At 68.4% G+C, this 55,094-nt stretch carries 56 protein-coding genes, 1 tRNA gene and 1 pseudogene (1 of these 58 running past the window's edge); 28 read left to right on the top strand and 30 right to left on the bottom strand.

What is annotated here, in order from left to right; all coding sequences use genetic code 11:
* Positions 1–491: FecR domain-containing protein (locus KQ303_RS00890; RefSeq protein ID WP_259728781.1), on the bottom strand; the 491-nt coding region annotated here is incomplete at its 3' end.
* A 70-nt stretch (positions 492–561) separates the two neighbouring features.
* On the bottom strand, positions 562–720 hold the full coding sequence (locus KQ303_RS00895) for a hypothetical protein (protein ID WP_259728782.1): 159 nt from the start codon (positions 718–720) through the stop codon (positions 562–564).
* Positions 721–896: 176 nt separating this feature from the next.
* Here KQ303_RS00895 and KQ303_RS00900 point away from each other — a divergent pair.
* Positions 897–1,177 (top strand): annotated as a pseudogene (locus KQ303_RS00900) (2Fe-2S iron-sulfur cluster-binding protein).
* A gap of 870 nt (positions 1,178–2,047) precedes the next feature.
* Here the strand turns inward: KQ303_RS00900 and KQ303_RS00905 are convergent.
* The 11 genes from KQ303_RS00905 to sppA all read right to left on the bottom strand — a co-directional run bounded on the left by KQ303_RS00905 (position 2,048) and on the right by sppA (position 9,899).
* Complete coding sequence (locus KQ303_RS00905; RefSeq protein ID WP_259728783.1) at positions 2,048–3,043, bottom strand: 2-hydroxyacid dehydrogenase; 996 nt, start codon at positions 3,041–3,043, stop codon at positions 2,048–2,050.
* A gap of 275 nt (positions 3,044–3,318) precedes the next feature.
* Positions 3,319–3,477 (bottom strand): hypothetical protein, encoded by a 159-nt coding sequence (locus KQ303_RS00910; RefSeq protein WP_198948196.1) that lies wholly within the window; start codon positions 3,475–3,477, stop codon positions 3,319–3,321.
* 90 nt (positions 3,478–3,567) lie between these two features.
* The gene (locus KQ303_RS00915) at positions 3,568–5,070 is read right to left on the bottom strand and encodes an AAA family ATPase (RefSeq protein ID WP_259728784.1); all 1,503 of its coding nucleotides are present in this window, start codon (positions 5,068–5,070) and stop codon (positions 3,568–3,570) included.
* Between the two features lie 59 nt (positions 5,071–5,129).
* Positions 5,130–5,675: a DUF177 domain-containing protein gene (locus KQ303_RS00920; RefSeq protein ID WP_259728785.1), complete on the bottom strand. Its 546-nt coding sequence runs from the start codon at positions 5,673–5,675 to the stop codon at positions 5,130–5,132.
* Positions 5,672–6,811 carry a membrane protein insertase YidC gene (gene yidC / locus KQ303_RS00925; protein ID WP_259728786.1) on the bottom strand — a complete coding sequence of 380 codons (1,140 nt, stop codon included), beginning with the start codon at positions 6,809–6,811 and terminating at the stop codon, positions 5,672–5,674. Before yidC ends, KQ303_RS00920 begins: the two co-directional genes overlap by 4 nt.
* A gap of 90 nt (positions 6,812–6,901) precedes the next feature.
* Positions 6,902–7,354, bottom strand: a complete 453-nt coding sequence (locus tag KQ303_RS00930; protein ID WP_094510327.1) for a PH domain-containing protein — start codon at positions 7,352–7,354, stop codon at positions 6,902–6,904.
* Positions 7,351–7,737, bottom strand: a complete 387-nt coding sequence (rnpA, locus tag KQ303_RS00935; RefSeq protein WP_259728787.1) for a ribonuclease P protein component — start codon at positions 7,735–7,737, stop codon at positions 7,351–7,353. The genes KQ303_RS00930 and rnpA overlap by 4 nt, the downstream gene beginning before the upstream one ends.
* 37 nt (positions 7,738–7,774) lie before the next feature.
* Positions 7,775–7,912, bottom strand: coding sequence for a 50S ribosomal protein L34 (gene rpmH, locus KQ303_RS00940; RefSeq protein WP_006170261.1), 138 nt, complete (start codon positions 7,910–7,912; stop codon positions 7,775–7,777).
* Between the two features lie 68 nt (positions 7,913–7,980).
* Positions 7,981–8,619, bottom strand: a complete 639-nt coding sequence (locus tag KQ303_RS00945) for a DUF2808 domain-containing protein (protein WP_311134093.1) — start codon at positions 8,617–8,619, stop codon at positions 7,981–7,983.
* Positions 8,620–8,709: 90 nt separating this feature from the next.
* Positions 8,710–9,090 carry a chorismate mutase gene (gene aroH, locus KQ303_RS00950; RefSeq protein ID WP_259728788.1) on the bottom strand — a complete coding sequence of 127 codons (381 nt, stop codon included), beginning with the start codon at positions 9,088–9,090 and terminating at the stop codon, positions 8,710–8,712.
* Positions 9,087–9,899, bottom strand: coding sequence for a signal peptide peptidase SppA (sppA, locus tag KQ303_RS00955; RefSeq protein WP_094510323.1), 813 nt, complete (start codon positions 9,897–9,899; stop codon positions 9,087–9,089). Before sppA ends, aroH begins: the two co-directional genes overlap by 4 nt.
* Positions 9,900–9,952: 53 nt before the next feature.
* Here sppA and KQ303_RS00960 point away from each other — a divergent pair, with 53 nt between their 5' ends.
* The 3 genes from KQ303_RS00960 to KQ303_RS00970 are packed head-to-tail and all read left to right on the top strand — an operon-like array spanning position 9,953 to position 13,957.
* Positions 9,953–10,915 (top strand): DMT family transporter, encoded by a 963-nt coding sequence (locus KQ303_RS00960; RefSeq protein WP_259728789.1) that lies wholly within the window; start codon positions 9,953–9,955, stop codon positions 10,913–10,915.
* A complete protein-coding gene (locus tag KQ303_RS00965) occupies positions 10,912–12,063 on the top strand; it encodes a glycosyltransferase (protein WP_259728790.1) in 1,152 nt (383 codons plus the stop codon). The genes KQ303_RS00960 and KQ303_RS00965 overlap by 4 nt, the downstream gene beginning before the upstream one ends.
* Positions 12,064–12,088: 25 nt before the next feature.
* Positions 12,089–13,957 (top strand): ArnT family glycosyltransferase, encoded by a 1,869-nt coding sequence (locus KQ303_RS00970; protein ID WP_399232604.1) that lies wholly within the window; start codon positions 12,089–12,091, stop codon positions 13,955–13,957.
* Here KQ303_RS00970 and KQ303_RS00975 read toward each other — a convergent pair.
* Positions 13,951–14,475, bottom strand: a complete 525-nt coding sequence (locus KQ303_RS00975) for a DUF721 domain-containing protein (RefSeq protein WP_259728791.1) — start codon at positions 14,473–14,475, stop codon at positions 13,951–13,953. The genes KQ303_RS00970 and KQ303_RS00975 overlap by 7 nt on opposite strands.
* An 81-nt stretch (positions 14,476–14,556) precedes the next feature.
* Between KQ303_RS00975 and KQ303_RS00980 the strand changes: the two genes are divergently transcribed.
* The 5 genes from KQ303_RS00980 to KQ303_RS01000 all read left to right on the top strand — a co-directional run bounded on the left by KQ303_RS00980 (position 14,557) and on the right by KQ303_RS01000 (position 18,932).
* Positions 14,557–15,330: a PspA/IM30 family protein gene (locus KQ303_RS00980; protein ID WP_094510320.1), complete on the top strand. Its 774-nt coding sequence runs from the start codon at positions 14,557–14,559 to the stop codon at positions 15,328–15,330.
* A gap of 76 nt (positions 15,331–15,406) precedes the next feature.
* Entirely contained in the window at positions 15,407–15,727 is a 321-nt protein-coding gene (gene trxA, locus KQ303_RS00985) for a thioredoxin (protein ID WP_255099767.1), read from the top strand.
* The gene (locus KQ303_RS00990) at positions 15,714–16,928 is read left to right on the top strand and encodes an aminotransferase class I/II-fold pyridoxal phosphate-dependent enzyme (protein ID WP_259728792.1); all 1,215 of its coding nucleotides are present in this window, start codon (positions 15,714–15,716) and stop codon (positions 16,926–16,928) included. The genes trxA and KQ303_RS00990 overlap by 14 nt, the downstream gene beginning before the upstream one ends.
* A 28-nt stretch (positions 16,929–16,956) precedes the next feature.
* Positions 16,957–17,736 (top strand): biotin--[acetyl-CoA-carboxylase] ligase, encoded by a 780-nt coding sequence (locus KQ303_RS00995; RefSeq protein WP_259728793.1) that lies wholly within the window; start codon positions 16,957–16,959, stop codon positions 17,734–17,736.
* Positions 17,737–17,786: 50 nt separating this feature from the next.
* Entirely contained in the window at positions 17,787–18,932 is a 1,146-nt protein-coding gene (locus tag KQ303_RS01000) for a M23 family metallopeptidase (RefSeq protein WP_259728794.1), read from the top strand.
* Here KQ303_RS01000 and KQ303_RS01005 read toward each other — a convergent pair.
* Positions 18,929–19,651: an ABC transporter ATP-binding protein gene (locus KQ303_RS01005; protein WP_259728795.1), complete on the bottom strand. Its 723-nt coding sequence runs from the start codon at positions 19,649–19,651 to the stop codon at positions 18,929–18,931. The two genes, KQ303_RS01000 and KQ303_RS01005, sit on opposite strands and share 4 nt — an antisense overlap.
* Complete coding sequence (locus KQ303_RS01010; RefSeq protein WP_399221197.1) at positions 19,648–21,402, bottom strand: NAD(P)H-quinone oxidoreductase subunit N; 1,755 nt, start codon at positions 21,400–21,402, stop codon at positions 19,648–19,650. Before KQ303_RS01010 ends, KQ303_RS01005 begins: the two co-directional genes overlap by 4 nt.
* A 9-nt stretch (positions 21,403–21,411) precedes the next feature.
* Here KQ303_RS01010 and topA point away from each other — a divergent pair, with 9 nt between their 5' ends.
* From topA to KQ303_RS01035, 5 genes are all read left to right on the top strand, one after another.
* Positions 21,412–24,219: a type I DNA topoisomerase gene (topA, locus tag KQ303_RS01015; protein WP_259728796.1), complete on the top strand. Its 2,808-nt coding sequence runs from the start codon at positions 21,412–21,414 to the stop codon at positions 24,217–24,219.
* Complete coding sequence (locus tag KQ303_RS01020) at positions 24,219–24,839, top strand: hypothetical protein (protein ID WP_259728797.1); 621 nt, start codon at positions 24,219–24,221, stop codon at positions 24,837–24,839. Before topA ends, KQ303_RS01020 begins: the two co-directional genes overlap by 1 nt.
* 9 nt (positions 24,840–24,848) lie before the next feature.
* Positions 24,849–25,502: a DUF2232 domain-containing protein gene (locus KQ303_RS01025; protein WP_255099777.1), complete on the top strand. Its 654-nt coding sequence runs from the start codon at positions 24,849–24,851 to the stop codon at positions 25,500–25,502.
* Positions 25,503–25,621: 119 nt separating this feature from the next.
* A complete protein-coding gene (gene cobT, locus KQ303_RS01030; RefSeq protein WP_259728798.1) occupies positions 25,622–26,767 on the top strand; it encodes a nicotinate mononucleotide-dependent phosphoribosyltransferase CobT in 1,146 nt (381 codons plus the stop codon).
* A gap of 9 nt (positions 26,768–26,776) precedes the next feature.
* Complete coding sequence (locus KQ303_RS01035; protein WP_259728799.1) at positions 26,777–27,880, top strand: hypothetical protein; 1,104 nt, start codon at positions 26,777–26,779, stop codon at positions 27,878–27,880.
* A gap of 25 nt (positions 27,881–27,905) precedes the next feature.
* Here the strand turns inward: KQ303_RS01035 and KQ303_RS01040 are convergent, their stop codons facing one another.
* Together KQ303_RS01040 and KQ303_RS01045 are read right to left on the bottom strand one after the other, a co-directional pair.
* On the bottom strand, positions 27,906–28,967 hold the full coding sequence (locus KQ303_RS01040) for an aldo/keto reductase (protein ID WP_259728800.1): 1,062 nt from the start codon (positions 28,965–28,967) through the stop codon (positions 27,906–27,908).
* 58 nt (positions 28,968–29,025) lie between these two features.
* Positions 29,026–29,643 (bottom strand): bifunctional nuclease family protein, encoded by a 618-nt coding sequence (locus KQ303_RS01045; protein WP_259728914.1) that lies wholly within the window; start codon positions 29,641–29,643, stop codon positions 29,026–29,028.
* 54 nt (positions 29,644–29,697) lie between these two features.
* Between KQ303_RS01045 and KQ303_RS01050 the strand changes: the two genes are divergently transcribed.
* Both KQ303_RS01050 and KQ303_RS01055 read left to right on the top strand, forming a co-directional pair.
* Positions 29,698–30,366, top strand: a complete 669-nt coding sequence (locus KQ303_RS01050; RefSeq protein ID WP_259728801.1) for a riboflavin synthase — start codon at positions 29,698–29,700, stop codon at positions 30,364–30,366.
* 118 nt (positions 30,367–30,484) lie between these two features.
* The gene (locus tag KQ303_RS01055) at positions 30,485–31,165 is read left to right on the top strand and encodes an HdeD family acid-resistance protein (protein ID WP_399232536.1); all 681 of its coding nucleotides are present in this window, start codon (positions 30,485–30,487) and stop codon (positions 31,163–31,165) included.
* Positions 31,166–31,235: 70 nt separating this feature from the next.
* On the opposite strand, the gene KQ303_RS01060 is transcribed toward KQ303_RS01055, so the two are convergent.
* The 4 genes from KQ303_RS01060 to KQ303_RS01075 form a co-directional block, all read right to left on the bottom strand.
* Positions 31,236–31,595, bottom strand: coding sequence for an AbrB family transcriptional regulator (locus KQ303_RS01060; RefSeq protein ID WP_259728802.1), 360 nt, complete (start codon positions 31,593–31,595; stop codon positions 31,236–31,238).
* Positions 31,596–31,704: 109 nt separating this feature from the next.
* The gene (locus tag KQ303_RS01065) at positions 31,705–32,319 is read right to left on the bottom strand and encodes a cytochrome c oxidase subunit 3 (RefSeq protein ID WP_399220083.1); all 615 of its coding nucleotides are present in this window, start codon (positions 32,317–32,319) and stop codon (positions 31,705–31,707) included.
* 203 nt (positions 32,320–32,522) lie between these two features.
* On the bottom strand, positions 32,523–34,193 hold the full coding sequence (gene ctaD, locus KQ303_RS01070; protein ID WP_094510305.1) for a cytochrome c oxidase subunit I: 1,671 nt from the start codon (positions 34,191–34,193) through the stop codon (positions 32,523–32,525).
* 133 nt (positions 34,194–34,326) lie between these two features.
* Positions 34,327–35,244 carry a cytochrome c oxidase subunit II gene (locus tag KQ303_RS01075; RefSeq protein ID WP_259728803.1) on the bottom strand — a complete coding sequence of 306 codons (918 nt, stop codon included), beginning with the start codon at positions 35,242–35,244 and terminating at the stop codon, positions 34,327–34,329.
* Between the two features lie 174 nt (positions 35,245–35,418).
* On the opposite strand from KQ303_RS01075, the gene KQ303_RS01080 reads away from it, so the two are divergent.
* The 6 genes from KQ303_RS01080 (at position 35,419) to KQ303_RS01105 (ending at position 42,256) form a co-directional block, all read left to right on the top strand.
* On the top strand, positions 35,419–36,378 hold the full coding sequence (locus KQ303_RS01080; protein WP_259728804.1) for a heme A synthase: 960 nt from the start codon (positions 35,419–35,421) through the stop codon (positions 36,376–36,378).
* Complete coding sequence (locus KQ303_RS01085; protein WP_259728805.1) at positions 36,371–37,459, top strand: heme o synthase; 1,089 nt, start codon at positions 36,371–36,373, stop codon at positions 37,457–37,459. Before KQ303_RS01080 ends, KQ303_RS01085 begins: the two co-directional genes overlap by 8 nt.
* A 75-nt stretch (positions 37,460–37,534) precedes the next feature.
* A complete protein-coding gene (locus tag KQ303_RS01090) occupies positions 37,535–38,554 on the top strand; it encodes an ABC transporter ATP-binding protein (protein ID WP_255099786.1) in 1,020 nt (339 codons plus the stop codon).
* Positions 38,555–38,594: 40 nt separating this feature from the next.
* Positions 38,595–39,467: an ABC transporter permease gene (locus KQ303_RS01095; RefSeq protein WP_259728806.1), complete on the top strand. Its 873-nt coding sequence runs from the start codon at positions 38,595–38,597 to the stop codon at positions 39,465–39,467.
* 8 nt (positions 39,468–39,475) lie between these two features.
* On the top strand, positions 39,476–41,449 hold the full coding sequence (locus KQ303_RS01100; protein WP_259728807.1) for a hypothetical protein: 1,974 nt from the start codon (positions 39,476–39,478) through the stop codon (positions 41,447–41,449).
* Between the two features lie 57 nt (positions 41,450–41,506).
* The gene (locus tag KQ303_RS01105) at positions 41,507–42,256 is read left to right on the top strand and encodes an N-acetylmannosamine-6-phosphate 2-epimerase (RefSeq protein ID WP_259728808.1); all 750 of its coding nucleotides are present in this window, start codon (positions 41,507–41,509) and stop codon (positions 42,254–42,256) included.
* 37 nt (positions 42,257–42,293) lie between these two features.
* Here KQ303_RS01105 and groL read toward each other — a convergent pair whose 3' ends face one another.
* Positions 42,294–43,958: a chaperonin GroEL gene (gene groL / locus KQ303_RS01110; protein WP_259728809.1), complete on the bottom strand. Its 1,665-nt coding sequence runs from the start codon at positions 43,956–43,958 to the stop codon at positions 42,294–42,296.
* 159 nt (positions 43,959–44,117) lie between these two features.
* On the opposite strand from groL, the gene KQ303_RS01115 reads away from it, so the two are divergent.
* On the top strand, positions 44,118–44,357 hold the full coding sequence (locus KQ303_RS01115) for a hypothetical protein (protein ID WP_144036866.1): 240 nt from the start codon (positions 44,118–44,120) through the stop codon (positions 44,355–44,357).
* Positions 44,358–44,372: 15 nt separating this feature from the next.
* Here the strand turns inward: KQ303_RS01115 and fabG are convergent, their stop codons facing one another.
* From fabG to KQ303_RS01130, 3 genes are read right to left on the bottom strand one after another with little or no spacing between them, the layout of a single operon-like run.
* The gene (gene fabG / locus KQ303_RS01120) at positions 44,373–45,131 is read right to left on the bottom strand and encodes a 3-oxoacyl-[acyl-carrier-protein] reductase (protein WP_259728810.1); all 759 of its coding nucleotides are present in this window, start codon (positions 45,129–45,131) and stop codon (positions 44,373–44,375) included.
* A 47-nt stretch (positions 45,132–45,178) separates the two neighbouring features.
* Complete coding sequence (locus KQ303_RS01125; RefSeq protein ID WP_259728811.1) at positions 45,179–46,306, bottom strand: TrkA family potassium uptake protein; 1,128 nt, start codon at positions 46,304–46,306, stop codon at positions 45,179–45,181.
* Positions 46,307–46,345: 39 nt separating this feature from the next.
* The gene (locus KQ303_RS01130; RefSeq protein WP_259728812.1) at positions 46,346–47,227 is read right to left on the bottom strand and encodes a glycosyltransferase family 9 protein; all 882 of its coding nucleotides are present in this window, start codon (positions 47,225–47,227) and stop codon (positions 46,346–46,348) included.
* A gap of 76 nt (positions 47,228–47,303) precedes the next feature.
* Here KQ303_RS01130 and ispD point away from each other — a divergent pair, with 76 nt between their 5' ends.
* The gene (gene ispD, locus KQ303_RS01135) at positions 47,304–47,990 is read left to right on the top strand and encodes a 2-C-methyl-D-erythritol 4-phosphate cytidylyltransferase (protein ID WP_259728813.1); all 687 of its coding nucleotides are present in this window, start codon (positions 47,304–47,306) and stop codon (positions 47,988–47,990) included.
* Here ispD and KQ303_RS01140 read toward each other — a convergent pair.
* Positions 47,974–48,933 carry an LD-carboxypeptidase gene (locus tag KQ303_RS01140; RefSeq protein WP_259728814.1) on the bottom strand — a complete coding sequence of 320 codons (960 nt, stop codon included), beginning with the start codon at positions 48,931–48,933 and terminating at the stop codon, positions 47,974–47,976. The two genes, ispD and KQ303_RS01140, sit on opposite strands and share 17 nt — an antisense overlap.
* Positions 48,930–49,811 (bottom strand): 4-hydroxybenzoate polyprenyltransferase, encoded by an 882-nt coding sequence (locus KQ303_RS01145; protein ID WP_259728815.1) that lies wholly within the window; start codon positions 49,809–49,811, stop codon positions 48,930–48,932. Before KQ303_RS01145 ends, KQ303_RS01140 begins: the two co-directional genes overlap by 4 nt.
* A 75-nt stretch (positions 49,812–49,886) precedes the next feature.
* Here KQ303_RS01145 and KQ303_RS01150 point away from each other — a divergent pair, with 75 nt between their 5' ends.
* Both KQ303_RS01150 and KQ303_RS01155 read left to right on the top strand, forming a co-directional pair.
* Positions 49,887–51,587: a Ppx/GppA phosphatase family protein gene (locus tag KQ303_RS01150; protein ID WP_259728816.1), complete on the top strand. Its 1,701-nt coding sequence runs from the start codon at positions 49,887–49,889 to the stop codon at positions 51,585–51,587.
* 84 nt (positions 51,588–51,671) lie between these two features.
* Positions 51,672–52,178 carry a tellurite resistance TerB family protein gene (locus tag KQ303_RS01155; protein ID WP_311134094.1) on the top strand — a complete coding sequence of 169 codons (507 nt, stop codon included), beginning with the start codon at positions 51,672–51,674 and terminating at the stop codon, positions 52,176–52,178.
* A gap of 74 nt (positions 52,179–52,252) precedes the next feature.
* Here KQ303_RS01155 and KQ303_RS01160 read toward each other — a convergent pair.
* Positions 52,253–52,324 (bottom strand) — tRNA-Val (locus tag KQ303_RS01160).
* 59 nt (positions 52,325–52,383) lie between these two features.
* Between KQ303_RS01160 and KQ303_RS01165 the strand changes: the two genes are divergently transcribed.
* Together KQ303_RS01165 and KQ303_RS01170 are read left to right on the top strand one after the other, a co-directional pair.
* Positions 52,384–53,271: an EamA family transporter gene (locus KQ303_RS01165; protein ID WP_259728817.1), complete on the top strand. Its 888-nt coding sequence runs from the start codon at positions 52,384–52,386 to the stop codon at positions 53,269–53,271.
* 79 nt (positions 53,272–53,350) lie between these two features.
* Positions 53,351–54,847 (top strand): FAD-dependent oxidoreductase, encoded by a 1,497-nt coding sequence (locus KQ303_RS01170; protein ID WP_259728818.1) that lies wholly within the window; start codon positions 53,351–53,353, stop codon positions 54,845–54,847.
* Here KQ303_RS01170 and cobM read toward each other — a convergent pair.
* A protein-coding gene (gene cobM, locus KQ303_RS01175) for a precorrin-4 C(11)-methyltransferase (protein ID WP_259728819.1) crosses the window boundary here: on the bottom strand, positions 54,790–55,094 show its 3' portion. The gene runs 568 nt beyond the window's last position; only the last 305 of its 873 coding nucleotides appear in the window; its start codon lies off the right edge, out of view; its stop codon occupies positions 54,790–54,792. The genes KQ303_RS01170 and cobM overlap by 58 nt on opposite strands.

Consider the following 55,094-nt stretch of genomic DNA (forward strand, 5'->3'; position numbering starts at 1 on the left):
GCCTCCACCACGGTGGAGGCGGCGCCGGTGGGCTGCCCATTACGGCTGGGGGTCACCTCCACTGAACCCTCCAGCACCGAGAGCTCGGCCTCGCCACTTTCAGAAACGTCAATCACGTAATTGGTGCCACGCACGCTCATGCGTGACGACTTGATGCAGCCGTTCTGCTTACCGGACACCAGGATCTGCCCCTTGCCGAGCAGGAAGCAGTCGGCGCCAAGCTTGAGCTGGGAGAAACGGTTGAGGCGACCCGCCGCACCACTCTCGAAGGCCAGCTGACCGCGGCTGTTGCCCGTGCTCACCCGCTGGGGGGCATTTGCCTTATCCTTCACCCGCGCCGGTTTGCTGTCGATGTAGAGCTCCTTGCCATCGAGGATTTCCTGCACGGTGGCCGAAACGGCGGCCCGGGCGCCGGGGCAGGCGACACCGGCAAGGCACGCCGCCAAGGCCAGAGCGCTCAGGCGTCCCAGACGCAGAGGGAACAGCACCATCTGGGGCAAGCGCCGCGAGGGTCAGCTATTCTGCCCCCGGTTTTGGAGAAGCCACGTCGATTGGCACTCCTCAGTCTTCAGCCAGGAGCGCCAGCAGGGTATGCACCTCCAAAGGCATGGGCCAGCCCTTCACCCCATGGGGACCCTGGGGCACCACCTGCAGCCGACGCCGGTAACAGTCGGCGTCGGGCAGAGATGGAGGACTGGCGGCCGGTTCGCGGGAGGTCATGGGTATGGTCTGGGTCTCTCCAGGTCCATCAGCCTGAGGCTGCGATAGCAACGGACGGCAGGCATGCACGGGTTGCCAACGACGCTGAGCCGACTGGTCGCCGTACTGGAATCCCTGTCATCTTCGTCCTGGTCCGTTTACAGGATTAGAACGAGATCAGCCCCGATCGCCCCGCCATGGCTTCGTACACGATCACGCTCGAAGACGGCCGCAGCTTCCCCTGTGGCGATGATCAGTAAATCCTTGACTCCGCCGACGAGAAGGGGGTCGATCTGCCCTGTTTCTGCCACGCCGGCGCCTGCAGCGCCTGTGCCGGCAAGGTGCTGGCCAGCAGCGTAAATCAGGCGGATCAGAGCTTCCTCGATGACGATCAGATCAATAGGGCTACGCGCTGCTATCAGTGAGCTATCCCCTCAGTGATTGCACGATCCGCGCCTCAGGGCAGGCGGATCTTTAGGGCTTCGGCTCATCCACGCACTCGGTTGTGTCGCGGTCTCTATCAGTTATGCAGTTCTGCACTCGCACTTGGCCGGTGATGGGGTTGGTGGAGGTGCATTTCATCCTCATAAATCCCTGCCCAAAAATTGTTGGCACGACCTCCCCTGGTGGGACGTTGTCTGCGTCTATCCACAAGCAAACCACGGGACCACCACCCAGGTTGAAGTGAGTGGTACGCCCATCAGTGTTGACGCTAAAGGTATTGGCCCGCAGTGGCGTGACAGCGCTGGTAAACAACACAACCGCCGCCAGGGCCAGACGGGCGCGCCACGGATGGGGTTTAGGTCTGTTCAAGGCGGCGGCCGGCATCCTGGGCGGACCGATTCTGGCCGAAGCGAGTCCCCAGTATTGATTTAACTGAAACCATACCAAGGAAGGGCCAGGAAAAGGCCGGGGAAGTCACCTCCGCCGGCAAGGCCAGCTGCAGGCACTGGCGCATCACCGCCTCCAGCTCAGGGTGGAGGGTGGGTTCGACCGCGGCCAAGCAATCGATGACCGGGGCGGAGCGGATGCGGCCAAGCGTGGGCACCAACGCCACGGCACGAATGACAAAGCCACCTGATCGAAGCTCTCAGGGGCCACCAATCGCCAATGGGTTCCGTTGGACGGCCTTGAAGAGTCAGACCAGCAGCGAAGCCCAACCTCGTAGCCTAAGAATGTGGCCCAAGGCGTGGCCCAAGCCCCCTCGAAACCCAGTCAAATCGCTGTCAGAGACAGGCTTCCAAAATACGGCTTGCCTAGTTGAAGTAGCTCTTGTTCGCCAGCGCCGGCATGAGCTGCCGCAGCTGGGCAGGGGTGTGTGGATCCATGGGGGAGAACGATGCCGTCGTCAGGTGAGCACGGAACCCTTCAGGAAGGGGTGCGCCGCCGCCAGTGCCCGCAGGTTGGCACCGGTCACGCGGGCGATATCACCGAGCGCCTCATGGGTGAGGAAGGCCTGGTGGGCGGTGATCAGCACGTTGGGGAAAGTGAGCAGCCTGGCGAGCAGATCGTCCTGAAGCACATGGCTGGAGAGATCCTCGAAGAACACCCCCTCCTCTTCCTCATAGACATCGAGTGCCACGCCACCGAGCCGGCCCGACTTGAGTGCCTCGATCAGCGCGGAGGTGTCAATCAGGCCGCCACGGCTGACATTGACGAGAATCACGCCCGGCTTCATGCGCTCAATGGTTTCGCGCCGAATGATGTGATGGGTTTCCGGCGTGAGCGGAACGTGCAGGGAGATCACATCACTCATCGAGGCCAATGTGATCGGGTCGAGATAGGTGATGCCCTCCCGCGCCGCCCAGGCGGGGTCGGGATAGGGGTCGTAGGCCACCACCACCATGCCGAAGCCGTGAAGAATGCGTGCCACGATCTTGCCGATCTTGCCCGTACCCACGATTCCCACCGTCTTGCGATGCAGATCGCTCCCCACCAGTCCCTGCAGCGAGAAATTCATCTCCCGCACCCGGTTATAAGCCCGGTGCACCTTGCGGTTCAGGCTCAGTAGCAACGCCACAGCATGTTCAGCCACCGCATAGGGGGAATAGGCCGGAACATGGGTCACCGTGAGCCCCAGTTCCCTGGCTGAATCCAGATCGATGTTGTTGAAGCCGGTGCAACGCAGGGCCACCAGCGTGATGCCCCTGGCCACCAGCTGCTGGATACAGGCCCGGTCGACCACATCGTTGACGAAGACACAGACAGCCTGCGCCCCTTCAGCGGCGGCGGCAGTATCCGCGGTGAGGCGAAAGGCAAGAAAGCGAAGCTGCACATCCGCCCCGGTGGCTGCCGGAAGATGGAGCCTGTCGTAGGGCTTCGCATCAAAGACCGCCACGATCAACGCCGTGGCGGCAGGGTCCAGGGGGTCGTCAGAAGACAGCGCCTGTGTGGCTGCAGGCTCAGAGTGAATAGCCGAAGACCCGGCGGGTGCGGCCGAGGACTCGGGGTGAGTGACCGAGGGCTCAGCGTGAGAGACCGAAGGCTGAACGTGGCGGGCCGTGGCCTCAACGTTCAGCGAAGGCTTCGAAGCATCCATGACCAAACGAACCGCACTGGATGGATCATCCAGGCGACCCTAACCAGCCACAACGACCGTCAACCCTGGCCTGTGTGGGTTCAGAGAACCTGGCCCACCATCACAGCGGCGAGAGCGGAAAACAGGGTGATGCCGAGGGCGGTGAGGGGATTCTGACCCTGGGCCACGGCGAAGGTGGTCACCACACCGGCACCAAGACAAGCCACGGCGATCTGGGTAGCAACGGCGGGACGATCCACGGTGTTCTGTACAACTGCACGGCACCGTAGGGATGGAGATTGCGGAGACTTCGCCATTCCCTTGGTTTCGTTACCCGGCGTCGGGGTTCGTTACTCGGCGTCTGTTTTCGTTACGCCGCGCAATCTGGAGGCCGGGCGGGCTCGACCACTCTCGGCCCAGTGTTTGAGCGCCTCCAGCTGTTCACGCGCCGTGCGCGACAGCGGCACCAGATCACTGGCAGCGGCGATCAGATCGGGTTCGCCGAACTCCCGGTGGTCACCGAAGGCCAGGTGCATGGCCTCCACCACCACCTGCTCCAGTTCCGCGCCGGAGAAGCCAGCGGTGCGATCCACCAGCACATCCAGGGGGATGCGGTGGTCGGGGCGCCGCCGGCGCAGCTGCAGATCGAGAATCGCCAACCGCTCGGCCGCATCAGGCAGATCAAGCAGGAAGATCTCGTCGAAGCGCCCTTTGCGCATCAGCTCGGGGGGCAGGCTGTCCACCCCGTTGGCCGTGGCCACCACGAACACGGCGGAGGTTTTCTCCGCCATCCAGGTGAGCAGGCTGGCCAGCACCCGCTGGCTGGTGCCGCCGTCGCTGCGGCTGTCGCCACCGAAGCCCTTGTCGATCTCGTCGATCCAGAGCACGCAGGGGGCCATGGCCTCGGCGCGGCGGATCATGTCGCGGGTTCGGGCCTCGCTGGCCCCCACCAGGCCAGCGAACAGGCGTCCCACATCCAGGCGCAGCAGCGGCATCGCCCAGCTGTGGGCGATCGCCTTGGCGGTGAGCGATTTGCCCGTTCCCTGTGGACCGACCAGCAGCACGCCGCGGGGCAGCGGCAGGCCGTAGCGCTCGGCCTCGTCGCTGAAGGCCAGCTTGCGCTGCTTCAACCAATGCTTGAGGGCATCGAGGCCGCCGATGTCGGAGGGGGTGGCTTCAGTGGGGCAATACTCCAGCAACTCGCTACGGGCGATCGCCTGCCGCTTCTCCTCCAGCACTTCGTTGAGATCGGCCTCACCGAGCTGCCCCCGGCGGGCCAGGGCCCGGGCGGCCACCTGACGGATGCGTTGCTCGGTGAGGCCGCTGCAGCAGTGGGCCAGTTGCTCCAGCAGGGCAGGCTCCGGCGGCCGGCCGCTGGCCTGACCGATGTTGGTGAGCAGCTGGCTGATCTCGCTGGGACTGGGAAGGGGCAGCTCGAGCACGGTGATGCACTCCTCCAGTTCGCGCGGCACCTGCCAGTCGGGGGCCGTGATCACCAGGGTGCGGGGCTGGCGGCGCAGGCTGGTAGCCAGATTACGCAGGCGGCGCGAGATGCCCGGGTCCTCGCAGTAGCGGTTGAAATCCAGCAGCAGCAGGATCGCTGGTTGATCCGGAGGCAGGGATTCGATGCTGTCGAGCGCCGCCATCGGGTTGCGGGCTGCCTCCCCCCGCCGGTTAGGCAGGCCCTCCAGCCCCTGCACGAAATCCCAGCGCAGCAGCAGCCGCTGGCCCAGTCGCTCGGCCGCGGTGGTGAGCAGCGCCTGGATGCGCTCCTCTTCAGGGCTGCGGATCCAGAGGATCGGCGTGCGCGAACGGATCAGCAGATCCAGCTGGTCGATCCAGGGAGCCGTCATCGGCCGGCTTCAGGGGCGCTGAACGGGAAGGGAGCGGCGACGTGGGGCATGGGAGCGGATCAGCGGAGCTCACGCAACCGCGCCCAGCGCGGGTCGATCGCAGCACCATCCTGGGAAGCGGGATCTGGGCTCGGGGCCGCGTCGTGGGTGCCCCAGCTGGCAGGCCCGGGGCAGTCGGGGCCGCAATGGTTGCGCAGGGGCCATTGCAGGCTGAGCTGCTCGAACAGCCAATGGGCGGGATCGAAACTGCCCTGGGGATCGAGGCGCTCGCAGGGGCCATCGAGAGGGTCGTCATCTGGCTCGCTCGGTTCAGCCTCGCCGATCCAGAGCGGTTCACGCTCCTTGAAGGCGATCGGCTGGTTGTAGTGGCGCAGGCAGCGGTCGCAGCAGAGGGTGATGATCGTGTGGGCCGCACCGCTCACCTCCAGCACGCTGCCGCCATGCAGGGCAGTGATCGTGCCCCGCACCGGCGTGAGGGTGGTGAGGGCCGGCAGATGCTGGTCGACCTCCCAGTGACACCCCAGGGGCATCAGCCGCAGCTGCTGCAGGGGGATCGGCTGCAGCGGCACCGCCTGCGGAGGGTGGGAGGGGCAGCGCTGCGTCACTTCTTGCTCTTGGGCTCAAACGGCAGCCGGTCGAGGGAGGCGGCGCCGCTGGAGGCCACCGACACGGTCTGCTGAGCAAGCTGCTGATCAAGAATCTCCTGGAGGTTGTCCGGAAGGGCTTCGCGGGTGAGCAGGAAGGTCTGCAGGCCCTGGAAGATGTTCGCCACCACCATGTAAAGCAGGACCCCGGCGGGCAACGGGAAGAACAGGAACATGCCGGTGATCATCACGGGCGTGATCTTGTTGGCGGTGGACTGCTGCGGGTTCGGCGGCATGCCCATGCCCGAAAGGATCTGGGAGACGAACAGGCTGGCGCCGAAAGCTCCCACCAGGATGGCGATGTCCCAGTTGATCGCCCCATCGGTGTAGAAGCCCACCTGACCGAGCGCCTTGATGAACAGGAAGCCGCTGCGGGCTGCCAGGCCGGGCACCTTGGCCTCCACCGTGGCGTCACCGGTGCCGATGGCCGTGATCTTGCCGTCGTCGCTGACCGCCACCACGCCATCGCCTTTGGTGACCAACCAGGTGGGAAGGAAGGCCGAACCGTTCTCCACATCGGCGAGGACGGAGGTGAACGGCTTGCCGTCACGGGTGTGCAGCTCGATCTGGGCCGTGTCGCCGACGCCGAGCTTGGTGCCTTGCTCAAGGCTGGCTACCACCGGCACGTGGCTGGTTTCGGTGATGAAGATCGAATGACTGGCGCTGTTGAAGGGCTTCGCTTCCACCGCAGCGATCTGGTCGGCGGGGAGCACCTTGAGGTTCAGGGTGTAGGGCACATCGGCGAAGGGGGACCCCCGCAGGGTGGCGAACAGGGCAAACAGGATCGGCATCTGAACCACCAGCGGCAGGCAGCCAGCCAGCGGGCTGCCGAACTCCTTCATCAACTTGCCCAGCTCTTCCTGCTGCTTCTGGGGGTTGCTGGCGTAGCGCGATTTGATCTCCGCCTGACGCTTCTGCATCACCGGCTGGGCGATGCGCATGCGGCGGGCACTGCGGATGGAGCCGGCGCTCAGCGGGAAGAGCGCCAGCCGGATCACCACGGTGAGCGCGATGATGGCCAGCCCGTAGCTCGGCACCAATCCGTAGAAGAAATCGAGGATGGGGAGCAGCAGGTTGTCGGAGATGTAGCCGATCACAGCGGGGTGGGGACGGGGGGAAGGATCTGATCGGCCCAGTGTGCCCGACCAATGGGGCGGAGCGAGCGCACCGGGAGGGAGTGGGGGGCGTCAGGCCGTGGCCAGCTGGGCATCGCCGAATCCCTTCGTTCCTGCCGCGGCGCTGGTCTTGGCTGCCATGCGCTCAAGGATGTAGGCCTCTGTTTCGCGGAAGCGGGGCACGGAGCGCATTTCAAGCTTGGCGCCATCGTTGAGCACCAGCACCATGTCGCCCCAGGCGCCGAAGCCGCGGGGCACCGAGCGCAGCTCGCGGATCTGGCTGTACACCACCTGGCTGCGGTCGCGGCCCAGCCAGCCACCGCTCACGGAGATGCGCCGGCTGGTGATGCGGAAGCGCAGCCACAGCGCACGCACGATGGCCCCCACGGCGAAGGGGATGCCGATCAAGGTGAGACCGAGCAGGAGGTTGAAGATCAGGTCGCCCTTGGCCGGACCACCCTCATAAAAGACGGGTTCGGGAATGGTGGGGATCACGGGGAGACCATCGGCCGGGGTACCGCTCATGGGCTCAGACCTGCCTTGCGAAACAGCTCCGCACATTCTCCCAGCAAGGCCTCGGGGTCCGCGTCCGCGCTGCCCGGCTTGAGGCTGAGCAGCAGCCAGAGGGCACGGCCGGAGGGCTGGGGGCCGGCACAGCGCTGGTGGAGCCAGGTGTGAAGCTGGCGCCGCAGCTGATTGCGCCGCACCGCCAGCTTGCTGACCTTGCTGCTCACCACCACGGCACAACGCCAGCGGCTGGGCGGGTGTGGGCCACCGGTGCGCAGGAGGGCGGGGTCCGCCTCAGTGACGCGCAACACCAGGAGCGATCCATGCACCCTGCGGCCGTTGCGGTAGAGGCGGTCGAAGGCCCGGCGGCTCCGCAGCCTCAGCGCGGCGGGCAAGGCCATGGAGAAGGGCCTGAACGGCCTGGCAAAGGGAATCGGATCAGACGGCCAGGCGGGCACGGCCGCGGCGGCGGCGGGTGCGGATCACGCGGCGGCCGGTGTGGGAGCGCATGCGCACCCGGAATCCGGAGACGCGCTTGCGTTTGCGGCTGGTTCCTTCGAGGGTGCGCTTCGTCATGGTGCCGCTCTGGGTCTTGCTTGTGGTCGATTGGCCAACTTATCAGGCAGGTGCCCGTGGGCCCGGGCTCAGTTGTTGGTGGGGTCGATCTGGATCAGCCAGCTGCCCAGGTAGCCGGCAAATGGCACATCCCCTGGCGCCTGTGCCAGGGCGTTGAACTGATACATGCCCGTGTTGAAGGGATTGAACAGGTTCATGTACACCCCGATGGTGATGTCGTCGGGGATGGGGCGGTCAGGGAAGATCTCGATCGCCTTGCCATTGGCGTTCACCTCGATGGTGGCGGGGATCTGCTCCTTGCAGCGGGTGCGCGACATCACACCGCCTTCATGCATCACGCAGAGCTTGAGGTCCTTGGGATTGATCTGGGTGTCGAAGGTGGCAGGCACGGCCACGGTGAGCTTGAGAATGGCCGTGTTGCGGTCTTTGGGCCTCAGGATCAGGTAATACTCCGAGCGCTTCAGCCGTGCCGTCTCGGTCATGAAGAAGTAGAGCTTGCGGTAATCCCGGTTGTTGTCCCAGCGGAATTCCAGCAGGCCCGGCGTGCCCTGGGAGCGGGCTGCGGGCACATCGCCGATGGTGGCCGCCAGGGCCGTGCCGGCCAGGGCTAGAGCCAGCGCAGCGCCGGCCCGGGAGAATCGCCGCCGCAACGGGCTCACCGGACGCGCCGGACGGGAGCGGAGCGGGCCGAGCAACGGAAGGGTCATTGGGACGGGGGTGGGGGCCGAAAGGCTGTGGGTGCATTCTCCCTCCCCTGTTCCGGCGGTTCAGCCCAGGCGGGTGCAGCGGCAGAGCTGTCAGTTATGACCGGATCTGTCCGGACGCAACCGGGCTGCCTCGCGCAGGTACGGATGGGCCGGAGGGCGGGAGTCCTCCATCCAGGCGTGGGCCAGCAGCCGGATGCAGCGAGGAAGGTCGCCGGTCACCGCCATCTGCTGGCAGTCCAGCAAAGCCACCGCGTCCCAGCCGGGATAGCGGCGGGCGATCGCCGCAGGGAAGCAGGCGTTCAGGTCGGGGGTGACCGAGAAGGTGACCGAGAGCACCTGCGGGCCCTCCAGGCCATTGCGGGCAATCAGGGCGTCGAGCAGCTCGGCCACTGCCTCGGCGATGGCCGAGCTGGTGTTGGCCTCGACTGTGATTGCGGCCCGCAGCGCCCGCAGCGCAAGTGGCTGGTTCATGGCCGCCAGAGCCAGAGCGGCTGGCCGCTCCAGGCCAGTTCCAGGCTGAGCGCCTGGTGGAGGCCGGCGAAGAGGTTGCGGCCTGGCAGGAACGACAGCACCCGCTTCGCGGGCTTGCCGAAGGTAGTGGGACGCACCTCCTGTTCATCGAGGCCTGCCAACCGGGCCGCCAGCCGGCGGGCGGTGTCCTCGTCGCCCAGTTCATCCACCAGGCCCAGCTCAAGGGCCTGAGCGCCCGTGAACACCCGCCCATCGGCGAAGCCACGCACCACTTCCTCACTGAGGCACCGACCGGTGGCGACCGCCGCCACGAACTGGTCGTAGCTGGAATCAATCAAGCCCTGCAGCAGGCTGCGCTCCTCGGTGGTGAGGGCGCGGTCGGGGGAAAGGATGTCCTTGTAGGGGCCGCTCTTGACCGTCTCGAAGCTGATGCCCACCCTCTCAAGCAGGCGGGAAAGGTTGTTGCCCCGCAGGATCACGCCGATCGAGCCAGTGATCGTGCCCGGATTGGACACAATGCGCTCCGCCGCCACCCCCACGTACACCCCGCCGGAAGCGGAGATATTGCCGAAGCTGGCCACCACTCGGCAACCCTTGTCCCGCAGGCGGAGCAGGGCGGCGTGGATCTCCTGGCTGTCGCCGACGGTGCCACCAGGGGTGTCGATGCGCAGCAGCAGGGCCGGGCATTCCCGTTCCTCCACCTGGCGCAACGCCTTGAGCACCCGCTCGCGCGTGCCCCCGGCGATCGGTCCCTCGATCACGACGCGGGCCAGGGTTTTGCGGGACTTTCGGCGCCAGGGCCAGGGCATGCGCTGCGGCACGTAGTGGCTGGATCTTAAAAAGGTTGTTGGCGGCCGCTCCGATGACTCCCGTTTTCCGTTGGCTGCCGATGCTGCTTCCCTTCGCGCTGTGGGGAACGGCGATGGCGGCGATGAAGCCGCTGCTCGCCCACAGCGGGCCGCTCACGCTGGCCTGGATGCGTCTGCTGCCGGCCGGCGTGGCCGTGCTGCTGGCCGCCGTAGCGCTGCGGCGCCCGCTCGGGGTGGATCCCGCCGACCGGCTCTGGCTGCTGGCCTTCGCGCTTGTGGACGGCACACTGTTTCAGGGACTGCTGGCGCGCGGGCTGGAGGGAACCGGCGCCGGGCTGGGCTCTGTGCTGATCGATTCGCAGCCGCTGCTGGTGGCGCTGCTGGCCCGTGCCCTGTTCGGCGAAGCGATCAACCCGGTGGGCTGGCTCGGCCTGTTGCTGGGGCTGGCCGGCATCCTCTGCCTGGGCTTGCCGGCGCCGCTGCTCCAGCACTGGTGGCTGGAGGGTCCCATCAGCTTCGGGGCGCGGGCCTGGAGCCACGGCGAGCTCTGGATGCTGGGCGCCGCCGTGGCGATGGCGGTGGGCACGGTGCTCTGCCGCTTTGCGATGCGGCGCAGCGATCCGGTGGCCATCACCGGCTGGCACATGGTGATCGGCGGGGTGCCGCTGCTGATCGGTGCTGCACTGGGGCCCGCCCTCGATCCGGCGCTGCCGCCCTTCTGGCCGACCTGGACCCTGCAGGAATGGGGCTGGATGGCCTACGCCAGCCTCCTGGGCAGCGCCCTGGCCTACGGCCTGTTTTTCTGGTTCGCCAGCAGCGGCGATCTCACCGGCTTTTCGGCCCTCACCTTCCTCACCCCGGTGTTCGCCCTGCTCTGCGGTCTGCTGCTGCTGGATGAGCACCTGCGCCCGCTGCAGTGGCTGGGGGCCGCCCTGGCGATGGTGTCGGTGCTGCTGATCAACCGGCGCCGCCAACTGTGGGTGCCCGCCAGCGCCACACCGGAGCCGGCCCCATGAGCACGGGTTTGCGGCTGTTGCTGGTGAGCACGCCGGTGGGCACGCTCGGCAGTGGCCGGGGTGGGGGCGTGGAGCTCACCCTGGCGGCGCTGGTGGCAGGACTGGGCGGGCGCGGCCACCGGCTCACGGTGCTAGCCGGTGAAGGTTCCCGGCTGCCCCCCGGCAGCGGGGCGGTGCAGCTCTGGACCTGCCCTGGCCACGACCAGCCCAGCTGGCAGCACCAGAGCCACGACAGTGCCGTGCAGATCCCTGCCGACGGCCTGCTGCCGGCCCTGTGGGACCGGGTGCTGCAGGAGCAGGGCAGCTTCGACGCGGTGCTCAACCTGGCCTACGACTGGCTGCCTCTCTGGCTCACGCCCCACTGCGCCACGCCGCTGTTCCATCTGGTGAGCATGGGCTCGGTGGCGCGGGTGATGGATGCGGTGATCGCCGATGTGGCGCGGCGCTGCCCGGGGCGGCTGGCCTTCCACACGCGCTCCCAGGCGGCGGATTTCGACCTGCCCGGCCCGCCGCTGGTGCTGGGCAACGGTTTCGATCTGGCGGCATATCGCTTCCGCGCCGAGCCCGACCCGGAAGCCCCCCTGGGATGGGCCGGACGCATCGCTCCGGAGAAGGGGTTGATCGACGCGGCGCGGGTGGCCGCCGGGCTGGGCCGGCGCTTGCTGGTGTGGGGGGTGGTGGAAGACGCCGCCTACCGGGAAGCGGTGGAGGCGGCGGTGCCGGCCGGCACCGTGCACTGGCGCGGCTTTCTGCCCACCGGGGAGCTGCAGGCGGAGCTCGGCGGCTGCCGCGTGTTCCTGAACACGCCGAAATGGAACGAAGCCTTCGGCAACGTGGTGGTGGAGGCGATGGCCTGCGGTGTGCCTGTGGTGGCCTACCGCCGTGGCGGCCCCGGCGAGCTGGTGGTGCCCGGTGTCAACGGCCTGCTCGTTCCTCCCGACGACCTGGAGGCGATGCAGGCGGCCGTGCTTGCCGCCGAAGGCCTCGACCGGCTGGCCTGCAGGCACTGGGTGGAGCGCCATGCCTCGCGGGAGGCATTCGCAGGGCGCGTGGAGGCCTGGCTGCTGGCCGGTCTGGAGCCAGGCTCCCCCGCCGGTCATTCACTACAAGGTCAAACGGCGGGCCGGACGCCGGACGCCGGGACGTAGGTTTCCCACGATCGTTCCGGTGCTCGTGCCCCCTGCCAACCCGCCGGCCGCGGTTCGTCGAGGCAAGGGCTGGCGGCTTGCGCTCCTTGTCACGGCAGTGCTCGGGCTGGGGATCTTCGTTCTGCAACTCGGCGAGGCTGGGCTGGTGGACGAAACGCCACCGCTTTTTGCTGGCGCCGCCCGGGCGATGGCCGAGACCGGCGACTGGCTGACCCCGCGGGTGAACGGACTGCCCCGCTACGACAAGCCGCCGTTGGTCTATTGGCTGATGGGGCTGGTGTACGCCCTGCCGGATCACGCCCGCTTCGACCCGCTCGGCAGCTGGGCCGCCGGCCTGCCGTCAGCCCTCTCCAGCATCGGCGTGATGCTGGCCCTCTGCGCCACCCTGCTGCGCTGGCCCCAGCCCAGCCTGGGCCCGGGGGGAGAACGGCTGCCCCGGCGGCCTGCCCGCAGCGCCGTGGTGGCGGCCCTGGCCTTTGCGCTTTCTCCGTTGGTGCTGCTGTGGGGGCGCATCGGCGTCAGCGATGCCCTGCTCAGCGGCTGTCTGGCCGTGAGCCTGCTGCTGCTGTGGCAGGCCTGGGCCGACCCCGGCCGCCCCTGGTGGCCAGGCTGGCTGGTGCTGGGCCTGGCGGTGCTGGCCAAGGGGCCGGTGGCTGTGGTGCTCGCCGGCCTCACCCTCGTCGGCTTCGGGTGGCATCAGGGCAGTCTGCCGGCCCTCTGGGCACGGCTGAAGGCCGGGCGCGGCCTGGTGATCACAGCGCTGGTGGCCATGCCCTGGTATGCCGCGATGCTGGTGGTGGAGGGGCAGCCCTTCTGGGACAGCTTCTTTGGCTACCACAACCTGCAGCGCTTCAGTTCGGTGGTGAACGACCATCTCCAGCCCTGGTGGTTTTTCCTGCCGGTGCTGGTGATCGCCAGCCTGCCATTCACACCGCTGCTGCTGCTCGGCCTGAAGCGTGGCCTGGCCAGGACCCCGAGGGCGCCCCAGCACTCCTTGCGCAGCTTTGCCGCCTGGTGGTTGCTGGCTGTGCTGGTGTTCTTCACCATGGCAGCCACAAAACTGCCGAGCTACTGGCTGCCTGCCACCCCGGCGGCGGGCCTGCTGATCTCCCTGGCGGCCCAGGACGGCGAAATCGGCAGGCGGGACGGCGAAGGGCGTGGCGCTGGGGCCGGCCGCTGGTTCCTGCTCGCCCAGGCCACCACCGTGCTGCTCACCACCACGGTGGCGGTGGCGCTTTGGGTGTCCAACACCTGGATACCCCTGATCAAGGATCCAGAGATGCCCACCCTGACGGCGGAGCTCACTGCCAGCGGGTTCGTCGAGAGGGCAGCCCTGTTCTGGACCCTGGCGGCCCTGGTAGGCCTGCTCTGCCTGTGGCGAGTGGTGCCCGGCTGGCTGCTGGGGCTGCAGCTTCCCTTGGTGGCATTCCATCTCTTCGCCCTGCTGCCGCTATGGCAACTCGGTGATGGCGTGCGGCAGCGACCGGTGCGAGAAATGGCCGCCAGCGTGCAGCGGGAGATCCGCCCCAGCGAGGGCCTGGCGATGGTGGGGGTACTCAAGCCTTCGCTGCACTACTACACCGGTCGAGTGGTGATCTACGAGGGGGTTTCCGTCGACGGCATGGTGAACCTCAGCGATCGCCTGCGCCACGAGCAGCGCGAGGGGCAGCAGCCCAGTACCCGCGCGGAAGCCCCCACCGTGCTCGTGGTGATCGATCACAACACGAGCCAGCTGCCCTACTGGCGCGCCGTTCAGGGGGAAGAGCTCGATCGCGCCGGCATCTACCGCCTCTGGCGCGTGGACCGCGCGCGGTTGGAGAGCGCCGCCGCGGCGCTGGTGAACAGGGGGGCAGGCCGTCCTAGCTGGCGGGATCCAAGGCCGGAGCGCTATTGAGCTCCGGCCTGGCGCACGCAGAAGCTGCAATGCCCCCAGCGCTTCAATTCACCAGCTGGAGCGGGTGCGCCGCAGCGGGGGCAATCGGTGAGGCCTTGCACATCGATGCGGCTGGGGTGGGCAGCCCAGACCTCTGCCTCACTCTCGCTGCCAGCGCTGGCAGCGGTGGCTGGGTGGTGGTGCTGAAAGCGCAGATCACGGATCTGGAAGCCCGCGCCCCGCAGCGCTCCCAGCAGCTGATGGCGGTTGAAGCGGAGCGCCTGCAGCCACTGCGGGTGGTTCGCCCCCACCCACAGCACCCCGGCCTGCAGCGACAGGGGGCGGCAATGGGGCGCCAGCTGAGCACCCGCCACCTTCGGCCAGGCCTGCCACAGCGCCGCCAAGCTGCCGTTGCGGCGCCACTGGGCAGAGAGGGCGGTGAGACAGGTGCCCACCGCGGTGGCAGGCCGCCGCTGCGGCGCCACCAGCACCTGCAGGGAGCCGAAGCGACGGGTCTGGTCGCGGGGGGCGATCGCCATGGGGCCAGGTTAGGTGCGGGCAACCGGCGGAGCCAGGGCCGCCCGCCACCGCTACCCTCGGACGTGCCCCCTCCATGATCCATGGGCTTCTTCGATCGGCTCAGCCGCCTGCTGCGGGCCAACCTCAACGATCTGGTCAGCAAGGCGGAGGATCCGGGCAAGATCCTGGATCAGTCGGTCGCGGACATGCAGTCCGACCTGGTGAAGCTGCGCACGGCCGTGGCCACCGCGATCGCCAGCCAGAAGCGCATCCAGAATCAGGCGCAGCAGGCGGAAGCCCAGAGCAAAACCTGGTACGAGCGGGCCGAGCTGGCGCTCAAGAAAGGCGAGGAGGATCTGGCGCGCGAAGCGCTCAGCCGCCGCAAGACCTATCAGGACACCGCCACCGCGCTCAACAACCAGCTCTCCAGCCAGGCAGGCCAGGTCGACGCGCTGAAGAAGAGTCTGCTGGCACTGGAAGGCAAGATCGCCGAGGCCAAGACCAAGAAAGACATGCTCAAGGCCCGCTCCCAGGCGGCGCAGGCCCAGGAGCAGTTGCAGAGCGCCGTCAGCGGGTTGGGCACCAACTCCGCCATGGCCGCCTTCGAGCAGATGGAGGAGAAGGTGCTGCAGCAGGAGGCCCGCAGCCAGGCCGCGGCCGAGCTGGCCGGCGCCGACCTGGAAAGCCAGTTCGCCTCCCTGGAGGGCAGCGAGGTGGACGACGAGCTGGCCGCTCTCAAGAACCGGCTTGAAGGCGGCCCTGCCGCCACCCCCCTTCTGGCCGCCGACAGTCCCACCCCCCTGCTGGAACCCGTGAAGGCCGCGGAAGTGGATGCCGAGCTCGAAGAGCTCAAGCGCTCAATCGACAAGCTCTGAGCTCCGGCGGTGCGGCAGGATCCCCGCCAGGGGATTCCTAGACTTGGACTCTCCCGATCCCTGCTCGTTCCCTCCCGTGGCCGTTGCCCAGTTCACCGACGCGAACTTCGCCTCTGACGTGCTTGAGCGGCCCGGCGCGGTACTGGTCGACGTCTGGGCCAGTTGGTGTGGCCCCTGCCGCCTGATGGCGCCGCTGATGGAGGCGGCCGCCAGCGATTACGCCGGGCGCCTGGAGGTGGGCAAGCTGGAGGCCGATGGCAACCCCAGCGTGCGCGATGCCCTGAAGATCCAGGGGCTACCCACCTTGATCCTGTTCAAGGGCGGCGAAGAAGTGGCCCGCCATGAAGGGGCGATGGCCCGTCCACAGCTCAACGCCTTCCTTGATGCCCATCTCTGAGCGGGTCGCCCGCCTGGGCAGCGGAGTCTTCGCCCGCAACGATCAACGCAAATCCGACTACCGGCAATACTGCAGCGCCTTGAGCGCTGCCGATCCCAGCAGCAGCCCCGCGCCGCTGCTGGATCTCTCGCTCGGCTCCACCGATCTGCCGCCGCCGCCGCAGGCGCTGGCGGCCATGGCGGCGGCACTCACCGAGCCGGGCAGCTCCTCTTACTGCCTGCACGCTTCCACGCGTCCGTTCCGGGAGGCGGCTGCCGCCTGGGCCCGGCGCCGCTTCGATGTGGCCGTCGATCCCGACAGCGAAGTGCTGCTGCTGGTGGGCTCGCAGGAAGGCACCGCCCACCTGCCCCTGGCTGTGCTTGACCCGGGCGACCGTGCCCTGCTGCTGGATCCCTTCTACCCCTCCCACCGCGGCGGCCTGGAGCTGGCAGGCGCGCGCTCCCTGCTGCTGCCCCTGCAGGCCGAGCAGGGCTGGCGGCCGCCGTTCGAGCAGGTGCCCTCCACACAGTGGGAGCAGCTCAAGCTGATGGTGCTTGGCTATCCGCACAACCCCACCGCCACCACGGGCGAACAGGCCTGGCTGGAGGAAGCGGCCGCACGAGCCGTGCAGCACGGCTTCGTGTTCGCCCACGACAACCCCTACGTGGACCTGGCCTTAGAGGGCGAAGCGCCCGCCTTGCTGCGCAGTCCTCACTGGCGCCAGTGCGGGATCGAATTCTTCTCGCTCTCCAAGAGCTGGTGCCTGGGCGGCTTCCGGCTCGCCTTCGCGATCGGTGCCGCCCCCTTGATCACCGCCCTGCGCCAGGTGAAAGGCGTGGTCGACTTCAACCAGTCGCTGGCTTTGCAGGCCGGGGCGATCGCCGCCCTGGAGCAGGCGCCGCAGTGGCCGCAGCAACTGCGTGCCACCTACCGGGAGCGCCGCGACCGCATGATGGGGGCGCTCGAGGCCCAGGGCTGGCCGGTGCAGCGGCCCTCCATGGCCCTCTACCTCTGGCTGGAGCTGCCGCCCGTGGCCCGCGCCATGGGCTCGGAAGCCTTCTGCGCGGCCCTGCTGAAGGGCAGCGGTGTGGCGCTCACCCCGGGCAACGGCTTCGGCGACGGCGGCGAGGGGTGGGTGCGGCTGGCGCTGGTGCATCCGGCGGCGGAGCTGGAGGCCGGCGCGGTGCGAATCGGGAACTGGCTGCGTTCCTTCTCCGGGTGAGGTGGTCGCTGGCTGGCCGCACCGGCCCATGATCGGCCGCATCGCCGCTGCCCGACGCGAGCTGCTGCTGCGGGAGGGGTACCTCGCGCCACCTCTGCCCTGGAGGCTGGCGATGGTGCCGGTATGCGGGAGCACGGAACGGCTGCTCGATCAACGAAAGGCAGGGTGGGGCTCCGGGCCACTGGCACTGCTGGCGCAGCGGCAGCGCTTCGGCCATGGCCAGCAGGGTCGCCCGTGGGTCTCGCCCCACGGTGGGGTCTGGTTGAGTGCGGCGCTGCCGTGGCCGCCTCAGGGGGCTTCCCTCGCCATGGCGGCGGCCGTGGGTCTGGCGCTGCAGCTGGAGGCGCTAGGGCTGGCGCCCACGCTGAAATGGCCGAACGATCTGCTGCTGCACAACTGCAAGGTGGCGGGACTGCTGCCACGGCTGCGCCTGCGCGGAAGCCGCATCCAGGCGGCCCGGGTGGGCATCGGCCTCAACGGGGAGAACCCTGTACCGGCTGGGGCGATCAACGTGGGCCAGGCGCTGGCGCTCAGCGGCCAGGCTCGACGGCAGGGAGCCGATGCCATCCGCCTGGCGGCCCGGGTGCTGCTGGCGCTTGACTGGGCCGTGGCGGCGGCCGTTGAACCGGAGCGGGTGTGGCAAGAAGCCGACAGGCGACTGCATGGCCGCGGTCAACCCTTGCTGTGGCAGGGAGAGACCTGGATGGTGGCCGGGCTGGCCCGCGACGGCGGCTTGGAACTGCGACGTGGCGCGGAGTCCACTATCTTGCGCCGCCGCTTCGCAGAACTGTCGCCCCAGGTTGCCTAAGCTGAAGTCGCATTTTGCCACCTGGTGTGAACCGCCTTCGTCATCTGCCCGTGCTCGCGATCGGACTGGCCTCTGTGATCGGAGCGCCGCTCGCCCTCGCCGAGCTGCGCGATGCCGCGGCCGGTGCCCCAGCCGCCATCGCACCAGCGCCCACAGCTCCTGCTGCGCCCCTTCCCGCACCCCCCCCGCCGGCGGTGCCCCAGGCGCTCACGCCGCCAGCCCCGCCCCTGGTACCCCAGGCAGGCTCCAGCGACACCTCCCCCCAGCCGCTACGACCCAGCCTGCAGCGTTCCCAGACCCCAGCCCTCTCCTTTGACCAGGTGCTGGATCGCTTCGAGCGTGAGGGAGTGGTGACACCGGCCGAACGGCGGCGGGCACGCCTCGGCGCCGTGGTGCGACCTGAAAACATGCCGGCCCATCGCCAGGCTTGCAGCGAGGGCGCCCTCTCCCCCTCCGAATGCCGCGGCGTGGTGGTGAGCTGGCCTGGAAGTGATTCTGTCACCGGCTCCGGCGGGCTGCTCCCCGATGGCACCTATGCCAGCGGCGGGCCCGGATCCATGCCGCTGCCTCCGATCACCGTGCCCGTGTCGGCACTGCTGGCCGGCCAGGGGGGCAACTTCAGCCTTGCCAGCGTGTTCCGCATCACCCCCAGGCCTGCGCCGCTCCTGGGCAACGGCAACCGCAGCCTGCTGTTTCCGCTGATCGGCTCGGCTGTCACTACTAGCGAATTCGGCTGGCGGCTGCACCCGGTGATCGGTAGCTGGCTGATGCATGCGGGCCGGGATCTGGCGGCGCCGGAGGGCACCCCAGTGGTGGCGGCCCTGGCCGGGCGAGTGGTGAGCAGTGGCCTGGCCGGCGGCTACGGCCTGGCGGTGGAGGTGGAGCATGAGCGTCCCCTTCGCCGCACCCTCTACGGCCACCTCTCCGAGCTGTTCGTCAAAGAAGGGGAGTGGGTGGCCCAGGGCGAAGTGATCGGCCGGGTCGGCAGCACCGGGCTGAGCACCGGCCCTCATCTTCACTTCGAGTTGCGCCAGCCTGCCAATGGCGGCTGGGTGGCGGTGGAGCCTGGAGAATTCGACCCGGGCCGTCAGCTGCTGGGCGGCAGTGACGCAATCGCCCTGCTGATGGGCCAGTTGCTGGAAACGCTCGAGCGGCCCAGCGCACCGGCCACCGCCAGCGCAAGCGGGCCTGGCTAAGGGAAGGCGTCATCAAGGCGGCCATCACGGAAGTGCACGATGCGATCGGCACGCGCAGCCACGTCGTCTTCGTGGGTGACCATCACCACGGTCATCCCCTCCTGATGCAGCTGATCAAAGATCTCCAGCACCTCCTGAGTGGTCTGGGAATCCAGTGCCCCTGTCGGTTCGTCGGCCAGCAGCAGGGCCGGCCGGTTGATGATCGCCCGCGCGATCGCCACACGCTGCTGCTGGCCGCCGGAGAGTTGGTTCGGTTTGTTCTGCAGGCGATGGCCGAGCCCGACACGTTCAAGGGCTTCAATGCCCAGGTTCCGGCGCTGCTCGGCGGGGATGCCGGCGTAGATCATCGGCAACATCACGTTGTCGATTGCGCTCATGTGGGCCAGCAGATGAAACTGCTGGAACACGAAACCCAGCTTGCGGTTGCGAAGATCGGCCAGCTCGTCGTCGTCGAGATCCTCCACCGCCGATCCGCTGAGCCGGTAATGGCCAAACGTGGGACGATCAAGGCAGCCGATGATGTTCATCGCCGTGCTTTTGCCTGAACCGGAAGCTCCCATCACGGCGAGATAGTCGCCCTCCATCACCGTGAGGCTGAGTTCATCAAGGGCACGCACCTCGGTGTCGCCTGAGCCGTACACCTTGCTCACGCGATCAAGGACGGCCACAGGCTCATGGGCCCGGGGCCGTGAGAGCTCCGCCGGGGCGGTGAGCGTCATCCCAGCAGGGCAGGCGTTGGAGGAACGGGGGCCACGGCGATGGCGGTGGCTTCACGGGCGGCGGAAGAGGCAATCGACTGCTGCAGCATCGGCGTGCCGGTGACGGCCTCATTCGCCCAGCTGAATAGCGGATTGGAGAGCACACCGCCCACCGCCGTGATCAGCACGCAGGCCACCAGGGCGGTGCGCAGGGTGCCCATGCCAGCCAGATTCCAGGTGATCGCCGGGTAGGCCTTCACCACATCAGAGGCTTCCTGCGGCTCCTTCACCACCATCATCTTGATCACCGAGATGTAGTAGTAGATCGACACCACGGACGTGATCAAGCCAACCACCACCAGCAGATACTGGTGGTCGGCCCAACCGGCAAAGAACAGATAGATCTTGCCGAAGAAGCCGAGCATCGGCGGGATTCCCCCCAGCGACAGCAGGCAGAGACTGAGACCGAGCGTGATCAGTGGATCTTTCTGATAAAGGCCGGCGTAATCGGAAATGCGGTCGCTGCCGGTGCGCAGCGAGAACAGGATGATGCAGGCGAAGGCGCCCAGGTTCATGAACAGGTAGGCCGCCATGTAGAGCACCATGGCGGCATAGCCGTCTTCGGTGCCGCACACCAGGCCGATCATCACGAAGCCGGCCTGGCCGATCGAGCTGTAGGCCAGCATCCGCTTCATGGTGGTCTGGGCCAGGGCCACCACGTTGCCCAGGGTCATGCTCAGCACCGCCAGCACGGTGAACAGCAGCTTCCACTGCGTGTCGAAGGTGTCGAAGCAGCCCACCAGCAAGCGCAGGGCCAAGGCGAAGCCGGCGGCCTTGGAGCCCACGGAAAGGAACGCCACCACCGGGGTGGGCGACCCCTCGTAGACGTCCGGGGTCCACTGGTGGAAGGGCACCGCAGCGATCTTGAAGGCCACGGTGGCCAGCACGAACACCAGCGCCAATGCCGTGACCGGCGTGGCACTGGTCTGAAGGGCAAGTCCGACAGCGTCAAGGCCGGTGGAGCCGCCAGTGAGGCCGTAGAGCAGGGAGGCGCCGTAGAGAAAGACCGCAGCGGCGGCGGAACCCACCAGCAGATATTTGAGCGCTGCCTCGCCGGAACGGGCATCCCGCTTCATGTAGCCCGAAAGGAGGTAGCTGGACACCGAAAGGGTTTCCAGCGACACGAAGATGCTGACCAGATCGGTGGAGCCGCACAGGAACATGGCGCCGAGCGTGGCCGCCAGCAGGATCGCGGCGTATTCGCCAACCGGGCTGCCAGAACGCTCCACGTAGCGCCAGCTGATCATCAGCGAGAGCAAGGTGGAGGCTGCCACCACGGCGCGGAAAGCCACCGCCAGATCGTCCGCCAGGAACGAGCCAAGGAACGAAGGCTCCAGCGGCGCGTTCCACTGCAGAGCCAGGAGCACCAGAGCCGTGCCCAGGCCGGCGTAACAGATCGGCGGCACCCAGCGGATCGCCGCTTCCTCGCCGGCCAGATCAACCAGCAGGCAGATCAGCAGGGCGATGAGGATGGCAGCCTCGGGCGCAATGGCGCCGGAATTGAGCTGGGCGGCTGTGATTCCCAGGCCGATCGCGGGCGCTGTGGCCAGGGAGGCGACGGCCAGGTGGGGCAGTTCCGTCAGGGCGGGAAGGGCGCCAAACAGATCCATGTCGGCTTCAAACGATCGCCTTGTCGAGCGGACTGTAGCGGCGGCGCCGATCATTCTCAGGCGGGGCGGGCCGCCGATGCGATAAAGAGGGAACCGGTTCATCGCCTGCCTGTGGCGCACACCCTGGTCATCGTCGAGAGCCCCACCAAGGCCCGCACCATCCGCGCCTTCCTGCCGAAGGAGTTCCGGGTGGAGGCGTCGATGGGGCACGTCCGTGACCTGCCCAACAACGCCAGCGAGATTCCCGCCGCCTACAAGGGCGAGAAGTGGGCGAACCTGGGCGTCAACACCAGCGAGGATTTCGCGCCGCTCTACGTGGTGCCGAAAGACAAAAAGAAGGTGGTGAAGGAGCTGAAGGACGCGCTGAAGGGCGCCGACCAGCTGCTCCTGGCCACGGATGAAGACCGGGAAGGCGAAAGCATCAGCTGGCACTTGCTGGAGCTGCTCAGCCCCAAGGTGCCGGTCAAGCGGATGGTGTTCCACGAGATCACCAAGGACGCCATCCACCGCGCCCTCGACCAGACGCGCGAACTCGACATGGAGTTGGTGCACGCCCAGGAAACGCGACGGATCCTCGACCGGCTGGTGGGCTACACCCTCTCACCGCTGCTGTGGAAAAAAGTGGCCTGGGGGCTTTCTGCCGGCAGGGTGCAATCGGTGGCGGTGCGGCTGTTGGTGCAGCGGGAGCGTGCCCGGCGGGCCTTCCGCAGCGGCAGCTACTGGGACCTCAAGGCCGAGCTGGAGCAGCCGGGCGGCCGGTTCGAAGCCAAGCTCACCCACCTCGCCGGCGAGCGCATCGCCCAGGGCAGCGACTTCGACGAAAGCACCGGGGGGCTCAAGCCCGGCAGCACAGTGAAGCTGCTGGCGGAGAGCGAAGCGCGCGCCCTGCGCGAAAGCGTGCTGGCCCTGCCCTGGCGGGTGGAGCAGGTGGAGGAGAAACCCACGGTGCGCAAGCCCGTGCCGCCCTTCACCACCAGCACCCTGCAGCAGGAAGCCAACCGCAAGCTGCGGCTCTCGGCCCGCGAAACCATGCGCACGGCCCAGGCCCTCTATGAGCGCGGCTTCATCACCTACATGCGCACCGACTCGGTGCACCTCTCCGAGCAGGCGATCAGCGCCGCCCGTGCCTGTGTGGCTGAGAAGTACGGCGACAGCTTCCTAAGCCCCGCCCCGCGGCAGTTCAGCACCAAGAGCCGCAACGCCCAGGAGGCCCACGAGGCGATCCGCCCCTCCGGTGAACGCTTCCGCACCCCCAAGGACACCGGTCTCGACGGCAAGGATCTCGCCCTTTACGAGCTGATCTGGAAACGCACCGTGGCCAGCCAGATGGCCGATGCACGGCTCACGATGCTGGCGGTGGAGATCGTCGCCGGGGACGCCCGCTTCCGGGCCAGCGGCAAGCGCATCGATTTTGCCGGTTTCTTCCGCGCCTATGTGGAGGGCAGCGACGATCCCGACGCGGCGCTGGAGGGGCAGGAACTGCTGCTGCCCGCCCTGGCGGTGGGCGATGCACCGGTCTGCAAGGCAGTGGAGGCGCTCGGCCACCAGACCCAGCCGCCGGCCCGCTACAGCGAAGCGGCACTGGTGAAGATGCTGGAGAAGGAAGGAATCGGCAGGCCGTCCACCTACGCCAGCATCATCGGCACGATCACCGACCGCGGCTACGCCACCCTCGCCGGCAACGCGCTCACCCCCAGCTTCACCGCCTTCGCGGTGACCGCCTTGCTGGAGGAGCACTTCCCCGACCTGGTGGACACCAGCTTCACCGCGCGGATGGAGAACACACTCGATGAGATTTCCCACGGCAAGGTTCAGTGGCTCCCCTATCTGAACAGCTTCTTCAAGGGGGAGAAGGGGCTCGAAGCCCAGGTGCAGCAGCGCGAGGGCGACATTGACCCCACTGCCTCACGCACGATCGTGATGGAGGGTCTCCCCTGCGTGGTGCGGATCGGGCGCTTCGGCGCCTACCTGGAGTCGAAGCGGGTCGCGGACGACGGCAGCGAGGAGCTGGTGAAGGCCACCCTGCCCCAGGAGATCACCCCGGCCGAGCTCGATGCCGAGCATGCCGAACAGATCCTGCGCCAGAAAACCGAGGGGCCTGAATCACTGGGGGAAGACCCCGAAACCGGCGATGCGATCTACCTGCTGTTCGGCCAGTACGGCCCCTACCTGCAACGGGGGCAGGTGAGCGAGGAGAACCCCAAACCGAAGCGGGCCTCCCTGCCCAAGGGCGTCAAGCCGGAGGATCTCAGCCTCGATGATGCCCTTGGCCTGCTGCGTTTGCCGCGGCTGCTGGGCGAGCACCCCGATGGTGGACGGATTCAGGCCGGCCTGGGCCGCTTCGGTCCCTACGTGGTGCACGACAAGGCGAAGGGAGAAAAGGACTACCGCTCGCTCAAGGCAGAAGACGACGTGCTGCTGGTGGGGTTGTCGCGCGCCATCGAGCTGCTGGCCACCCCCAAGCGGGGCCGGGGCGGCCGCACGGCCCTGAAGGACCTGGGCATCCCTGAGGGGGACGAGGAAACCATCCAGGTGTTCGACGGTCCCTATGGCCTCTACGTGAAGCAGGGCAAGGTGAACGCCTCGCTGCCGGAGGGCGCCACGGCGGACACAATCACGATCGAGCAGGCCGTTGAGCTTCTGGCCGCGAAGGCCGCCAGCGGCAAGGCCAAGACCCGCAAGCCCGCCGCCCGCTCCGCCGCCAAGACAGCCGCTGCCAAGACCACCGGAACCAAGCCAGCCGCCACCAAGACCACCAGCAGCCGCAAGGCCACCGGCACTTCGGCAGCGAGCAGCAGGAGCGGCGCGGCGGAGGCCAAGGCTGCCAGCGGAACCGCCAAAGCCAAGCCGCCGGCCACCACCAAGACTGGACGTCCACGCGCCAGCGCCGTGCGGATCATCAAGGCCGCCTCCGGCTGATGGGCCACTACCCCCGCCGCCCCCTGCTCCTGCTGGCGTCGCTGCTGCTCACACTGGCCGGCTGTGCCGGCACGCCCTTCGGCCAGCAGCTGGCGGCCGGGTTCGATGCTCCGGCGCCACCGGCCGCCACCACATCCCCCGCCTCCGGTGACGCCCGGCCGGGTGCCTCTTCCGGCACCGCCATTTCCCCCACAGGCTCGAATCCCACCACACCGGCCACAGGCGCGAACGCCACCACCGCGGCCACGGCTTCCCCCGGCACTGCCACGCCGGCCACCGCCGCCCCGGGCGCGTCGCCAGCAACACAGTCACTCTCCCCCACGCCGGCGGTCCCTGGCCGCGCCGCAGGACAGGCAGGCGATGCCGCCCGCAGCCCCACCGGCGGCCCCAGCGCGGGTAACCGAGCCGCTGGGAGACAAGGACAGGCACCGGCCGCCGCTGTGCCCTACAGGATCACTCTGAAGCTGCCCGGCGCCGATCCTTCCGCCCCTGCCGAAGCGGTCACCGAGGCACTGCGGGCCGCCGGCCTGCGCTTTGAGGTGGAGACCATCGAGCGGATCCCAACGCCGGAAACCGGCGCGGCAGCGCCGAAGGCCACGCCGGCGCCGGCGCCACGCTGAGCCGCCGCCATGCCCCCTTCCCCCCACCGCCTCAGTCGGCGCCAGGCCCTTCAGCTGGTGGAAACCGCCTACATGGCTGCCGCCACCGCCCTGCTCTGGGCAGGCCTCTATTACCTGCCGGTGGGGGGCGCCCTGTTCCGCCTGGCTCTCCCCCTGCCGATCGCCCTGCTGCTGCTCCGCCAGGGCTGGCGCTGCGGCTGGGAAGGGATGGTGGTGGCCTCCCTGCTGCTGGTGGCTTTGATGGGCCCGATCCGCGGGCCGCTGGTGCTCTTCCCCTACGGAGCGCTGGCGCTCTGGCTCGGCTGGGGTTGGCGCAGCAACTGGAGCTGGTGGCTCACCTGGGGCGTGGGGCTGGTGATCGGTGCGGGCGGCTTCCTGGTGCGGGTCACCGTGCTGTCGGTGCTGGTGGGCGAAAACCTGTGGGTGTTGATCACGGCCGCCGCCGCCGGGCTGCTGGAGCGCATTAGCGCCCTGCTGAACCTGGGTGGTGGCCCCGACCTGCTGCAGGTGCAGGCCCTGGCCCTGGGGTTGGTGGTGGTTCAGAACCTGATCTACGTGCTGGCCTTGCACGCGGTGGCCTACTGGATCTTTCCCCGGTTGCAGGCGCCGATCCCCGAACCGCCCGAAGCCCTGCGGGCCCTGGTGGCCCTTGACCCTCTCTGAGCTGGTGGTCGACCCATGCGCGTGCCAGCAGGCCCGGGCTGAGACAGCGGCCTGCAGGCCTGCAGTGAGGCGCTTACCTGGAGGCCCATGGTGTTGAGGCCCTTGCCTGGAGGCCCACCGTGCTGCAGCTGACGGGCGACGCTGCTCAAGCCGATCGCTGGACCATGCAGATGACCGCCGGCTGGCAGGACGCGCTGGTGCTGCTGCTGCTGGCCGGCACCGACACTGCCGCCGTGCCGGGCATCTCCGCAGCCGGAGCCACCCCGGACTCCCGTCGCCGCACGGCCGCCGCCGATGCTGAACTGCTGCTGCTGGGCCCTGGCACAGCCCGGCCCCATGCCCTGCCCCCCCTGCCGGCGGGCGTCAGTCCGGCGCTGATCTCCCATGTGGTGATGCAGGGGCTGCAGCTCACGCCCCTGGTGGTCGACCTGGGCTGTCCAGTGGCACCGGCGGTGCCCCACATCTGCCTGGGGCAGCAGCCAGCGCTCTGCCTCAGCAGCGGCCGTGCCATGGGCGAAGAGCGGGTGCGGGCACTGCTGGCGCTGGGGCGCCGCTGGGCGCAGAGCTGGCAGGAGCGTTGGCGGACGGCCCCGCAGCTCCCGCCGCTGGTGCTGGCCGAATGCGTGCCGGGCGGCACCAGCACCGCCCAGGCGGTGCTCACCGGTCTGGGCGTGGCGGCCGGCGGGCTGGTGAGCGGAAGCCTGCGCAGCCCAGCCCACGACCTCAAGGCTGCCCTGGTGGACCAGGGGCTGCGGGCAGCGGGCCTGGCCGGAGCCAGCGCCGGGGAACCAGATCCCGTGCGGGTAGTGGCAGCGGTGGGGGACCCGATGCAACCGCTGGCGGCGGGGGTGCTGCTGGCGGCGGCCGAAGGAAGCTGGCCGGTGCTGCTGGCCGGTGGCAGCCAGATGGCGGCGGTGCTGGCCCTGGCCCTGGCCCTGGCCGATGCACCGCTGCGGGGCCGACTGGTGGCGGCAACGGCCCTGGGCACTACCGGCTGGGTGGCGCGGGAACGCAGCAGCGATCTGGCGCTGCTGCTGCAGCGCGTGGCAGACCGCTGGCAAGTGGCGGCACCGGCCAGCTTCGCCACGGAGCTTTGCTTCAGCAACTGCCGCAGCCCGGCCCTGCAGGACTACGAGCGCGGGTATGTCAAGGAAGGGGTGGGCGCCGGCGGCCTGGCGCTGCTGTGGGAGTGGAGCGGCCGCAGCCCCGCCGACCTGGCTGCCGACTGCGACCGGGCCCAGGAGCGCCTGATCGCCTCCCTCTAGGGTCCAACCATGCAGGAACGCCCTCCCCTTCCCGCCCGCTTCAGCCGCCGCCACCTGCTGCAGGCCGGCGTTCTGGTCGGCAGCGGCTGGCTGGCGGGTTGCGCCCGTGGCGCGTCCTCTTCAGCCACCCTCCTGTACAGCCGCGGCCAGCTGCCCGCCGCCTGGGGCAAGCAGCTTCCCTCCCCGTGGCGAGGCAAGGCGCTGGAGGGCCCCGAGGCGGTGCTCGCGCAGCACAGCGATGCCGATCTGCTGCAGCTCTCCGATGGCTGGCTCGGCGCCCTGAAAGCTGACGCCCTGCAGCCGTTCAGCGCCAGCAGCACCGCTACTGCCATGTTCGAGCAGCTGGCTCCGTTCAGCGCGGCGGTGCGCGATGGGTTCCGGAATCCTGTGGCGGCGCCCGAAGACTCCGCCGCAGCGGCGGCAGCGGCGCCGATCGCCTATCCGTGGGCCTTCGGCACCTGGGTGCTGGTGCTACGCAACCGCACCGACCTGAGCCGCCGCAGCGCAGAGGGCTGGAACCTGCTGCTCGATCCGAGCCTGCACCGTCAGCTCGTGCTTCCCTCCAGCCCCCGCGTCGTGATCGAGCTGGCGCTGCGCACCCTCAGCCCCGGCGCCACTGCCGCCGGCGTTGATCGCCTGGCAGCGGCGGCGTTGCCCGGCCAGCTCAAGCGCCTGCGGGAGCAGGCCCTCGCCTTCGACGAGAAGAATGGCCTCAACCTGCTGCTGAGCGGCGATGCCGAGGCGGCCGTGTTGCCCAGCCAGCGGGTGCTGCCACTGCTGCGCAGCGATGCCAGGCTCACCGCCCTGTTGCCGGCCAGCGGCTCACCACTCTGGTGGAACCTCTTGCTGCGGCCGCGCCGCAGCCGTGAACCAGCTCCGCTCGCCTGGATCGCCCGCTGCATGGAGCGGCCCACGCTCGATCGCCTGCTGGCGGCCGGCTGGGTGCCGCCAGTGAAGCGCCAGCTGCTGCAGGCCGCCCTGGCGTCATGGCCCGAGCACGTGGCGCGCCTCCTCTACCCCGACGATTCGGTGCTCGCGCGCTGCACCAGCCTGCCGCCGCTGAGCAGCGCCGAACGGCAGCGTTACCAGAGCCTCTGGGACGCAGCCGCCTGAGCCGGCAGGCCCACCCCCCTGCCCTTCAGCCCCACAGCCGCCGCCGTGGTGGCGCGGCGAGGAGTTGATGGGTGGCCGCCAGCAGGTCCGGGATCGGCAGGCCGTGGGGACAGCGGGGCAGGCAGACTCCGCACTGCTGGCAGGCGGAGGCATCGAGCGCCTCCCACCAGTGGCCGGCCCTGCCGATCAGGTTGTAGCGCTCGCTGGCGAAGGGGGTCATGCCATGACCGAGAGCCAGGTTGCGCAGGCGCAGCAGCGCCGGAATCGGCACCCCGCTCGGGCAGGGCAGGCAAGCGCGGCACTGGCCGCAGGCCCCCTCCCCCAGACGACCACGGCCCGCCTCCGCCAGCCGTGCCAGCGCCGCCTGCTCTGCTGCGCTGAGCGGTCCATCGGCGCCGGCCAGGGCCACGGCCCAAGCGAGATCCTCCGGCCGGGCGGCGCCGAGGGTGAGCGTGGACACACCGGCGGCCAGCAGAAAGCGATAAGCGAGCTGCAAAGGCGCGAAGGGCGCGCAGTCCTCCACCAGCTCGGGGGGTGGGTCGTACAGCCGCCCCCCCTTGTCGGCGGGGGAGATTGCCATCACGCCAATGCCGGCGGCGAGGGCCTGGCGGGCCAGGGGCAGGCGCTCCTGATCGAACAGATGCAGATGCAGGCTGCAGAAGCCGAAACGGCCACTGGCCAGGGCCCGCTCGATCAGATCTGTGCTGCCGTGGCTGCTGAACCCCACCTGCCCCACCAGCCCTTCGGCCTGCGCCCAGCGGAGCAGGGCGGCCCCATCCCCCTGCAGGGCCCACTCGAGATGCTCCGGCCGGTTGATACCGTGCACCGCCAGGTTGTCGAGACGGGCCAGCCCCAGCCGCTGCAGCGAGGCCCGCAGCTGGACCTGGCCTGTGGCCAGATCCACCCCCGGCAGGAGCTTGCTGGTGAGCAACAGCCGCTCCCTCGGGATGGCGAGCTGCCGCAGGGCGGCGCCCAGGTGGGCCTCCGCCGGGCCGTAGGCGGGGGCGGTTTCCAGGTGGTTGATGCCCGCCACCAGAGCCGCTTCCACCACTGCGCCCATCTGGGCGGCCGAATCGACCGCGCGCATGGTGCCGAGGGTGAACAGCGAAACGGCCGGGCCCCGTCCGAAGGGGCGGCGGCAGGCTTCAGCTGGGAACACCGTCAGGCCCGCTGGGCTTGGGTCCGCTGCCTGCGGGGCCGGCCGGCCCCATGCCTGGAACGGTCGGAGGGGGGTCGGTGCCACCGCCGCTTTCGCCATAGCCCTCCTGCTGGGCACGGCGCACGTTGCGGATCAGCTCCGCCGGGCTCACCTGATCCAGGAAGCGGCGGAAATCCTCCTGGTCCTCGGCGTCGGCTTCGGCATCCACGGGGATCGAGGCTTCGGCCACCACCTCCTCCAGCATCCAGATGCCGCTGCCGGTACGCAGTGCCAGGGCAATGGCATCACTGGGCCGGCAATCCAGCTCACTGGGCTCCCCTTCGTTGTCGGTGAGCTTCAACACAGCCCGGAAGGTGTTGTCTTCGATCGTGTGGATGATCACCCGCTCCAGCTGCACGCCTCCCACCGCCATCAGGTTGGCCATCAGGTCATGGCTGAGCGGGCGGGGCGGTTGGTGATCACCCATGCCGGCCAGGATGTTCTGGGCCTGGGATTGGTCGATCCAGATCGGCACCTGACGCCGGCCGTTCGGGTCCCTGAGCAACACGATCGGACTCCGGCTGGCCGCGTCCAGGGCGATCCCGGCCACACACATTTCCACCATGGTTGTGCCACGCACGCCCGATATCCGATTATGGCCAGGCCTGCGAGACCGCGAATGTTCACCGGTCTGGTCCGGGCCGTGGGGCAGCTCAGGCGCCACCCCCGGGGGGTGCTGGTGGAAGGCGTGGAGCACCTGCAGCCCCTGGCCCTCGGCGACAGCATCGCGGTCGATGGGGTGTGCCTGACGATCTCCGAGCTGCACCCCGACGGCCGCAGCTTTCGCGCCGACGTCAGCGACGAGACCCTGAGCCGCAGCACCCTGGCGGCCAAGGCGGCGGTGGGCGCGGCCGTGAATCTGGAGCCGGCCCTGCGGCTGAGCGACCGGCTCGGCGGTCACCTGGTGAGCGGCCATGTGGACGGCCTGGGCGAGGTGGTGGGCGTGGCCCGACAGGGGGAGTCCTGGCGACTGGAGCTGCGCTGGCTGGATCCCAGCTACGGCCGCTATGTCTGCGACAAGGCGAGTGTGGGCATCGATGGCATCAGCCTCACCGTGGCGGGCTGCAGCCCCCAGGGGGAACGCTTCTGGATGGCGGTGATTCCCCACACCTGGGAGGTCACCACCTTGAAGCTGCGGCGTGTGGGTGACCGGGTGAACCTCGAAGCCGATCTGCTCGCCAAGTACACCGAGCGGCTGCTGGCGGCCGGCGCAGCGTCGCCCGCCGCCACGGCTGGCCGCAGCCCGCAGCTGGAGCGCGACTGGCTGGCGCAGCACGGCTGGGGCTGACTCCGCCACCGCCTTCATCGGGCTCCCCCGCCGCGGGCTGCCCTGGGAACCCGGCCTAGGGTTGAAGAGACCGCGCCGAGGGCGGCGGCTCGGTTCTCCCCGCACGCCCTTGCGAGCCATGGCGCCTCAAGACACAGCCGCTGCTGAAGCGCCTGGGGGCCTGACGCCCCGGTTCGACCCCCGCCGCATCGCCGCGCTGCGCAGCTTCACGCTGGCGGAAGGGGTGCTGATGATCGTGCTGGGGGTGCTGGCGCTGATCTTTCCAGTGGTGGCCTCCTTGTGGGTCACCGCGATCGTGGCGGTGGCCTTCCTGGTGGGGGGAATCGTGAGCTGGATCGACAACCTGGCCCGGTCGCCACACCTGAGCCGCTCGCACACCTTCTGGCGGCTGGTGGTGTCCACCCTGTTCGTGGTGACGGGCGCCTGGATGATCCAGCAGTTCCGCGCCGGTTTTCCCAGTGCCGCCGCCCAGGTGGCGGCCTTTGCGCTGGCGATCGGCGTGGTGTTCGTGATCGAAGGCCTGGTGGCGATCCTGGTGGCACTGGCGCACCGGGCTGCCCGCGGCTGGGGTTGGGGCCTGGCCAATGGGGCCGTCACCCTGCTGCTCGGCGTGCTGATCCTGACGATGAAGTTCTGGAATCAGCTGTCGGTGATCGGTGTGCTGGTGGGAGTGAGCTTCCTGTTCAGCGGCATCGATCTGATCGGCTTCAGCACCAGCTTTCACGCCCAGCCTGCGGATGGCCTTCCCGCAGACAGAAAGCCTGCCGATGGCAGGCCTGCAGACGGTCAGGAATCCTGAAGCCAAGCGCGCGGCTCAGGCCGGCGGCCGAGTGCGGCTCACCCCTGACGGCCGACGTGCACGGCCCGGCTCAGGCCGAGGCCTCCTCCTGCAGTGGCAGCAGCCAGATGGAGCCGGTTTCCTGATGGATCTGGATCCTGAATTCCTGCCCGGGGGTGAGCCCCATGCGGCGGGTGTAGGCGTTGCCGATCAGCAGGTTGCCGTTGCCATGCACGCGGGTGCGGAACTCGGCCTGTCGCCCTCTGGCGGCCGCGTGGGCAGCGGAATCACTGGAAATTCTGTAGCCCTTCGCATCCACCAGGGCCTTGTAGAAGCTCTTCTTCAGCAAACGGCCGGCAGGGGAGACATAGCCGCAGCCACGGGCGATCTCGTCTTCGGAGCGGCTGCTGAGCGAACGGGCCTTCTCGAGCAGAGCATCGCCAACCAGCATCGGGGGTCTGCCGTTGGAGCTGAGGCTCGGCGTGACTTGATAGTTCAAGATGAACGGGCCTGACAGACAACAATTCTGCCGATTGGATTGGTGATCCGGCAAGGGCCGATTACAGCAGATAGAGAATTCCGAAGAGAATCAACCAGATCACGTCGACGAAATGCCAGTAGAGCTCCGCAGCCGCCAGGCCGAAGTGCTCGCTGGGGGTGAAGCGGCCGGGCTGCCGCGCCTGCCACCAAACAATCATGATCATCAGGGCCCCCAGACACACGTGCAGGCCGTGAAACCCGGTGAGCGCGTAGAAGGTGCTGGCGTAGAGGTTGTCGGTGAGGCCGAAAGGCAGGGAGAAATACTCCACCATCTGCCCGCCGAGAAAGGCGAAGCCCAGGCTCGCCGTCACCAGCAGCCACCAGCGGCAGCGGCCCATGCGCTCCTGCTTCAGCTCGGAGGCCGCGCGGTGGAAGGTGAAGCTGCTCAGCACCAGCAGGGCGGTGTTGATCGTGGGCAGGATCAGCTCCAGCTCATACACCGCACCGGCCGGCAGCGGATTGACAGCCCGAAAGGTGAGATAAGCGGCGAAGAAGCCGGCGAAGGTCATGCCATCGGCCAGCAGGAAGGTGGCCAGCCCGAACATGCGGTAATCGCCGTGCCCCTCTTCAAGAACCGGTGCTGCAGCTCCAGCAACGGCCGGCAGCGAATCGGTGCTGGGGGAGAGGATGGTCATCGGGGAAAAGGCGTGGGGGCGGTGGCCGTAACGGATGGGAGGGGAAAAACGGAGATGAGCAGCTGGAGATCAGTGAACAGGAGGCGGGCTGGGGATCAAAGGCAGCTGGTCGGTGAGGGCTACAGCCACCGGTGACCGGGATGAACGTGAGCCGGGGGAAGGCGGGCCGGTCCTGTGCGGCAGAAGCGTGAACTGGTCATCCATCAGCTGCCTGAGGTCCAGAGTTCCCTGCCAGACGCTCCCTTCAGATCAATCTGCCCTTCGGGAACGCCATAGCCGTAGGGATGGGTGACAAGGGGGGCCGGACCCTTCCAGTTCTCCACCGGGGGCGGCGAGCTGGTGAGCCACTCGGGGGTGAGTGCGTTCCAGGGGTTGTCGCCGGCCACGGGACCACGGAAGGCGCTCCAGATCACGTTGATCAGCAGGGGCAGGGTGCTGATCGCCATCAGCAGAGCCCCCACACTGCTGATCTGATTCACGAGGGTGAACTGGGGGTCGTATTCAGCGACGCGGCGGGGCATGCCGTTCAGGCCCAGCCAGTGCTGGGGCGCAAAACAGAGGTTGAAGCCCACGAAGGTGAGCAGGAAATGCAGCCGGCCCAGATCTTCATTGAGCATGCGGCCAGTGAACTTCGGATACCAGTGGTAGAGAGAGGCAAACACTACGAACACCGTGCCGCCATAGACGATGTAATGGAAGTGGGCCACCACGAAGTAGGTGTCGTGGACGTGGATATCAAAGGGAACCTGGGCCAGGGCCACCCCGGTGATGCCCCCGAACACGAAGTGAACGATGAAAGCACAGGAGAACAGCATGGCGCTGTTGAGGGCGATCTTGCCGCCCCACAGGGTGGCCAGCCAGTTGAAGAACTTGATGCCGGTTGGCACGGCGATGAAGGCCGTGGCGATCGTGAAGAACAGGCGCATCCAGGGCGGTGTTGCACTGGTGAACATGTGGTGAGCCCACACGATCAGTCCGAGAAACACGATGCCTAGGATCGAATACACCATGGTGGTGTAGCCGAACAGGGGCTTGCGGGCATGAACCGGCAGAATCTCACTGACCAGGCCAAAAGCCGGCAGCACCATGATGTAAACGGCCGGGTGTGAATAGAACCAGAAGAGATGCTGGTACACCACCGCATTGCCGCCCAGGGCGGGATTGAAGAAGCCAGTGTGGGCGAGGATGTCGAAGCTGAGGAGCACCAAGGTTCCGGCCAGCACCGGCGTGGCCAGCACCACCAGAAAGCTGGTGCCGAGCATGGCCCAGCAGTACATCGGCAGCTGCATCATCTTCAGGCCGGGCCGGCGCATCTTCAGCACGGTGGCAATGAAGTTGATGCCGCCGAAGATTGAGCTGCCCCCCAGCAACAGCACACTCAGAATCCACACCACCTGCCCGGCTGCCGGAGTGGTGAGGCTCAGGGGTGGATAAGCCGTCCAACCTGATTGAGAGGCGCCGGCAATGAAGTAGCTGGCGATCAGCAGGATGCCCGCGGGGGGGATCAACCAGAAGGCCACCGCGTTGAGCCGAGGGAAGGCCATGTCCCTGGCGCCCACATAAAAGGGGATGAGGTAATTGCCGAAGGCCCCGTTCACGACAGGCACGATCCAGAGGAAGATCATCACCGTGCCGTGCAGGGTGAGCACCTCGTTGTAAGTGTCCCGCTGAAGAAAGTCCGACATCGGACTGACCAGCTCAATGCGGATCATGCCGGCCAAGGCGCCGCCGATGAAATAGAAGAGGAATCCTGTGACCAGGTACTGGAGACCGATCACCTTGTGATCCAGGCTGAAACTCAGATACCGAAGCCAACCCTCGGGCTGGAGGCTCGGCGGAGCTGAGCTGGTGGTGGGCGGCAGGGCCAGGGTCATCGGACGAGGGAGCGCGTGGAGGGGAAGCGGAAGACGGGTGAGCTGGGGAGAAGCCAGAAAGGAGGGGATTCAGCGTCAGCAGGTAAAGGGAGGAGCCGGAAGCCTGGGGGCTGAACCGGGGTGGCGCCAGCGCTCAACCGGTCGCTGATGGCCCCGGCACGGCACTGGCCACGGTGGCAGGACGGTTCTGATCCAGCCAGGCGTCAAAGGCATCGGGCTCATGCACCACCACGGTGGAGCGCATGCCGCCGTGATAAGGGCCGCACAACTCGGCGCACACGATCGGATAGCTGCCAGCGCGGGTAGGCGTGAAGGTGAGGATCGTGGGTTGGCCTGGAATCACGTCCTGCTTGAGGCGGAATTCCGGCACCCAGAAGGCATGGATCACATCACGGGCCTCCATGCGTAACTCCACCTGTTGCCCCTCTTTCACATGCAGCTCGCCGCTGATGAAATCACCCTGGGGATAGTGGAACAGAAAGGCGAACTGAAGGGCGGTGACGTCAACGGGCAAGGCGCCGCTGCTGCTGCCGGGCGAACCACCGATGCCGCCCCAGGTGCGAGCCTCCACGCCTTCTGCCGCAGAAGGCACGTTCGCCGCCATCACCATGCCCGGTGGCATCGGATCGCTGGAGGCAGGCGAGGCGGTTTGCATCGCCATGCCGCTGTGCATGGCGTGGGGGTCGCTGAGAGGAATCATCCCGCCCATGCGGTCATAGATGTCGTAGCTGTAGATGCCCACAAACAGGACCACCACGGCGGGAACGGCCGTCCAGAAGATCTCAAGCTGGAGATTTCCTTCCACCGCGACCCCATCGCCGAGATCGCCGTCCTTGCGGCGAAAACGAATCAAGCTATACAGAAGTAGTCCGAGAATACCGAGGAAAAGTATGGTTCCAATCACGAACAGCACGGTGAAGAGCTGGTCGTAGAGGGGGGCGTTGGAGCTGGCGGCAACCGGCAGCAGGTTGACGTTCTGACCAACCCAGAGGCCAACGAGGACAAGCAGCATCCCCACCACCAGGGTGACGATGGTTGAAGGAATCGGCACGGAGCAAGCCAGGCTTTCACCACCCTATGGGGAGCCGCCACAGGGGCGCTTGGCCAACGTGAGAACAGCGAAACAAACGCAATGAGGCGTCAGGAATTCAACACAGACCCCCACTGTTGCGACTCCACCACACCGGGTCTCGAAGCTTCAGAAGTGATGGCTAACTTGATCGCCATGAGGCGAAGTTTGCTCTTTCTCACTTCTCACCTGGTCGTAGCCCTGGTGGCCCTGGTGGCGATCGGAGGCGCCACCAGGGTGATGGAGGCCGGTTTGGCCTGCCCTGACTGGCCACTTTGTTATGGCAGCTTTCTGCCGGGCGGACGCATGAACCTCCAGGTGTTTCTGGAGTGGTTTCACCGCCTTGATGCCTTTCTGGTGGGGATGGCTCTGCTGGTGCTCGCTGGCTGGAGCGTGCTGCGGCGCCTGGCGCTGCCGGCGTGGCTTCCCTGGGCCAGCGGCGCCGCGCTGCTGCTGGTTGCCGTTCAGGGCCTGCTGGGCGCGCTCACCGTCACCCAGTTGCTTCGATTCGATGTGGTGACGGCCCATCTCGGCACCGCCCTGGTGCTGGTGGCCCTGCTCAGCGGCGTCCACCAGGGCCTGATCCCCAAGCCCTCCTTCCCGGGGGCCAACCCCATCACGGTCGGCACAGCCGTCACCCCTCCTGCTCTCCTCTTCGTCCGCGCTGCAGGTGCGGCCACGGCGATGGCCGCTCTGGCGGTGTTTGCTCAGGCGATTTCCGGAGCGCTCATGGCCACCCAGTGGGCCTCAGGCCGTTGCCTCAGCAGCGGCGAAGCCTGCAGCCTCCTGGCCACCCACCGCCAGTTGGCGGCGCCGGTGGCACTGGTGGTGGTGCTTTGCTGCAGCGTCACCCTGCTCACGCCTGCCACCCGCCGGCGCAGCTGGCCCTTTGCCCTCGGTGGGGTTCTGCTTGTCGTTGTGCAGGTGATGCTCGGGGTGCTCACCCTGCGTCTGTCGCTCGCCGTCCCGCTCATCACGGTCGGGCACCAGATCACGGCCGCCCTGCTGCTGGGTCTGCTCACTGCCCTGGCGGTGCGCAACTGGAGCCTGGCCCCAGCCCAGCCTGCGGCGGTCCAAACGCTTCGTTCTTCCACCCTGGAGAGTTGTCATGGTTAGCGCCACCGCAGGGAGCGGCGCCTCCCCCACGCTCCCCCGCAGTGAGGCCGTTCCCTCCCGCGCCAAGGTCAAACTGCCGGCCTGGCTGGAGATCGCCAAGCCGCGGCTGATCCCGCTGCTGCTGGCCACAACCCTCGGCGGCATGGCCCTGTCGGAGGGTTGGCCGCTGCCGGCCCCGCGCCTGGCCTGCACGCTGGGCGGTGGTGCCCTGGCCGCTGCCGCTGCCGGCGTTCTCAATTGCCTCTGGGAGCAGGACCTCGATGGCCGCATGGTCCGGACCAGCGGCCGGGCCCTGCCCTCCGGCCGACTCTCTCCCGCCACTGCCTTCTCGGTGGCTGTCTCGCTCACGTGCGTGGCGGCCGCCCTGCTGGTGAGCGGCGTGAACTGCCTGGCCGCCGGGCTCTCCCTGCTGGGTCTCTGCAGCTATGTGCTGCTCTATACCGCCCTGCTCAAGCCGCGCACCTCCCAGAACATCGTGATCGGCGGCGTGGCCGGGGCCATCCCTCCCCTGGTGGGCGCCGCGGCCGCCACCGGCCACCTGGGCCTGAGCAGCTGGTGGCTGTTCAGCCTGGTGATGCTCTGGACCCCCGCGCATTTCTGGGCCCTGGCCCTGCTGCTGCGCGAGGACTACCGCTCTGTGGGCATCCCGATGCTGCCGGTGGTCAAGGGCTCCCAGGTCACCGCTGAAGCGATCGTGCACTACGCCCGCGCCACGGTGCTGGTGAGTGCCCTCGGCGTCGTGGCCCTGCCCAGTGGAGGGCTGCTCTATGGCCTGCTGCTGCTGCCCTTCAACAGCCGCCTGTTGCAGATGGGCCGGTCCCTGGCAGCCTCACCCGACGACCCTGTGCGGGCCAAGGGCCTGTTCCGTTGGTCGATCCTTTACTTGTTCGGCATCTGCCTGCTGCTGCTGATCTGCCGGCTACCGGCTGCGGCTGCCTTCTCTCATCAGGCCGGTGACCTGATCGGCTGGGCGACCGGTATGGACGGGCTGCCTGTGTTCAACGGCCTGCGCGGGTTCGCACCCCTGGGATTTCCGCAGCTGAGCGGCTTGCCGCTCCTGAATGTTGTAGGCAGCCGCTGATCCTCACCAGAGCCGCTTGATGGGGCTCCTTTCTAGATTGGTTCTCCTTTCCAACGGGCGCAAGCCTGCTCAGCGGTGCCAGACGCGGTGATTGAGCTGCAGCAACTCACCAAACGCTATGGACCGGTGGAGGCCCTCCAGTCGCTCGATCTGAGTGTGCCGCGGGGGTGCCTCTACGGCTTGCTGGGTCCGAACGGAGCCGGCAAGACCACCGCCCTGCGCATTCTGTGCACCCTGCTGGCCCCCGACAGCGGCAGGGTGATCGTGGCGGGCCACGACGCGCTCAAGGAACCGCGCCAGGTGCGGGAACTGCTGGGCTACGTGGCCCAGGAAGTGGCGATCGACAAGATCCTCACCGGCCGGGAGCTGCTCCAGCTTCAGGGGGCGCTTTACCACCAGCCCGCCCGCCTGCTCGCTCCTCGCATCGAGGAACTGGTGGAGCGCATGGGCATGGGCGACTGGATCGACCGGCGCTGCGGCTCCTACTCAGGCGGGATGCGTCGACGCCTCGATCTGGCCTGCGGCCTGCTGCACAGCCCCGAGCTGCTCGTGCTCGACGAACCCACGGTGGGCCTTGACATCGAAAGCCGCGCTGCCATCTGGCAGGTGCTGCGTGAGCTGCGTCAGGCCGGCACCACCGTGCTGCTGAGCAGCCACTACCTGGAGGAAGTGGATGCGCTCGCCGATCGTCTCGCCATCATCGACGGCGGCCGCGTGATCGCCGAAGGCAGCCCCAGCTCGCTCAAGGAGGCCCTGGGCGGCGACCGGGTCACCCTGCGCGTGCGTGAATTCAGCGACGAGAACGAAGCCGGCCACGTCAGTGAGCTGCTTCAGGCCTGTCCCGGCGTGCGGCAGGTGGTGGTGAACCGGGCCCAGGGCCACTCGCTGAACCTGGTGGTGGAACACCAGGCCGTGATCGAGCAGTTGCGCCGCCAGCTGGAGGCCGCCGAACTGCCCGTCTTCTCGCTGGCCCAGAGCCAGGCCAGTCTTGATGATGTGTATCTGCAGGCCACCGGCCGCACCCTGATGGACGCAGAGCTGGCGGTCGCCGGCAGCCGGGATGCCAAAGCCGAGCGCAAACAGGCCATGCGCTGACCCGCCACCCCCTCGTCCCACCCTCCGACACCCTTCGGCCATGACCAGCGCCTCCACCCTCCCCACCCAGCCGCCCCTGCCAGCCCTACAGGCGGCCAACCGTTCCGCCCTGGCCGACGTGACGCAGGAAACCCTGGCGCTCACCCGCAGGCTGTTCCTCCAACTGGCCCGACGGCCCACCACGCTGGTGGCCGGCGTGCTGCAGCCGCTCATCTGGCTGGTGCTGTTTGGGGCCCTCTTCGCCAAGGCGCCGGAAGGTCTGCTGCCCGATGGCATGAGCTACGGACGCTTTCTCGGTGCGGGGGTGATCGTGTTCACGGCGTTCAGCGCCGCTCTCAATGCCGGCCTGCCGGTGATGTTCGACCGGGAATTCGGCTTCCTCAACCGGCTGCTGGTGGCACCGCTGCGCTCCCGCAGCTCGATCGTGCTGGCCTCGGTGCTCTACATCACCAGCCTGAGCCTGGTTCAGAGCCTGGCGATCATGGGCACCGCAGCCTTGCTCGGTTATGGCTGGCCCGGCACCGCCGGGCTGGCGCTGGTGCTCGTCACCCTGCTGCTGCTGGTGTTCGCCGTCACGGCCATGAGTCTGGGGCTGGCTTTCGCGCTGCCCGGCCACATCGAGCTGATCGCGGTGATCTTCGTGGCCAACCTGCCCCTGCTGTTCGCCAGCACGGCCCTGGCCCCGATTTCCTTCATGCCCACCTGGCTGGGCTGGCTTGCCGCCCTGAATCCTCTTACCTTCGCGATTGAACCCATTCGTGCGGCCTATGCCGGCCACCCCTCCCTCGGCGACGTGGTGCTGATTGCTCCTTACGGGGAGCTCACCGGTGCCACCTGTCTGGGCGTGCTGGCTCTGCTGGCCATCGGATTGTTCCTTCTGATCCGGCCTCTGCTGGATCGCAAACTCAGCTGAGCCCCGCTGTGAACCCGTCCCCTTCCCTGCCTGCGCCCGTTCTGCCCCGACCCCAGCAGAAACGGCTCTCCGAGCGCCTGGTGCTGAAGGGTGCCCTCGACCGCAGGGATGAGGGAGCAGTGGCCTGGCTGTCGCTGCGCTGGGTGCACCGCCATGGCGTCGAGGCTCTCTCGCCACTGATGCAGGAGCTCACTGCCGGCGATGCCTCACTGAAAGGTTGGTGGCACGACCACCTGCATGCCACGGCCGTTCCTGCTGCTGCTCCTGGCCCCGCCGTTGCTGTGGTTGATGGAGGGTCTCCAGAGGGGGCCGTGGATGCTGCTGCTGGTGCCTTTGCTTCTGCGCCGGCTGCAGGGGCAGTGGCTTCCGAGGAGGCAGCTCCAGTGGTGGCCTCAGCGGTGGATTCGGCCTCCCCAGCCGATTCGACGTCTGCAGCAGTAGCAACACTTAGCGTTGCATCGGTGCAGGTGGCGCCTGGATTTTCCTTTGCGGAGATCACCCTGGAGGCGGAGCCGCAGGAGGTTGAGGAACCTTCGACAGAGCTGGTGCTCAGCTTTGCGGATGTTGCCGGCCTTGAGCCCGCCATCCCCTGCGAGGGAAGTACGAGCACGGAGCCGGTTCCCAACCTTGACGTGAATGCGGGCGTGGATTCTCAGATCAGCCCGGCAAGCAGCGATGGCGGTGATCCCGGGATCGCCGGCGAAGGTGCCGCTTCCGCAGAGCCAGCTGCTCAGCCCGGCGTGCCTGCGCAGGCACCGATTGAATTCCTGGGCCAACCACTCGCCTTTGATCCCTGGCTTGAAGCTCCCGCCGTTTCAATCCCCCCGGTTGAGAACCCAGCGGAGCACCCGGCCTCACGCACCAAACCGCCTGCGGACGATCTGGCCTCCAACGCCGAGCCCTCTGCGATCGGAGCTGGTGCGGTGCTGGGCGCTGAGAGCCATCTCACGGACATCCCGCCCACCGAGAGTTCCATCAACGAAGGCCTGCTCAGCAATCAGCTTGCTGCCAGGGAGCTGGTGGGCCAAGACGGTTCCATCGAAGCCGTTGCTCCCGCAAACGAAACGCCTCCGAGCGTTTCCACCGCCGCGCCCGTGACCGATGACCCTGGCGCAGAGACACTCTCTGCCGCTGCTGCAGTCCCGGGGGATCAGGCCCTCGATGGCTTAGCCCAATGGCCACGTCCTGTCCCGGAGTTCTCCTCCGATCCAGGGACGCACGTTCCTCCCTTCATCCCGGCTCGGCCTGCGGCGGCAGGGGTGTTCAGCTTCGGAGCCGAGTCTCTGGTGACGGCCCCACAACCCGTCTGGCCCCCGTCGGGCGAAGCCACTGCTGCCGTTCCAGGGGCTGACCCAGTGGCCGTTGCTCCCGCTGCTGACCTCCACGAGGTTGCTCCTGCTGCTGAACCTGAAGGTGCTGAGGCGCCTGTCGCGCTGGTGGCCTCGCTCCCCGCCGAATCCAGCCCCACACAGCCGGAAGCCCCCGAACCAGAGCAGGCTCCGATCTGGCAGCGCCCACTGGCCCGGGTGAAACACCTGGTCCGCGTCTGCGTGGAAGAAGTGGTGAGCACCTTCCAGACCATGGACAGCGACCGCAACACGGTGTCAGGCAGCGAGACAGTTTCCGCCAGCGACAACGCTTCAACCAGCACCACTGCTGCGGCCCGCGGCCCTGCTCAGTTCGGCGACACGTTCCAGCCCCGGGGCAGCGGCCAGGCCCGTGGCTCCGCTCCCGCCAGCACCTCGCCAACAGGACAACGTCCGCCGCTGGAACCGGACCGCCCTGCCGGCCCAGCCCGCCGCAGCGCCACGGAGATCGCCCCGGAGCTCACGCCCCAGGGCCGCACCCCACCACCCCTGCGCGAGCGGGCTGCGGCTGCCGTCGCCGGCCGGCCGGCCCCCGCTCCTTCCCATCCCGGTCTGGCCTCGCTGCGCTCCTGGCTGCCGGATGACTCCTCCTCAGAGGACACCCGCAGCAGCTGACGCGGCCGTCAGTCTGGGCTGCGGCAACCGGCCCCTTGCCCCTTTTCAGCTCCCACCATGCCCCCTGCCTCTACGCCCCTGGGGGCCCCTTCTGCCATCACCGGCGTCACACCTGCGGAGCGGCTGGAGAGAGCGGCCGTGCAGGGTGGGTTGATCGTTTCGGTGCAGGCGCCTGAAGGCTCGCCGCTGCGGGATCCGCTGGTGATCGCCGCCATGGCGGAGGCCAGCCTTGCCAACGGAGCCATCGGCGTGCGCCTTGAAAGCCCCGAGCACATCGGTGCCGTGCGGCGCCGCTGCCCACAGGCGCTGATCGTGGGGTTGTGGAAGCGCAGCTTCCCTGGCAGCCCGGTGTACATCACGCCCGGCTGGGAAGAACTGCTGGCGGTGTGGGCAGCAGGAGCCGATGTGGTGGCGATCGATGCCACCGAGCGGCAACGGCCGGGCGGACAGCCACTGGCCGAGCTGATCGAGCGAGCCACGACGGAGCTTGGCGCACCGCTGATGGCCGATGTGGACAGCGTGGCCAACGGGGTGCAGGCCGCGGCCCTCGGCTGCCGCTGGGTGGGTACCACCCTGTACGGCTACACGGAGAGCACGGCAGGGCTGCGGCCGCCGGCCTGGGATCTGCTGGGGCCGCTGCGCTCTGCCCTGCCGGCAACCACCACGCTGATCTGTGAAGGCGGCATCGCCAGTGCGGAGCAGGCGCAGCGGGCGCTGCAGCGGGGAGCCGACGCGGTGGTGGTGGGGACCGCCATCACCGGCGTGGATCTTCAGGTAGCCGCCTACGTGCAGCAGCTGAGCCGCTGAACGGCTGAGCTGCTGCTGAGCTCTCAGGGAGCAGGGCTCACATCATGCCGGGCATGCCCATGCCGCCCATGCCACCCATTCCTCCCATGCCGCCCATTCCCTCCATACCGCCACCACCGGCAGGGGCGGGAGGTTCGGGCTTGTCGGCGATGACAACTTCGGTGGTGATCAGCAGCGCAGCGATCGACACCGCATCCTGCAGGGCCAGGCGCACCACCTTGGCGGCATCGAGAATGCCGGCCGTCATCAGATCTTCGTAGGCACCGGTGAGCGCGTTGTAGCCCTTGCCCAGCCGCAGCACATCGGCCACCACCACATCGCCGTTGGCACCGGCGTTCGCGGCGATCTGACGCAGGGGAGCGGAGAGGGCACGGCAGAGGATCTCGGCGCCGGTGCGCTCGTCGCCCTGGAGCCCGGCGATCCAGCCTTCGAGTTCAGCGGCCAGCTCCATCAAGGTGCTGCCGCCGCCGGGCACGATCCCCTCCTCCACCGCCGCCCGGGTGGCATTGAGGGCATCTTCGATGCGCAGCTTGCGGTGGCGCAGCTCGGTTTCGGTGGGGGCCCCCACCTTGATCACCGCGACGCCACCGGCCAGCTTGGCGATGCGCTCACTCAGCTTCTCGCGGTCGTAGTCGGAGTCGGTGACGGACAGTTCACGGCGGATCGAGGCCACCCGCTCAGCCACGGCGTCGCGGTGATCTTCGGTGCCCACGATCGTGGTGGAGTCCTTGCTGATCGTGATCCGGCGCACGCGGCCCAGATCGGCGAGTGTCGCCTTGTCGAGCGACATGGAGCGGTCTTCGCTGATCAGCGTGGCGCCGGTGAGCACGGCGATGTCCTGCAGGGCGGCCTTGCGGCGATCGCCGAAAGAGGGGGCCCGCACCGCCGCCACCTGCAGCACACCGCGGGTCTTGTTGACCACGAGGGTGGCCAGGGCTTCACCTTCCACCTCTTCCGCAAGGATCACCAGCGGGGCGCCGGCGCGCGAGACGGCCTCCAGCACCGGCACGAGATCGGTGATCGCACTGATTTTGCGGTCGGTGACCAGCAGCAGGGCGTTCTCGAATTCGCACACCTGGCGCTCACCATCGGTGACGAAATAGGGAGAGGAATAGCCGCGATCAAAGGCCATCCCTTCGGTGACCTCCAGTTCGGTGGCCAGCGAGCGCGATTCCTCGACTGTGATCACCCCATCGGTGGTGACCAGCTGCATGGCTTCGGCCACCATGCGGCCGACTTCCTCATCGCCACCGGAGCTCACCGTGGCCACCTGACGGATCGCTTCACCGGCCACCGGGATGGCGCGGGTCTGGATGCCCTCCACCACCCGGGCCAGGGCTTTTTCCATCCCGCGGCGCAGGCCGACGGGATTGGCGCCGGCAGCCACGTTCATCAGGCCGTCATGAACAAGCGCCTGGGCGAGAACGGTGGCGGTGGTGGTGCCGTCTCCGGCCTGGTCCTTGGTCTTGCTGGCCACCTGCTGGATCAGCTTGGCGCCGATGTTCTCGAAGGGATCCTCGAGCTCGATCTCCTTGGCGATCGTCACGCCGTCATTGACGATGTCGGGGGCGCCGAACTTCTTCTCGAGCACCACATTGCGCCCCCGGGGGCCGATGGTGACCTTCACCGCATTGGCCAGGGCGTTCACACCCTTTTCAAGGGAGGTGCGGGAAGCATCCGAAAAGCTGATCAGTTTGGCCATGGGCGTGGAAATAGGCGCGCCTGGGGCAAGCCCTGGAAGTGCGTTCAGATTCCCATAGCGCCCTGTGGCCAGCGGGATGGCTGCGGTGGGGAAAGCCGAATGCGTTTGCACATTCCCATGGCACGGGCAACGGCGGCTGACCCCCGATAGGGTCGGGGCATGGAGGACTCCCTCAGCACCAGCCTCGCTGACGCGCTCAGCGACGTGACCTCGGACCCGACCATGGCGGGCACCAGCGCCATGGCCTTCCTGCTGATCGCCGGGCTGGGGCTGCTGATGGCCCTGGTGTACGTGCCGATCCGCCTGTTTCTCACCATCACCGCCCGCAGCCGCCGGCTGCGCCTGCTGCAGCGGATCCGCCGGCTGCGCGATGAGCTCGTGCAACCGATCGAGAGCTAAACCTCCCCGGCCCGCTCAGCCCATCACCATGCCGCCATCCACCTGCAGCACCTGGCCGGTGATGTAGGCAGCGGCGGGATCGGCGGCCAGGAAACGCACAGCCCCGGCCACCTCCTCCGGCTGGCCCATGCGTCCGAGCGGGATGGCGGCCAGGATCGGCTCCTGGTTGAGCTCGCTGGTCATGTCGGTGGCGATGAAGCCAGGGGCGACGGCGTTGACGGTGATGCCCCGGCTGGCGAACTCCGCTGCGGTGCTGCGGGTGAAGCCGATCACGCCGGCCTTGGCGGCGCTGTAGTTGGCCTGGCCGGGATTGCCTACCAGACCCACCACCGAGGTGATGTTGATGATGCGGCCGCTGCGGGCCTTGAGCATGGAGCGGCTCACGGCACGGGTGCACAGGAACACGCCGGTGAGGTTCAGATCGATCACGCTCTGCCAATCGCTGGTCTTCATGCGCAACAGCAGGCCATCGCGGGTGATGCCGGCGTTGTTGACCAGCACATCCAGCCGGCCGCTGCGTTCCAGCACGGCTTTCACCAGCGCGTCCACCTGCTCTTCCACCGACACATCGGCCGCCAGGGCATAGGCGCGGCCACCGGCGGCGGTGATCGCGTCCACCACGGCCTCGGCAGCAGTGGCCGAAGCGGCGTAGTTCACCACCACCTCGGCGCCGGCCGCAGCCAGCTCCAGAGCGATGGCACGGCCGATCCCACGGCTGGCACCGGTCACCAGGGCGACCTGATCGGCCAGGGGAGCGGCGCTGGACACGGGCATTCGGAAGCTGGCGATGGCGGCGATCGTATGCGGCCGCCTCGCCAGGCCTACCGCTCCATGGCGTCCATGCTCACCAGTGCCGGCCCCAGCAGCGCACCGAAGCGGGCCAGCTGCTCCTTGCTGCCCAGCACCACCAGCAGCTGCCCTGGCGCCAGGCGCAGATCACTGCCGGGGTTGGCGATCAGGCGGGGCTGATCCTCCCGGTAGGCCACGCCGCGGTAGTAGCTGATCACCGGCTCGGCAGGGGCCGGCTGACGGATCGCAAGCACCAGCACGCCGGTCTGGCGGCCCAGCTGCAGTTCCGCCAGGCTGCGGCCGTTGATGGAGACCATGCGCTGGGGATCGTCCGTGAGCTGGAACTCCTCCACCTCGCAGTCGGAGCCGGCCAGCAGCTCCATGAAGCCCACCGCCAGCGGCCGCAGGGCGGTGGCCGCCATCGTGCGCCCGCCTGCCACATAGGGGCTGACCACCTGATCCGCGCCGGCCAGCCGCAGCTTGCGTGCCGCTTCCTCGCTGTCAGAGCGGGCGATCAGGCGGCAGCGGGGGGCGATGCCGCGGGCGCTGAGCACCACATACAGATTGGCGGCGTTGTTCGGCAGGGCGGCCACCAGGCTGCGGCACTGATGAATGCCAGCCTCCACCAGGGTTTCGTCCAGGGTGGCATCGGCCTGCAGCACGGGCAGACCCCGCTCCTCGGCGGCCTGCTTCTGGGCAGTGTCCATCTCCACCACCACCAGCGGCACGCCTTCGGAGACGAGCTGATCGGCGATCTCGCGGCCGATACGGCCGTAGCCGCAAAGGATCACATGGTTGTCCATCATGCTCAGCCAGTTCTTGAAACGTCGTTCGCGCAGCCGGCGGAAGTAGCCCGATTCGCTCAGCCCCAGCAGGCTCTGGATGGTCACCTGCACCACCACCAGGCCGCCCACGATCGCCAGGGTGGTGACGACCCGGCCGGCCGTGGAGAGAGGCTGCGTGGTTCCGTCGCTCCAGCCCATGGTGCTGAGCGTGACCACCACCATCCAGTAGCAATCGCCCCAGTCCCAGCCTTCGGTGAGCCTGTAGCCGGCGGCAGTGACGTTGATCAGCAGCGACAGCGCCAGCACCGGCGTGCGCCAGGGCTGCCGGGAGGCCGTGGAAGGAGCCGACCGGCGGCGGCGAGGTGAAGGGATCATGGTTCGCCACCAGCAGCCTGCTGCCCCTTGGCCGCAGGATCAGGCCATCCCCAACGCCAACAGCACCTCGGCAACGCTCAGCTGATCAAGGGATCCAGGGCTGCCGACCCCTTTTACCCCCTGACGCGGCGGCAGGCTGTCGCTGCTGCGACCCAGCGCCACCAACGGCGTAGCCGTGAGCAGGGCCAGTTCGGTGATCACCGGGTCGCTGCTGAGCACCACATCAACGGCAGCCACCTGGGCCGCCAGCTCCTGCGGCGTGGCCCCAGCCGGGGGCGTCACCACGCGCAGGTTGGGGAGGCGGGAGCGGATCGCCGCCGGCAACGCCTGCCAGTGGGCGGCAGGCCAGTCGGCAGCGGCGGCCGCCGGCCTGGGCGCCAGCAGCAGCAGTGGACCATCCCCCACCGGCAGGGCGGCGGCAGCGCCTTCCAGCGCCTTGGGCTTAAGCCGCAGACGGAAGGCCTCGGCATCGAGCGGGATCTCCAGCGGGCGCAGCCAGCTCTCGTACTGCTGGTTGGGCCAGCCGCCGGTGGGCGACTGGCTGCCGTTGACGGATCCGGCCGTGCCTGGGGCAGGCACCCGCACGGTCGCGGAGAAGCCGCCGGCGGCGATGCGGGTGGGGATGTGGGTGAGGGAAAGCAGCAGATCGATCGGCCAGCCGGAGGCGAGGTTGAGGCAGAGCTGGAAATCGGGCTCGCGCACAGCGCCGAGCAGGTTGGCCCAGTCCGCCAGGCTGACGCCGGTGTCAAAGCTGTAAGGGAGCACCTTCTCCACGGCCGGCAGCAGCTTCCAGATGGACACCTGGGCCGGGGGGCAGGCCACCTGAACGGTGGCCCCCAGCTGGCTGGCTGTGGCGGCCACCGCCGGCATGGCCTGAAGTTGGGTGGCGCCGCTGCCCGGGATCAAAAACAGAACTCGCATCAGGCGGCAGCGATCGGGTTTCGGGCGGGCTGATTGTATGAATCTGATCCGATTTCGATGTGTTCGGGAGCCGCTTGTGCATTTGCTGATCGCCGCGGCCGGCAGCGGCAGGCGTATGGGGTCGCAGCGCAACAAGTTGCTGCTCCCCGTGGCCGGGCGCGCCGTGCTCGCCTGGACCCTGGACGCGGTGCTGGCCTGTGAGGCGATCCAGTGGATCGGGGTGGTGGGCCAACCCGTGGATCAGGCGGATGTGGAGGCGATGATCGCGGCGGCGCAGCCCGATCGCCCCGTGCGCTGGATCGAGGGGGGCGACACACGCCAGGAATCGGTGAGCCGCGGGCTGGCGGCCCTGCCCGCCGCTGCAGGCGCCGTGCTCATCCACGACGGAGCCCGCTGCCTGGTGGAACCGGAGCTGATCCGCCGCTGTGCCGCGCGCGTGCACGCCGGCGAGGCCGTGATCGCCGCCACCCCCGTCACCGACACGATCAAGCGGGTGGACGGGCAGCAGGTCATTCTCTCCACCCCCGACCGCAGCGAGCTGTGGGCAGCCCAGACCCCCCAGGGCTTTCCGCTCGAGCGGCTGCGCCGGGCCCATGCCCAGGCGGAGCAGGCGGGCTGGAGCGTCACCGACGACGCGGCCCTGTTCGAGCGACTGAGCTGGCCGGTGGGGGTGATCGAGGCGCCCCCCTCGAACATCAAGCTCACCACCCCCTTCGATCTCACCATTGCTGAGGCGGTGCTTGCCGCTAGGGCAGCAGGCTGAGCGCGCCGTCACCCAGCCGCGCGCGTACGCCCAGCGGCAGGGCCCCATTGCCGGGCGCATGCCCCAGCGGCAGGCCCGCCAGCACGGGAATGCCGAGGTCGGCGGTGCGCTCCCGCAACACCTGCTCGAGGCTGAAGCGCTGGGACGCAGCCTGGGGCCTCTGAAGGTCAGGGCCCTCGGCTTGCGGTTCCATGTCTTGCAGTGCCTGCGCCTGCGCCACCCCCGCCGCCGGCGCCTCGCTCTCGGGGTCTTCACATGCCTCGAAACTGCCGAAACCGATGCCAGCCAACCGCTGCAAGGCGCCGCACAGGCGCCAGTGGGTGAGCATGCGCTCGATCCGGTAAGGCGCTTCGCCCACGTCCTCGAGCACGAGGATGGCGCCGTCGAGTGCCGGCAGGTGGGGCGTGCCGAGCAGGTGGGTGGCCACCGTGAGGTTGCCCACCAGCAACGGACCCTGCGCCACCCCCGCACACCAGGTGTCCCCGGTCAGGGGGGGCACGGGCTCGCCGAACAACAGCGCCCGCAGGCGCTCGCGGCTCCAGTCGGGTTCAGCCGCCAGGGTGGTGACCAGCGGCCCATGCACCCCGCCCGCCTGGCCACGGGCCTGGCGGGCCCAGAGCAGGGAGGTCACATCAGAAAAACCCAGCAGCCAGCCGTCGGCCTCCGGCAGGGGCTGCTCCAGCAGGCGGGCGGCTCCCCAGCCGCCCCGCACGCAGGCCAGCAGCGGCGCCGGCTGCAGATCGGCGCGGCGCTGCTGGTCGTGGCCGGCCAGATAGCCCCAGCGACGGGCGGGATCGAAGGGCATCTCCACCGTGAGGCCCCAGCTCTGCAGCACCGCCACTCCCTGCTGGAGGCGGCCCATGTCAGCCAGGGCGGAGCTGGCCGCCACCAGACGCACGCGATCACCACGCCGCAGGGCTGGCAGCGGGCCGGCGGCGCTCACGGCAGCCTCCCGACCACCAGCGCCAACCAGAACACCCCGCCCAGCAGCACCTGGCGGCTGAAGTGCTGCGCGAAGCGGGAGCGCGGCGGCGTGCCCCGCAGGCGCCAGGCTTCGCTCTGCATGCCCAGCGAGGCGGCAGCCCACAGCAGCCAGAAGGGCCAGCTCACTGTCTGCAGCGCGGCAGCGGCGGCCAGCAGCAGCGACGTGAGCCCATAGCAGAGGGCCACGGCGCCGGGGGCGGCCGCACCCAGGGTGAGCGCACTGCTACGGATGCCGAGCGCCGCGTCATCGCTGCGGTCCGACATGGCGTAGACGGTGTCGAAGCCGAAGGTCCACAGCAGGGTGGCCAGCCAGACCAGCAGCAGCGGCCAGCCGCCGGCCAGATTGCCGCTGGCGGCGGCCCAGGGGATCAGCACCGCGAAGCCCCAGCACAGGGCGAGCACCAGCTGGGGGAAGGGGAACCAGCGCTTGGCAGAGGGATAGAGCAGCACCGGTGGCAGGGCGAGCAGCGCCAGCTGCAGCGACAGTTGCCGCCCGGGCAGTGGCAGCAGCAGCACCACCGCCAGGGCCAGCAGCAGGCACAGCAGCAGCAGCAGCACGGCACTGGGCACCCGCACCCGGCCACTGGCCAGCGGCCGCTGCCGGGTGCGCTCCACCAGCGGATCGATGCGGCGGTCCCAGAGGTCGTTGGCGACACAGCCCGCACCGCTCACCGCCAGGCCTCCCACCACGATCAATCCCACCAGCGAGGGGAGAGGCGGGCCCTGCGGCAGCAGCCAGAGGGCCCAGCCGGCCGGAATGAGCAGGATCAGTCGACCGCTGGGCTTGTGCCAGCGCAGCAACTCGATCCACCCCCGCAGGGCTCCGAGGATGTGCATGGAGGGAGCGTAGAACCGGGGTTCACCGGCCCTGCAATGGCAAAGTGACGCCGACTGCGCCGGTTCCGACGGCTGATGGCCCGTTCCGATCCTTCTCCCGCAGCGGCGACGCTGAGCGCCTCAGCGACTGACTCGGCTCAGACAGAGGCGCCGGCTCAGCCGGCCGCTCTGGAGGCCCTGCCGGAGGCCGCCGAGCAGCGCCCGGAAGGGTCTGGTCTGCGCCATGTGGCGGCCATCGACATCGGCACCAATTCCATCCACCTGCTGATCGCCGCCGTCGATCCGGTGTTGCGCACCTTTCGCGTGGTGCAGGCGGAGAAATCCACCACCCGCCTGGGCGAGCGCGATCCGGAAACGGGCGACCTCAGCACGGCGGCGATCGAGCGCGCCTTCCTGGCCCTGCGTCACTGCCGCGAGCTCGCCACCAGCCACGGGGTGGAGCAGATCCTCACTGCCGCCACCAGTGCCGTGCGAGAGGCCCCCAACGGCCGCCAGTTCGTGCAGGCGGTGCAGGAGCAGCTCGGCCTCGATGTGGAGCTGGTGAGCGGCCCTGAGGAAGCCCGGCTGATCTACCTGGGCGTGCTCTCGGGCATGGCCTTCGGCGATGACCCCCACCTCATCCTCGACATCGGCGGGGGATCGACGGAGCTGATCCTGGCCGACGGCCGTGATGCCAGGGAGCTCACCAGCACGCGGCTGGGTGCGGTGCGGCTGCAGCGGGATTTCATCACCCAGGATCCGGTGACGCCGGAACGGCTCAGTTTTCTGCGGGCCTTCATCCAGGGCTCACTGGAGCCGGCGGTGGACCGGGTGAAGCGGCGGCTACGGCGGGGGGAGCGACCGGTGATGGTGGCCACGAGCGGCACGGCCCTGGCCCTGGCCTCGCTCTGTGCCGCCAGCGAGGAGCGCCCGCCGACGCGGCTGCAGGGCTACCGGGTGAGCCGGGAGCGCATCGACGCCCAGGTGAACCAGCTGGCCACGCTGACCCTGGAGCAACGCAAGGCGCTGCCACCGATCAATGAACGCCGGGCCGAGATCATCGTGCCGGGGGCCCTGGTGCTGCAGCAGGCGATGGCGATGCTGCAGGTGCGGGAACTGGTGATCAGTGAGCGGGCCCTGCGCGAGGGCCTGATCGTCGACTGGATGCTGCGCCACGACCTGATCGTGGACCGCTTCGCCTACCAGAGCGGCATCCGGCAGCGCACCGTGCTCGATCTGGCGCGGCGTTACCGGGTCGACCAGCGCCGCGCCGAACACGTGGCCAAGCAGGCCCTGCTGCTCTACGACAAGACCCGCGGCGTGCTGCACGACGACGCCGGCAACGGGCGGGCACTGCTCTGGGCCGCCGCCCTGCTGCACAGCTGCGGCCAGCACATCAACATCAGCGCTTACCACAAGCACAGCTGGTATCTGATCCGGCACTGCGACCTACTGGGCTATTCCGAAAGCGAGCAGTTGATGGTGGCGGCGATCGCCCGCTACCACCGCAAGAGCCTGCCGAAGAAGCGCCACGAGGCCTGGCTGCAGATCCCCGGCCGCGACCAGCGGCGCACGGTGAATGCGATGGCGCTGCTGCTGCGGCTGGCCACCTCGCTGGATCGGCGGCCCGTGCCGGCCGTGGACGACCTGCGCATCCGCTGCCGTGGCGGCGAGCTGCGCATCGGCCTGATCTCCGCCGATCCAGCCCAGGATCTCAGCCTGGAGCGCTGGAGTCTGGCGGCCTGTCGGGAGCCGCTGGCGGAAGCTGCCGGCCTGCGGCTTGTGGTGGAATCCTGAGCTTGGTGGCACTTGGTAGCGGAGCTCACACCACAGGCCCCAGCCGTTCGCCATGACAGATGGAGGCCTGCCTGAGCGGCTGCAATGGCGTTGGCTTCGATCACCGCCATGACTCCGCTGAAGGCAATGGCGCAGCTCCCAGCACTGGACGTGATGAACGCGATGCAACCAATGGATTCACCCACCGCCTTCGTGGCCGTGGCGCTGGCGGCCGTGTCCTGGGATGGGGTGCTCACCAAGGCAGGCTCGCGTGCTCTGCGCCATGCGCTCGATTACCGCGAACCCTTCCGCAATATGTCGGACGCTGAAATGATCCAGCTGTTCGACCGCCTGCTGGCCCAGCTGCGCCTGGAAGGCTCCCGCCAGCTCATGGAGCATGCCTCCGCCGTGCTGGATCCGCGGCAGCGACTCACGGCCTTCACCGTGGCTGCCGAGATCATGCGCTCCGACGGCGAGTTGGTGGCCGAGGAACAGCGGATCCTCGAGGATCTGGCCAGCCACCTCACCATCTCCGCCAACCAACATGACCAGATCCTCCAGGTGATGGATCTGTTGCACGCCAGCCTGGTAGGAAATCCAGTGCTGGCTTGACTGAGCTGGCCTCTCCCGGACCGAAACAATTGAAAGTTTCCGGAGAATTGAGTAAGGAAATAGTGGAGAAGTTATGGGCGATACTGGACTCGAACCAGTGACCCCTTCCGTGTGAAGGAAGTGCGCTACCGCTGTGCTAATCGCCCGCACCCCTGGATCTTAAAACACGGGCGGCGCCACCCAGCCTGTCCTTCCCCCGCTTCCTTTGCTGCTTCCCTGGCCCGCCTTGGCCCTGCTCACGGCCTGCTGCGAAAGCGGCCGCGATCTGGCCGTCCGCCGCCTGCTGCAGCGCAGCGGCTGGACGGCGGCGCGGGTGATGGGCCTCAGCTGCCTGATCAGTGCCGCCCTCACCCTGCCATGGCTGCTGCTGGCCCCAGACGGCGGGCCCAGCGACGGCACCCGTCTGCTGCTGGCCCTGGCTGCCGGGGGTCTGGTGAACGCCCTGGCCTTCTGGGCCTACGGGCGCGCCCTCGCCCGCGGCGACCTCAGCCTGGTGCTGCCCCTGATCAACCTCTCGCCCCTGGTGCTGCTGTTCAGCGGCTGGTGGCTGCTGGGGGAGCGGCCAGCACCGGCGGCCCTGGCGGGTGTGGCGCTGCTGGTGCTGGGAGCCCTGCTGCTGGGCCGCGGCACGGGTGGTGGCCTGCCCCTGCTGAGCAGTCCGGGAGCACGTTCGATGCTGGTGGTGGCCGTGCTGTGGGGCCTCGGCGCCGCCTTCGACAAAGTGGGGGTGAACGCTGGCGGCTCGCTCACCTGGGTGGTGCTGTTCAACCTGGTGGTGGCTGTATCGCTGCTGGCCCCCGAGCTCACCGGATCAGGAGGGAGCACCGCACGGCTGGCTGCGGCAGCGACCTCTGAGGGGCTGCTGTTGTTGGTGTTGCTCTGCGGTCTCACCGGGGCGGTGGGCATGGTCTGCCAGATGGAGGCGCTGCGCCAGACCGCCGTGGTGCATGTGATCGCCATCAAGCGCCTGAGCACGCTGATGAGCGCCACGGTGGGCGTCACGCTGCTGGACGAACCGCGGGGCGGGCTGCGGCTGCCCGCCGCCGCATTGATGCTCGCCGGCGCCATTGCGGTGCTCAATGCAGCCCGTTGAAGCGCTCCGCCAATGGCCACGCCCGCCTGCACAGGATCGGCGAACATGGCCTGCGCACCCTCTGTTTCGCCGCTGCCGCGTGTCTTCTGTCTCTCCGATCCGTGCGTCCGCCCCGGCCTCAACCTCCCCCCAGCCTGCGGGGCAGGGAACGGAGGCCGCCGAGGCTTCGACCCCGCGGGAGGTGGACGTGCTGGTGGTGGGTGGCGGGGTCTGTGGCACGGCCTTGCTCTTCGAGCTCGCCCGCTACACCGACCTGCCCCGGCTGGCGCTGATCGAGCGCTATGAGCAGCTGGCCCAGGTGAACTCCAAGGCCACCAGCAACAGCCAGACGATCCACTGCGGCGACATCGAGACCAATTACACCCTGGAGAAGGCGCTGCGGGTGAAGCGCACGGCTGAGATGGTCGTGCGCTTCGGCGATCTGCTGGAGGGCGAGGAGCGTGAGCGTTGCCTGTTCCGCACCCCGAAAATGGTGCTGGGGGTGGGCGAGCGGGAATGCGCCAGCCTGCGCCAGCGCTTTGAACTGTTTTCGCCTCACTTTCCGGCGATGCAGCTGCTGGAGAAAGAGGACATCGCCGCCTGGGAGCCAGCGGTGGCGCTGGTGAATGGCGTGCCACGCAGCGAGGAACTGGTGGCGATCGGCATCCGCGAGGCCGCCACCGCCGTCGACTACGAAGCGCTCTCGGCCGCGTTCGTGCGCCAGGCCCACGCCGCTGTGGCGGGGAGCGCGCGCTGCATCGACCTGGCCCTCGGCACCAGCGTGGAGACGATCACCCCCGAGGGCGAGACGTTTCTGGTGGAGACGCAGAGCAAGGCGGCGGGCCGCCAGCTCTGGCGGGCGCGGCATGTGGTGGTGAATGCCGGCGCCCACAGCCTGCTGATGGCCCAGCGCATGGGCCACGGGCTGCGCTACTCCTGCCTGCCGGTGGCCGGCAGCTTTTACTTCACTCCCGAGCTGTTGAACGGCAAGGTCTACACGGTGCAGAACGACAAGCTGCCCTTCGCCGCCCTGCACGGGGATCCCGATGTGGGAGCTCCCGGCCAGACGCGCTTCGGCCCCACCGCGCTGCTGCTGCCCCTGCTCGAGCGCTACCGGCTCGGCTCGTTCTTCGAATTCCTTGAGGTGCTCAGGCTCGATCTGGCCGTGCTGGCGGTGTTGTGGCAACTGCTCGGCAACAGCGACATCCGTGCCTACATCGTGCGCAACCTGCTGTTCGAGGTGCCCTGGCTGCGGCGACGGCTGTTTCTGCGCGATGTGCGCAAGATCGTTCCCGGCATGGCGCTCAACGACCTGAGCTTCGCCGAAGGCTATGGAGGGGTGCGCCCCCAGCTGATCGACAAGCAGGCCCGCAAGCTGATGCTCGGGGAGGTGAGGATCGAAGCCGGGCCCGGGCTGGTGTTCAACGTGACGCCATCGCCGGGAGGCACCTGCTGCCTGGGGGTGGCAGCACTGGATCTCGAGGCGATCGTGGCGCGCAGCGGCTGCCGCTTTGCCCGCGACCGCTTTGAGGCCGAGCTCTACGGCAAGGACGCGGGGGAGGATTCAGCCAGCTGCCCGCAATCGTTGGCGGCCTGATCGACAGACAGCCCCTTGCCGCCGGGGCGAAACAGATGGGTGTGGGAGGAGGAGTACAAACGCGAGCGGGCCTGCTGGGGGGCGTCGAGAGCGGGGCTGACCACATAAAGGGTGGTGCGGATCAGCTGGCGTTGGCGGCTCGTTTCCGCCATCTGGCTCAGAGGCACCACGGTGATCCACTGGTCGGGCCAGCTGACGCGGTAGCCGATCGCCACCGGGGTGTCGGCGGCGTAGTGCGCCAGCAGCA

The organism is Synechococcus sp. CS-1333, assembly GCF_025128015.1.
Taxonomy (GTDB): Bacteria; Cyanobacteriota; Cyanobacteriia; order PCC-6307; family Cyanobiaceae; genus MW101C3.

What these genes read in the sequence shown, in the direction of transcription:
- KQ303_RS00895 (WP_259728782.1), bottom strand. Translation starts at nt 720, where the DNA reads ATGACCTCCCGCGAACCGGCCGCCAGTCCTCCATCTCTGCCCGACGCC.
- KQ303_RS00915 (WP_259728784.1), bottom strand. Translation starts at nt 5,070, where the DNA reads ATGACGGCTCCCTGGATCGACCAGCTGGATCTGCTGATCCGTTCGCGC.
- KQ303_RS00930 (WP_094510327.1), bottom strand. Translation starts at nt 7,354, where the DNA reads ATGAGCGGTACCCCGGCCGATGGTCTCCCCGTGATCCCCACCATTCCC.
- rnpA (WP_259728787.1), bottom strand. Translation starts at nt 7,737, where the DNA reads ATGGCCTTGCCCGCCGCGCTGAGGCTGCGGAGCCGCCGGGCCTTCGAC.
- rpmH (WP_006170261.1), bottom strand. Translation starts at nt 7,912, where the DNA reads ATGACGAAGCGCACCCTCGAAGGAACCAGCCGCAAACGCAAGCGCGTC.
- KQ303_RS00945 (WP_311134093.1), bottom strand. Translation starts at nt 8,619, where the DNA reads ATGACCCTTCCGTTGCTCGGCCCGCTCCGCTCCCGTCCGGCGCGTCCG.
- aroH (WP_259728788.1), bottom strand. Translation starts at nt 9,090, where the DNA reads ATGAACCAGCCACTTGCGCTGCGGGCGCTGCGGGCCGCAATCACAGTC.
- sppA (WP_094510323.1), bottom strand. Translation starts at nt 9,899, where the DNA reads ATGCCCTGGCCCTGGCGCCGAAAGTCCCGCAAAACCCTGGCCCGCGTC.
- KQ303_RS00960 (WP_259728789.1), top strand. Translation starts at nt 9,953, where the DNA reads ATGACTCCCGTTTTCCGTTGGCTGCCGATGCTGCTTCCCTTCGCGCTG.
- KQ303_RS00965 (WP_259728790.1), top strand. Translation starts at nt 10,912, where the DNA reads ATGAGCACGGGTTTGCGGCTGTTGCTGGTGAGCACGCCGGTGGGCACG.
- KQ303_RS00975 (WP_259728791.1), bottom strand. Translation starts at nt 14,475, where the DNA reads ATGGCGATCGCCCCCCGCGACCAGACCCGTCGCTTCGGCTCCCTGCAG.
- KQ303_RS00980 (WP_094510320.1), top strand. Translation starts at nt 14,557, where the DNA reads ATGGGCTTCTTCGATCGGCTCAGCCGCCTGCTGCGGGCCAACCTCAAC.
- KQ303_RS00990 (WP_259728792.1), top strand. Translation starts at nt 15,714, where the DNA reads ATGCCCATCTCTGAGCGGGTCGCCCGCCTGGGCAGCGGAGTCTTCGCC.
- KQ303_RS00995 (WP_259728793.1), top strand. Translation starts at nt 16,957, where the DNA reads ATGATCGGCCGCATCGCCGCTGCCCGACGCGAGCTGCTGCTGCGGGAG.
- KQ303_RS01005 (WP_259728795.1), bottom strand. Translation starts at nt 19,651, where the DNA reads ATGACGCTCACCGCCCCGGCGGAGCTCTCACGGCCCCGGGCCCATGAG.
- KQ303_RS01010 (WP_399221197.1), bottom strand. Translation starts at nt 21,402, where the DNA reads ATGAACCGGTTCCCTCTTTATCGCATCGGCGGCCCGCCCCGCCTGAGA.
- KQ303_RS01020 (WP_259728797.1), top strand. Translation starts at nt 24,219, where the DNA reads ATGGGCCACTACCCCCGCCGCCCCCTGCTCCTGCTGGCGTCGCTGCTG.
- KQ303_RS01025 (WP_255099777.1), top strand. Translation starts at nt 24,849, where the DNA reads ATGCCCCCTTCCCCCCACCGCCTCAGTCGGCGCCAGGCCCTTCAGCTG.
- KQ303_RS01035 (WP_259728799.1), top strand. Translation starts at nt 26,777, where the DNA reads ATGCAGGAACGCCCTCCCCTTCCCGCCCGCTTCAGCCGCCGCCACCTG.
- KQ303_RS01040 (WP_259728800.1), bottom strand. Translation starts at nt 28,967, where the DNA reads ATGCGCGCGGTCGATTCGGCCGCCCAGATGGGCGCAGTGGTGGAAGCG.
- KQ303_RS01045 (WP_259728914.1), bottom strand. Translation starts at nt 29,643, where the DNA reads ATGGTGGAAATGTGTGTGGCCGGGATCGCCCTGGACGCGGCCAGCCGG.
- KQ303_RS01050 (WP_259728801.1), top strand. Translation starts at nt 29,698, where the DNA reads ATGTTCACCGGTCTGGTCCGGGCCGTGGGGCAGCTCAGGCGCCACCCC.
- KQ303_RS01055 (WP_399232536.1), top strand. Translation starts at nt 30,485, where the DNA reads ATGGCGCCTCAAGACACAGCCGCTGCTGAAGCGCCTGGGGGCCTGACG.
- KQ303_RS01060 (WP_259728802.1), bottom strand. Translation starts at nt 31,595, where the DNA reads ATGCTGGTTGGCGATGCTCTGCTCGAGAAGGCCCGTTCGCTCAGCAGC.
- KQ303_RS01065 (WP_399220083.1), bottom strand. Translation starts at nt 32,319, where the DNA reads ATGACCATCCTCTCCCCCAGCACCGATTCGCTGCCGGCCGTTGCTGGA.
- ctaD (WP_094510305.1), bottom strand. Translation starts at nt 34,193, where the DNA reads ATGACCCTGGCCCTGCCGCCCACCACCAGCTCAGCTCCGCCGAGCCTC.
- KQ303_RS01080 (WP_259728804.1), top strand. Translation starts at nt 35,419, where the DNA reads ATGAGGCGAAGTTTGCTCTTTCTCACTTCTCACCTGGTCGTAGCCCTG.
- KQ303_RS01085 (WP_259728805.1), top strand. Translation starts at nt 36,371, where the DNA reads ATGGTTAGCGCCACCGCAGGGAGCGGCGCCTCCCCCACGCTCCCCCGC.
- KQ303_RS01095 (WP_259728806.1), top strand. Translation starts at nt 38,595, where the DNA reads ATGACCAGCGCCTCCACCCTCCCCACCCAGCCGCCCCTGCCAGCCCTA.
- KQ303_RS01105 (WP_259728808.1), top strand. Translation starts at nt 41,507, where the DNA reads ATGCCCCCTGCCTCTACGCCCCTGGGGGCCCCTTCTGCCATCACCGGC.
- groL (WP_259728809.1), bottom strand. Translation starts at nt 43,958, where the DNA reads ATGGCCAAACTGATCAGCTTTTCGGATGCTTCCCGCACCTCCCTTGAA.
- KQ303_RS01115 (WP_144036866.1), top strand. Translation starts at nt 44,118, where the DNA reads ATGGAGGACTCCCTCAGCACCAGCCTCGCTGACGCGCTCAGCGACGTG.
- fabG (WP_259728810.1), bottom strand. Translation starts at nt 45,131, where the DNA reads ATGCCCGTGTCCAGCGCCGCTCCCCTGGCCGATCAGGTCGCCCTGGTG.
- KQ303_RS01125 (WP_259728811.1), bottom strand. Translation starts at nt 46,306, where the DNA reads ATGATCCCTTCACCTCGCCGCCGCCGGTCGGCTCCTTCCACGGCCTCC.
- KQ303_RS01130 (WP_259728812.1), bottom strand. Translation starts at nt 47,227, where the DNA reads ATGCGAGTTCTGTTTTTGATCCCGGGCAGCGGCGCCACCCAACTTCAG.
- KQ303_RS01145 (WP_259728815.1), bottom strand. Translation starts at nt 49,811, where the DNA reads ATGCACATCCTCGGAGCCCTGCGGGGGTGGATCGAGTTGCTGCGCTGG.
- KQ303_RS01150 (WP_259728816.1), top strand. Translation starts at nt 49,887, where the DNA reads ATGGCCCGTTCCGATCCTTCTCCCGCAGCGGCGACGCTGAGCGCCTCA.
- KQ303_RS01155 (WP_311134094.1), top strand. Translation starts at nt 51,672, where the DNA reads ATGGCGTTGGCTTCGATCACCGCCATGACTCCGCTGAAGGCAATGGCG.